The organism is Flavobacterium sp. GCM10022190 (genome assembly GCF_042656445.1).
Taxonomy (GTDB): Bacteria; Bacteroidota; Bacteroidia; order Flavobacteriales; family Flavobacteriaceae; genus Flavobacterium; species Flavobacterium nitratireducens.
Map to the genome: position 1 here is coordinate 1,634,721 of NZ_JBHSOQ010000001.1, position 57,671 is coordinate 1,692,391.

At 33.4% G+C, this 57,671-nt stretch carries 45 protein-coding genes (2 of these 45 cut by a window edge); 19 read left to right on the plus strand and 26 right to left on the minus strand.

The features are described from left to right. The 6 genes from nudK to ACFPTQ_RS06785 form a co-directional block, all read right to left on the minus strand. Positions 1-241, minus strand: partial view of a GDP-mannose pyrophosphatase NudK gene (nudK, locus tag ACFPTQ_RS06760; protein WP_379775416.1) — the start only. It extends 341 nt beyond the left edge of the window; only the first 241 of its 582 coding nucleotides appear in the window; the start codon lies at positions 239-241; the stop codon falls past the left edge of the window. Positions 242-296: 55 nt separating this feature from the next. Next, positions 297-1,568, minus strand: a complete 1,272-nt coding sequence (locus ACFPTQ_RS06765; RefSeq protein ID WP_379775419.1) for an adenylosuccinate synthase — start codon at positions 1,566-1,568, stop codon at positions 297-299. 70 nt (positions 1,569-1,638) lie between these two features. Continuing rightward, a complete protein-coding gene (locus ACFPTQ_RS06770) occupies positions 1,639-2,124 on the minus strand; it encodes a Fur family transcriptional regulator (RefSeq protein ID WP_278035120.1) in 486 nt (161 codons plus the stop codon). A 125-nt stretch (positions 2,125-2,249) separates the two neighbouring features. Further along, positions 2,250-4,472, minus strand: a complete 2,223-nt coding sequence (locus ACFPTQ_RS06775; protein ID WP_379775579.1) for a RelA/SpoT family protein — start codon at positions 4,470-4,472, stop codon at positions 2,250-2,252. 108 nt (positions 4,473-4,580) lie between these two features. Then, positions 4,581-5,366, minus strand: a complete 786-nt coding sequence (locus ACFPTQ_RS06780) for a TrmH family RNA methyltransferase (protein ID WP_379775422.1) — start codon at positions 5,364-5,366, stop codon at positions 4,581-4,583. A 33-nt stretch (positions 5,367-5,399) separates the two neighbouring features. Continuing rightward, positions 5,400-6,083 carry a cell division ATP-binding protein FtsE gene (locus ACFPTQ_RS06785; RefSeq protein WP_379775424.1) on the minus strand — a complete coding sequence of 228 codons (684 nt, stop codon included), beginning with the start codon at positions 6,081-6,083 and terminating at the stop codon, positions 5,400-5,402. 166 nt (positions 6,084-6,249) lie between these two features. Here ACFPTQ_RS06785 and ACFPTQ_RS06790 point away from each other — a divergent pair, with 166 nt between their 5' ends. Beyond that, positions 6,250-9,264 (plus strand): tetratricopeptide repeat protein, encoded by a 3,015-nt coding sequence (locus ACFPTQ_RS06790; RefSeq protein ID WP_379775426.1) that lies wholly within the window; start codon positions 6,250-6,252, stop codon positions 9,262-9,264. Between the two features lie 107 nt (positions 9,265-9,371). Then, positions 9,372-11,126: a TonB-dependent receptor gene (locus ACFPTQ_RS06795; RefSeq protein ID WP_379775429.1), complete on the plus strand. Its 1,755-nt coding sequence runs from the start codon at positions 9,372-9,374 to the stop codon at positions 11,124-11,126. Between the two features lie 179 nt (positions 11,127-11,305). Here the strand turns inward: ACFPTQ_RS06795 and ACFPTQ_RS06800 are convergent, their stop codons facing one another. Then, positions 11,306-11,851, minus strand: coding sequence for a DUF2911 domain-containing protein (locus tag ACFPTQ_RS06800; RefSeq protein ID WP_379775431.1), 546 nt, complete (start codon positions 11,849-11,851; stop codon positions 11,306-11,308). A gap of 173 nt (positions 11,852-12,024) precedes the next feature. Here ACFPTQ_RS06800 and ACFPTQ_RS06805 point away from each other — a divergent pair, with 173 nt between their 5' ends. The 4 genes from ACFPTQ_RS06805 to gatB/aspS all read left to right on the plus strand — a co-directional run bounded on the left by ACFPTQ_RS06805 (position 12,025) and on the right by gatB/aspS (position 17,652). After that, complete coding sequence (locus ACFPTQ_RS06805) at positions 12,025-12,474, plus strand: hypothetical protein (protein WP_379775434.1); 450 nt, start codon at positions 12,025-12,027, stop codon at positions 12,472-12,474. A 165-nt stretch (positions 12,475-12,639) separates the two neighbouring features. Further along, positions 12,640-12,921 (plus strand): hypothetical protein, encoded by a 282-nt coding sequence (locus ACFPTQ_RS06810; RefSeq protein WP_340696473.1) that lies wholly within the window; start codon positions 12,640-12,642, stop codon positions 12,919-12,921. Between the two features lies 1 nt (position 12,922). After that, positions 12,923-14,320 carry an amidase family protein gene (locus ACFPTQ_RS06815; protein ID WP_379775437.1) on the plus strand — a complete coding sequence of 466 codons (1,398 nt, stop codon included), beginning with the start codon at positions 12,923-12,925 and terminating at the stop codon, positions 14,318-14,320. Continuing rightward, positions 14,320-17,652, plus strand: a complete 3,333-nt coding sequence (gene gatB/aspS / locus ACFPTQ_RS06820) for a bifunctional amidotransferase subunit GatB/aspartate--tRNA ligase AspS (RefSeq protein WP_379775440.1) — start codon at positions 14,320-14,322, stop codon at positions 17,650-17,652. The genes ACFPTQ_RS06815 and gatB/aspS overlap by 1 nt, the downstream gene beginning before the upstream one ends. A gap of 79 nt (positions 17,653-17,731) precedes the next feature. Here the strand turns inward: gatB/aspS and ACFPTQ_RS06825 are convergent, their stop codons facing one another. Continuing rightward, positions 17,732-18,190 carry an RNA methyltransferase gene (locus ACFPTQ_RS06825; RefSeq protein WP_379775443.1) on the minus strand — a complete coding sequence of 153 codons (459 nt, stop codon included), beginning with the start codon at positions 18,188-18,190 and terminating at the stop codon, positions 17,732-17,734. A 189-nt stretch (positions 18,191-18,379) separates the two neighbouring features. On the opposite strand from ACFPTQ_RS06825, the gene gyrB reads away from it, so the two are divergent. The 4 genes from gyrB to ACFPTQ_RS06845 all read left to right on the plus strand — a co-directional run bounded on the left by gyrB (position 18,380) and on the right by ACFPTQ_RS06845 (position 26,217). Next, positions 18,380-20,320 (plus strand): DNA topoisomerase (ATP-hydrolyzing) subunit B, encoded by a 1,941-nt coding sequence (gyrB, locus tag ACFPTQ_RS06830; RefSeq protein ID WP_379775446.1) that lies wholly within the window; start codon positions 18,380-18,382, stop codon positions 20,318-20,320. 92 nt (positions 20,321-20,412) lie between these two features. Further along, positions 20,413-21,348, plus strand: a complete 936-nt coding sequence (gene mdh, locus ACFPTQ_RS06835; protein ID WP_379775449.1) for a malate dehydrogenase — start codon at positions 20,413-20,415, stop codon at positions 21,346-21,348. Positions 21,349-21,569: 221 nt separating this feature from the next. Next, positions 21,570-24,542 (plus strand): protein translocase subunit SecDF, encoded by a 2,973-nt coding sequence (gene secDF, locus ACFPTQ_RS06840; RefSeq protein ID WP_379775451.1) that lies wholly within the window; start codon positions 21,570-21,572, stop codon positions 24,540-24,542. Positions 24,543-24,714: 172 nt separating this feature from the next. Further along, complete coding sequence (locus ACFPTQ_RS06845; RefSeq protein ID WP_379775453.1) at positions 24,715-26,217, plus strand: T9SS type B sorting domain-containing protein; 1,503 nt, start codon at positions 24,715-24,717, stop codon at positions 26,215-26,217. 44 nt (positions 26,218-26,261) lie between these two features. Here ACFPTQ_RS06845 and ACFPTQ_RS06850 read toward each other — a convergent pair whose 3' ends face one another. The 9 genes from ACFPTQ_RS06850 to ACFPTQ_RS06890 form a co-directional block, all read right to left on the minus strand. Continuing rightward, positions 26,262-27,356 (minus strand): sensor histidine kinase, encoded by a 1,095-nt coding sequence (locus ACFPTQ_RS06850; protein ID WP_379775455.1) that lies wholly within the window; start codon positions 27,354-27,356, stop codon positions 26,262-26,264. Next, entirely contained in the window at positions 27,337-27,906 is a 570-nt protein-coding gene (locus tag ACFPTQ_RS06855; RefSeq protein ID WP_379775457.1) for a chemotaxis protein CheB, read from the minus strand. The genes ACFPTQ_RS06850 and ACFPTQ_RS06855 overlap by 20 nt, the downstream gene beginning before the upstream one ends. Beyond that, positions 27,903-28,715 carry a CheR family methyltransferase gene (locus tag ACFPTQ_RS06860; protein ID WP_379775459.1) on the minus strand — a complete coding sequence of 271 codons (813 nt, stop codon included), beginning with the start codon at positions 28,713-28,715 and terminating at the stop codon, positions 27,903-27,905. The genes ACFPTQ_RS06855 and ACFPTQ_RS06860 overlap by 4 nt, the downstream gene beginning before the upstream one ends. Beyond that, entirely contained in the window at positions 28,712-32,806 is a 4,095-nt protein-coding gene (locus tag ACFPTQ_RS06865) for a response regulator (protein WP_379775462.1), read from the minus strand. Before ACFPTQ_RS06865 ends, ACFPTQ_RS06860 begins: the two co-directional genes overlap by 4 nt. Positions 32,807-32,957: 151 nt before the next feature. Further along, on the minus strand, positions 32,958-33,668 hold the full coding sequence (locus tag ACFPTQ_RS06870; protein ID WP_379775465.1) for a DUF4369 domain-containing protein: 711 nt from the start codon (positions 33,666-33,668) through the stop codon (positions 32,958-32,960). Between the two features lie 87 nt (positions 33,669-33,755). Further along, positions 33,756-35,615, minus strand: a complete 1,860-nt coding sequence (locus tag ACFPTQ_RS06875) for a peptidase M61 (RefSeq protein WP_379775468.1) — start codon at positions 35,613-35,615, stop codon at positions 33,756-33,758. A gap of 91 nt (positions 35,616-35,706) precedes the next feature. Beyond that, the gene (locus tag ACFPTQ_RS06880; protein WP_278035138.1) at positions 35,707-35,985 is read right to left on the minus strand and encodes a DUF2805 domain-containing protein; all 279 of its coding nucleotides are present in this window, start codon (positions 35,983-35,985) and stop codon (positions 35,707-35,709) included. Between the two features lie 487 nt (positions 35,986-36,472). Next, positions 36,473-37,639 carry a DUF1501 domain-containing protein gene (locus ACFPTQ_RS06885; RefSeq protein ID WP_379775471.1) on the minus strand — a complete coding sequence of 389 codons (1,167 nt, stop codon included), beginning with the start codon at positions 37,637-37,639 and terminating at the stop codon, positions 36,473-36,475. Positions 37,640-37,662: 23 nt separating this feature from the next. Continuing rightward, positions 37,663-39,054, minus strand: coding sequence for a DUF1800 domain-containing protein (locus ACFPTQ_RS06890; RefSeq protein WP_379775474.1), 1,392 nt, complete (start codon positions 39,052-39,054; stop codon positions 37,663-37,665). Positions 39,055-39,232: 178 nt separating this feature from the next. Between ACFPTQ_RS06890 and ACFPTQ_RS06895 the strand changes: the two genes are divergently transcribed. Then, positions 39,233-39,697, plus strand: a complete 465-nt coding sequence (locus ACFPTQ_RS06895) for a hypothetical protein (protein WP_379775477.1) — start codon at positions 39,233-39,235, stop codon at positions 39,695-39,697. Positions 39,698-39,787: 90 nt separating this feature from the next. On the opposite strand, the gene ACFPTQ_RS06900 is transcribed toward ACFPTQ_RS06895, so the two are convergent. Further along, positions 39,788-41,242 carry a TonB-dependent receptor gene (locus ACFPTQ_RS06900; RefSeq protein ID WP_379775480.1) on the minus strand — a complete coding sequence of 485 codons (1,455 nt, stop codon included), beginning with the start codon at positions 41,240-41,242 and terminating at the stop codon, positions 39,788-39,790. Positions 41,243-41,344: 102 nt separating this feature from the next. Between ACFPTQ_RS06900 and ACFPTQ_RS06905 the strand changes: the two genes are divergently transcribed. After that, the gene (locus ACFPTQ_RS06905; protein WP_379775482.1) at positions 41,345-42,109 is read left to right on the plus strand and encodes an MBL fold metallo-hydrolase; all 765 of its coding nucleotides are present in this window, start codon (positions 41,345-41,347) and stop codon (positions 42,107-42,109) included. Positions 42,110-42,119: 10 nt separating this feature from the next. Then, entirely contained in the window at positions 42,120-42,614 is a 495-nt protein-coding gene (locus ACFPTQ_RS06910) for a hypothetical protein (RefSeq protein ID WP_379775485.1), read from the plus strand. A gap of 170 nt (positions 42,615-42,784) precedes the next feature. Here the strand turns inward: ACFPTQ_RS06910 and ACFPTQ_RS06915 are convergent, their stop codons facing one another. From ACFPTQ_RS06915 to ACFPTQ_RS06950, 8 genes are all read right to left on the minus strand, one after another. Next, on the minus strand, positions 42,785-43,741 hold the full coding sequence (locus ACFPTQ_RS06915) for a transketolase family protein (protein ID WP_379775488.1): 957 nt from the start codon (positions 43,739-43,741) through the stop codon (positions 42,785-42,787). 55 nt (positions 43,742-43,796) lie between these two features. Beyond that, positions 43,797-44,645 carry a transketolase gene (locus tag ACFPTQ_RS06920; protein ID WP_379775490.1) on the minus strand — a complete coding sequence of 283 codons (849 nt, stop codon included), beginning with the start codon at positions 44,643-44,645 and terminating at the stop codon, positions 43,797-43,799. A 376-nt stretch (positions 44,646-45,021) separates the two neighbouring features. After that, positions 45,022-45,336 carry a rhodanese-like domain-containing protein gene (locus ACFPTQ_RS06925; RefSeq protein WP_379775493.1) on the minus strand — a complete coding sequence of 105 codons (315 nt, stop codon included), beginning with the start codon at positions 45,334-45,336 and terminating at the stop codon, positions 45,022-45,024. A 3-nt stretch (positions 45,337-45,339) separates the two neighbouring features. Next, the gene (locus ACFPTQ_RS06930) at positions 45,340-45,621 is read right to left on the minus strand and encodes a rhodanese-like domain-containing protein (RefSeq protein WP_379775495.1); all 282 of its coding nucleotides are present in this window, start codon (positions 45,619-45,621) and stop codon (positions 45,340-45,342) included. Between the two features lie 123 nt (positions 45,622-45,744). After that, positions 45,745-47,259 carry a flotillin family protein gene (locus ACFPTQ_RS06935; protein WP_379775497.1) on the minus strand — a complete coding sequence of 505 codons (1,515 nt, stop codon included), beginning with the start codon at positions 47,257-47,259 and terminating at the stop codon, positions 45,745-45,747. Between the two features lie 9 nt (positions 47,260-47,268). Then, positions 47,269-47,835 (minus strand): serine protease, encoded by a 567-nt coding sequence (locus ACFPTQ_RS06940; RefSeq protein WP_379775500.1) that lies wholly within the window; start codon positions 47,833-47,835, stop codon positions 47,269-47,271. A 95-nt stretch (positions 47,836-47,930) separates the two neighbouring features. Then, on the minus strand, positions 47,931-48,491 hold the full coding sequence (locus tag ACFPTQ_RS06945; protein ID WP_379775502.1) for an RBBP9/YdeN family alpha/beta hydrolase: 561 nt from the start codon (positions 48,489-48,491) through the stop codon (positions 47,931-47,933). A 53-nt stretch (positions 48,492-48,544) separates the two neighbouring features. Next, positions 48,545-50,107, minus strand: a complete 1,563-nt coding sequence (locus ACFPTQ_RS06950) for a protein adenylyltransferase SelO (protein WP_379775505.1) — start codon at positions 50,105-50,107, stop codon at positions 48,545-48,547. A 441-nt stretch (positions 50,108-50,548) separates the two neighbouring features. Between ACFPTQ_RS06950 and tgt the strand changes: the two genes are divergently transcribed. From tgt to ACFPTQ_RS06980, 6 genes are all read left to right on the plus strand, one after another. Further along, a complete protein-coding gene (gene tgt / locus ACFPTQ_RS06955) occupies positions 50,549-51,679 on the plus strand; it encodes a tRNA guanosine(34) transglycosylase Tgt (protein WP_278035152.1) in 1,131 nt (376 codons plus the stop codon). A 73-nt stretch (positions 51,680-51,752) separates the two neighbouring features. Continuing rightward, entirely contained in the window at positions 51,753-52,841 is a 1,089-nt protein-coding gene (locus ACFPTQ_RS06960; RefSeq protein WP_278035153.1) for an LptF/LptG family permease, read from the plus strand. After that, on the plus strand, positions 52,828-53,715 hold the full coding sequence (locus ACFPTQ_RS06965; protein WP_379775508.1) for a DMT family transporter: 888 nt from the start codon (positions 52,828-52,830) through the stop codon (positions 53,713-53,715). Before ACFPTQ_RS06960 ends, ACFPTQ_RS06965 begins: the two co-directional genes overlap by 14 nt. A gap of 220 nt (positions 53,716-53,935) precedes the next feature. Next, on the plus strand, positions 53,936-54,889 hold the full coding sequence (locus ACFPTQ_RS06970) for an acetyl-CoA carboxylase carboxyltransferase subunit alpha (protein WP_379775510.1): 954 nt from the start codon (positions 53,936-53,938) through the stop codon (positions 54,887-54,889). 144 nt (positions 54,890-55,033) lie between these two features. After that, entirely contained in the window at positions 55,034-56,578 is a 1,545-nt protein-coding gene (gene dnaB / locus ACFPTQ_RS06975; protein WP_278035155.1) for a replicative DNA helicase, read from the plus strand. 113 nt (positions 56,579-56,691) lie between these two features. Next, positions 56,692-57,671, plus strand: the 5' portion of a protein-coding gene (locus ACFPTQ_RS06980; RefSeq protein ID WP_379775582.1) for an asparagine synthetase B. Its footprint extends 205 nt past the window's final position; 980 of the gene's 1,185 nt are visible here — the first part of the coding sequence; the start codon lies at positions 56,692-56,694; the stop codon falls past the right edge of the window.

A 57,671-nucleotide genomic window follows, 5' to 3' on the forward strand; every position in this document is an offset into this window, starting at 1 on the left:
TCATTCCGTTTTGATTGCCATTTAAATAAGTAGGTAATCGAAATTGTCGTGTTAAGATGATGGTTTTGTTTTCTTTGTTATACAGTAAAATAGCCGCTCCATTACCTCGGTCATATACTTCTCTTTTTTGTGTAATGATTTTATTGTCGGTTTTTTGATAATCAAAAGTTACTTTGTTGAGTATATACCAATTATCAGATAGTAATTCGGTATTTTGAATTGTTATTTTTGGGTCGTTCATCTTTATTTTTTTGGAAATAAAAAAACGCCCTGAAAAATCAGAGCGTTTTTAGGTTTTATTTTGAAATCGTTTGCTTTCTGTCTGGACCTACAGAAACAATTTTAATAGGCACTTCAAGTTCTTTTTCTATAAATTCAATGTATTCTTTTAATTCAACAGGTAATTCTTCATAAGAAGTCATTCCAGTTAAATCCTGTTTCCATCCTTTGAATTCTTTGTAAATTGGAGCCACATTTTCTTCTTCTACATTATATGGGAAGTGAGAAATGTTGTTCCCTTTATAGTTGTATTCTGTACAAACTTTTAAAGTATCAAAACCAGATAGTACGTCGGCTTTCATCATCATTAATTGCGTAACGCCATTTACTTGTACTGCATATTTTAACGCCACTAAGTCTAACCATCCACAACGTCTCGCTCTTCCTGTAACGGATCCAAATTCGTTACCCACTTTAGCCATTGTCGCTCCATCTTCGTCAAAAAGCTCAGTAGGGAAAGGGCCGCTACCAACACGTGTAGTGTAAGCTTTGAAAATTCCGTAAACTTCTTTGATTTTGTTAGGAGCAATCCCTAAACCAGTACAAGCTCCTGCTGCAGTAGTATTAGAAGAAGTTACAAATGGGTAAGTACCAAAATCAACGTCTAATAAAGAACCCTGAGCTCCTTCGCATAAAATAGATTTGCCTGCTTTTTGAGCTTGGTGCATGTATTCTTCGCTGTCAATGAAATCTAATTTTTTAATTTCTTCGATTGCTTCAAAAAATTCTGCTTCTAATTCAGGTAAGTTATATTGCAATTCTACACCGTAAAAAGCAATCATCGCTTCGTGTTTGTCTGCAAGAGAGCGGTATCTTTCTTTGAAATCTTCTAATTCAATATCTCCTACACGTAAACCATTTCTACCGGTTTTATCCATGTAAGTTGGTCCAATTCCTTTAAGTGTTGAACCAATTTTAGCCTTACCTTTAGAAGCTTCAGAAGCAGCATCTAATAAACGGTGCGTAGGTAAGATTAAGTGGGCTTTTCTAGATATAATTAATTTCTTTTTGATATCGATGTCAAATTTAGCTAATCCTTCGATTTCTTTTTGAAATACAACAGGGTCAATTACAACACCGTTTCCAATAACATTTACCGCTGATTTATGGAAAATTCCTGAAGGAATGGTTCTAAGTACGTGTTTTATTCCGTCAAATTCTAAAGTGTGTCCAGCATTTGGTCCACCTTGAAAACGGGCAATAATATCGTAATTTGAGGTAAGAACGTCAACAATTTTTCCTTTTCCTTCATCTCCCCATTGTAATCCTAGTAATAAATCTACGGTCATTTTTAATTTATTTATTTAATCCTTAATTTGTTTTGGCGATTTTGATTTTGCGCCTATTTAACTAAAAGTTTTATTGATTTTCTTGTTGTTTTTCTTCCGTATTGCTTTTTTTCTTTGTGCCATAGAAATACAAGGAATGATTGTTAATTTCTACATCAAAAATCTCTTCAATTGTTTTTTTGATGGTTTGTATTCTTGGGTCACAAAATTCGATCACTTCACCAGTATCGGTCATAATAATGTGATCGTGTTGTTTGTCAAAATAGGATTTTTCATAATGCGCCTGATTTTGTCCAAACTGATGCTTACGAACTAAAGCACAATCTAATAACAATTCGATGGTATTGTATAAAGTAGCTCTACTGACACGGTAGTTTTTATTTTTCATTTTGATATATAGATTTTCTATATCAAAATGTTCTTCGCTTTCATAGATTTCCTGAAGTATAGAGTAACGTTCAGGCGTTTTTCTATGGCCATTTTTTTCAAGATACATTGTAAAAACATTTTTTACAATTTCTTGGTTTTTATTGTTATTTGTTGAAATGAGTGTCATATTCGGCAAAGATAATTTTTTATTTTAATAGTTTTCAAGTTTAAGTACTTATAAGAGAATAATTTTGTTCTTTTTTTTAGAACTGCAGAAGCCAAACTAAAAAAAGGATTAGAAATTATAAGTCTCTAATTTTTATAAACTCGAGTTACTCGATCAATTCCGTCAATTTTTTTAATGTTTTCAATTAGTTTTTTCAAAATTGTGATGTTTCGAACAACAACGGTTAATTGTCCTTTAAAAAGTCCAGCTTCTCCGCTCAAGGAAATACTTTGGATGTTGACGTTCATATTGTTTGAAATAACTTTGGTAAGCTCGTTTGTTAGACCAATACTGTCCATTCCGGTTATGTTCAAAGTAGCTTTGAATTCTTGTTGTGAAGAATCAATCCACTTTGCCTGCATAATTCGGTATGCATAATTCGATTGTAGCGAAATGGCATTAGGACAATCTTTCTTGTGCACTTTTATTCCTTCGTTGATTGTTACAAATCCAAAAACCTGATCTCCTGGAATTGGGTTACAACAGCTCGCTAGTTTGTAATCTAATTTGTCTTGTTCTTTTCCAAAAACGAGCAAGTCATAATTATTGTGAAGTATAGGTTTGTGAATGTCGGCATCAGCAGTATTATTTCCGCCTCGTTTAATTTTGTTTTTAAAGAAATTAATTAATGAGTTGCTTTTTTGTGCGGCAAAATCTTTTAATTGTTGGTTGTCAATCGTACCTAAACCTACTCGATAAAATAAATCCAAACTAGTTTTAAGATGGAAAAAGTTAACTAATTCATTCGTAACCGTTTCATTTAAAGTGATTTTTAAATGCTTTAATTTACGTGTTAGTAATTCTTTTCCTTCTTCGGCGATTTTCTTCGTGTTCTCATTAAGAACATTTTTAATTTTATTCTTAGCTCTCGAAGTAGTTACATAGTCTAGCCAGTTAGCGGTAGGTTTTTGGTTAGGCGAAGTGATAATTTCTACTTGATCACCGCTTTTTAATTCGTAGTTCAAGGGTACTAGTTTACCATTCACTCTGGTTCCTCGGGTTTTGACTCCTATTTCAGAGTGGATACTGAAAGCAAAATCTAAAGAAGTAGCTCCTTTAGGTAGAGATTTTATATCTCCTTTTGGAGTAAACACATAGATTTCTTTCGAATATAAATTCATTTTGAAATCTTCTACAAAGTCAATGGCATTGGTCTCTGGGTTTTCTAACGCTTCCCTTAATAAGTTAAGCCAAACGTCTAATCCGCCTTCTTCTGAATCCCCATTTTTGTATTTATAATGTGCTGCATAACCTTTCTCGGCAATTTCATCCATACGCTCACTACGTACTTGGATTTCAACCCATCGTCCTTTTGGTCCCATTACGGTAATGTGGAGTGCTTCGTAACCTGTTGATTTAGGCGAGGAAATCCAATCTCTTAAACGGCTTGGGCTTGGTCTATAATGGTCTGTAACAATGGAGTATATTTTCCAAGCGATGAATTTTTCGTCGTGTGGAGCCGATTTATAAACAATGCGAAGGGCGAATTTATCGTAAACCTCGTCAAAAGTTACGTTTTGTGCCTTCATTTTTCTACGAATGGAGTAGATTGATTTAGGACGTCCTTTGATGATATAATCAACTCCTTCGGCATCCAGAGAAGCTTTTAATATGTCTGAAATATCTTTGATATAAGCGTCTTGTTGTTCCTTGGTTTCTTTGATTTTACTGGCAATATCATTGTAAACAGATGGTTCAGTGTATTTTAATCCTAAATCTTCTAGTTTGGTTTTGATGTTATACAGTCCTAATCGATGTGCTAATGGAGCATAAATATACAAGGTTTCCGAAGCAATTTTAATTTGCTTATGGTCGTCCATCGATTCCATTGTTTGCATGTTGTGCAACCTGTCGGCAATTTTTATTAAGATTACACGAACATCATCGTACAAAGTTAAAAGCATCTTACGGAAGTTTTCGGCTTGCATAGATACATTCATGTCTTTTTGTACGATAGAAATTTTAGTCAATCCTTCAACCAGTTGAGCAACTTTAGGATTGAACATGCTTTCAATATCTTTGACAGTTATTGGTGTGTCTTCAACTACGTCGTGTAATAAGGCTGCCGCAATTGAGGTAGCGCCAAGACCAATTTCTGATGCTACAATTTTAGCAACAGCAATTGGGTGAAAAATATAGGCTTCTCCTGATTTTCTTCTTTGTTCTTTATGGGCATCTACGGCAACATCAAAGGCCTTACGGATTAGTTTCTTGTCTTCAGGAGTTAAAGTTTGGTAACTAATACGAAGTAATTCTTTATATTCTTGAGCAATTGCTTTATTTTCTTTTTCGATTTCTATTTCGGTCATATTTCCAGTGTTCATTTTCTAAAAATAAAGATAAGTTTGCATATATGCAAGAGTTGGGATTTCAGATTTTAGAATGCAGATTTCAGATTTCAGAACGGATTCTGTAATCTAAAAACCTCGTTGTCTTTTGGCTTCAAAAATTAAAATAGCTGCAGCAACCGATACATTCATGCTGTCTATTTCTCCTTGCATAGGGATTATGATATTTTGTGTAGCGGCATCGCGCCATTCTTGAGTAAGTCCAGTGGCTTCAGTACCAACAACTAAGGCTGTAGGTTTTGTATAGTCTTGAGTGTGGTAACTAGTTGAATTTTGCAAAGTAGCACAATAGAAATTGATGTTTTTTTCTTTTAAAAAAGCTATGATTTCTGAGGTACTTGCACTTGCAATTTGATTGGTAAATAAACAACCTACGCTGGAACGAACAATGTTTGGGTTGTATAAATCACTTTTTGGATTAGCAATGATTACGGCATCTAGATTGGCAGCATCAGCAGTGCGTAAAAGTGCACCAATGTTTCCTGGTTTTTCTGGGGCTTCGGCTACTAAAATTAATGGGTTTTCCGAAAGTTGTAAATCCGAAAGTTGTAATGACTTGGATTTGGCTACAGCCAAAATTCCTTCGGTTGTTTCTCGATAACTTAATTTTTGGTAAACGGCTGTGTTGATTTCAATGAAATCGGCTTTAGGAGCCAGTTTTTTGGCTTCTGTTTCACTACAAATATCGGGACAAAACAGTATTGTTTCAATTTCATAATTGCCTTTTATAGCTAATGAAATTTCACGCACTCCTTCAATTAAAAAAGTGCCTGTTTGTTTTCTGTTTTTAGCTTTTTCTTGTAATAATACTAAAGATTTTATGAATGGGTTTTGAATGGATGTTATTTGTTTCAAGCGATTCTAAATTTTAGTATTGTAAAAAAAAAATTAAATAGTTCTTTGTACTACTTCAAAAATTTTAGAATCCTCGCATTTTAAGGTCTTTGAAGGGAATTTCATCAATAGGGCATAGTCGTGTGTTGCCATGATAATGGTTTTACCATTGGCATTAATTTTTTTCAAAACATCTAAAACTTCTACGCTGGTTTGAGGATCTAAGTTTCCTGTAGGTTCATCGGCTAAGATTAGTTCTGGATCGTTCAAAAGTGCTCTAGCAATCGCAACACGTTGTTGTTCTCCTCCTGAAATTTGATGAGGCATTTTTGAGGCGTGGTTTTTCATGCCTACCTTGTCTAAAACTTCTTCAATTTTACGCTCCATTTCGTCTTTGTCTGTCCAGCCAGTTGCTTTCAATACAAAAAGCATGTTGTCTTGAATAGAGCGATCTGGTAGGAGTTTGAAATCTTGGAAAACAATCCCAATTTTACGTCTTAAAAACGGAATGTCATTTTCTTTAAGTGTTTCTAAATCAAAGTCTACTACATGTCCATGACCTTCTGTTAAAGGCAAATCGGCATAAAGAGTTTTCATAAAACTACTTTTTCCAGAACCTGTTTTTCCAATGATGTACAGAAACTCGCCGTGGTTTACTTCTAGGTTTACGTTTGATAAGATTACTTTATCTCCTTGATAAATGGTTGCGTTTTTTAATGACAGTACAGCTTGAGACATAATTAACGATTGTTTATGGTGTAAAAGTAATTATCAATTATGAAATAGCAATATCAATCTCATAGTTTTTTGTGGTTTGTTAAAAGATTTGTTCATAATAAAAGCGGTTTGTGCCACGTTATAAAGCCTATATTATAATATATTTGGATATTAAAAAACAGATAAAATGCGTAAATTTTCTTGGCTCTTTTTTTTGTTGGTTTTAGTTAAAACCAATACGCTATCAGCACAGAAATCAACAATATATACTACTGATTTAAAAGATTTTGATCGTGCCATTTCTTTGTATAAGGATAATCAATATGTATCGGCACAATACCTTTTTGAAAAAGTAAAAATGGCGACACATGATGAGGAAACCAAATCGGATTGTGCTTATTACGATGCTAGTTGTGCCGTTCGGTTAGGACATGCTAATGCTGATGTGTTGATGGAATCCTTTTTAGAAACTTATCCAACAAGTTCCAAAAGCAACCAAGCTTACACCGAAGTAGCGCATTATTATTTTAATCAAGGCAATTATTCGGAGGCCTTAAATTGGTTTGAGAAAGTTGATGAGAATCAATTAAATGCTGCCGAAAAAGATCGTTTTAACTTTCAAAAAGGTTATAGTTTCTTTAGTTCAAAAAATAAAAAAGAAGCAACAAAATATTTTAATAAAGTTTTAAATTCAGAAGTGTATGGTTCGCAAGCCAAATACTATCTGGGTTTTATGGCTTATGAAGGCGATAATTATCAAGAAGCTAACAAGTATTTTGATGCAGTAGCCAAAGAAGAAAAATACTCCGAAAAACTATCTTATTATCAGGCTGATATGAGCTTTAAGTCGGGGAATTTTGAAAAAGCAATAGAGCAGGGGCAAAAAGCAATGGCCAAATCAACTCCTGTGGAACAATCAGAATTACACAAGATAATTGGGGAGAGTTATTTTAATTTAAAAAAATACAATGAGGCCATTCCTCATTTAGTAGCTTATAAAGGTAAAAAAGGCAAATGGAGTAATACGGATTATTACCAATTGGGTTACGCTTATTACAAGCAAAACGATTATGAGAAAGCAATTGCTCAGTTTAATAAAATCGTAGGAGGAAAAGACGGAGTTGCTCAAAATGCTTATTATCATTTGGGTGAAAGCTATTTGAAATTGAATCAAAAACAACAAGCATTAAATGCTTTTAAAAATGCTTCAGAAATGTCTTTTGATGAAGCAATCCAGGAAGATGCCCATTTGAATTATGCAAAACTAAGTTATGAATTAGGGAATTCGTATCAAAGTGTTCCTTCGGTTTTGTTAGCTTTTATGGATAAGTATCCTAATAATGCAAATCGTTCAGTAGTAGAAAAACTTTTGATAGATTCGTATATCTCTTCAAAAAACTACAAAGAAGCGATGGTTTTATTGGAAAAAAATAAAAGTCCAGAGAATAAATTGGCTTACCAAAAAGTGACATTTTACAGAGGTTTAGAATTGTATACCGATAGAAATTATACTCAAGCTTTACCAATGTTTCAGAAATCATTAGCTAATGGTGTAGATACGCAATTTACCGCCAGAGCTACTTTTTGGAAAGGAGAAACAGAATATGTGTTAGAAGATTATGATAAGTCGTTATTGAGTTTTAAACAATTTGTAGGAATGACTACTGCGGCTTCTACTCCAGAATATAAAAACAGTAGTTATAATGTTGCTTATGCTTATTTTAAATTAAAAGAATATGAAGCGGCTGGAGATGCTTTTCAAAAGTTTATCGAAAAAGTAAAGGACGATAAAACAAGAATTACAGATGCTTATTTACGATTGGCAGATTGTCGATTTGTAACCACAAAGTATTGGCCAGCTATGGATGCTTACAATAAAGTGATCGAATTAAAAAGTGTAGATGCTGATTATGCCTATTTTCAAAAAGCAATGTGTTATGGTTTTGTGTCTCGAAACGATAAGAAAATTGATGATTTGAATGCTTTTATACAAGCTTACCCTAAATCAAGCTACCGCGATGATGCGATGTTTGAATTAGGAAATACTTACGTAGCTACTAGCAAGCAAGATGCGGCATTAAAATCATACGACAGATTGATTAATGAATATAAAAATAGTGCCTTTACTTCTAGAGCAATATTGCGTCAAGGTTTAGTGTATTACAATTCAGATAGAAATGCTGAAGCATTATTAAAATTCAAAAAAGTAGCCGCCGAATATCCTAAAACACCAGAAGCTCTAGAAGCGGTAGCGACAGCGCGATTAATTTATGTTGATAGTGGTAAGGTAGCGGAATATGCTAATTGGGTTAGAACCTTAGATTTTGTGGCGGTTACCGATGCAGATTTGGATAACGATACTTTCGAATCGGCGATGAAGCAATATGAGCAAAATAATACGGCTCAGGCAATTTCCGGATTCAGAGCTTATATTTCGAGTTTTCCTAATGGAATTCATGCTTTGAAAGCCAATTTCCAGTTGGCACAAGCATATTATGCAGAAGGACAAAAAGACAAAGCAATACCGAATTACCAATACGTAATTAACGAACCAAGGAATGAATATACCGAACAATCTTTGTCTCGATTAGGACAGATTTTATTAGAGAGTGGAAATAAAGAAAAAGCGATTCCTGTTTTGCTTCGTTTAGAAAATGAAGCTGATTTGTTTCAGAATAAAGTCTTTGCGCAATCCAATTTAATGAAATGTTATTATGAGGGTAAAGAATATGCTAATGCAGTAGTTTATGCCGAAAAAGTATTGGCTAATCCAAAAACGGATGATAATGTAAAAAGTGATGCGCAAATTATAATTGCTCGTTCGGCTATGCAAACAGGAGACGAACTTAAGGCTAAAGCAGCGTACGCAAAAGTACTCCCAATTGCCAAAGGAGAATTAGCAGCTGAAGCCCTGTACTACGATGCGTATTTTAAAAACCAAGAAGGGAAGTTTGAAGCTTCAAATACCGTTGTGCAAAAATTAGCAAAGAGTTATGCTGCTTATCGTTATTATGGTGCAAAAGGTTTGATCGTAATGGCTAAAAACTTCTATGGATTGAAAGATAGTTTTCAGGCTACCTATATTTTGGATAGTGTGATTCAAAATTTTTCAGATTTCCCAGAAGTTGTTCAAGAAGCACAAACGGAGTTAAATCGAGTGAAATCAGAGGAATCAAAAACGAATTCTTCTATTGGTAATTAATTAGAAAATAGATAAAAGAATAAAGAGAAGAGATTAAAAAAAAAACTAATTATCTGCTTAAGCTCATTTAGGTTTAAAGGTTTAGAAAGCAGAGTAAAAAATAAAATATGAATTTCAATTTCCAAAATAAAATAATAATAGGGCTGTTTCTAATGGCTTTACAAGTTTCTTGGGCGCAGAAAAAAGATGAAAATATTGGTTCAGAGGTTGTAAATGTGGTAAAACCATATACGCCAGCTGTTTCGGATGCTTCTAAAATTCAAGAATCTCCAGTTCTGGATGATGAAGCTAATGCAAAAAAGGAAACAATAAAATACACCATTTTTTCCTTTCCTGTGGCTTCTACTTTTATGCCTGCAAAAGGAAAAGCAGAAGGTGTAGATAAAGAAGCAAAAGAAAAATTTTATAATAATTATGTGACTTTGGGTTATGGTAACTATGGTAATTTAAATGCCGAGTTGTTTGTAAATCAAAATTTAGGAGCTAATGATTATGTAGGAGGGATGTTTCGCCATTTTTCATCACAAGGAGGAATAAATGATGTGAAATTGGATAACTGGTTTTACGATACGGCTTTGGATGCCTTTTATGGAGCAAATTATGATAGTATGTCATGGAATATTGATTTGGGTTATCAAAACCAAATATACAATTGGTATGGATTGCCAATGGGTTTTGGGGGTTCGTTGAGTGCCGCTGATCAAAATAATTTGATTGGAAGTATTGATTCTAAACATAGCTATAATGGTATTTCATTAGGAGGGAAATTGAGTTTTAATGAAGGAGCTTTCAAAGAAGTAGCAACAAAATTTAGTCATTTTACCGATAGTTTTGATTCGGCTGAAAATAGGTTTTATTTTAATCCTTCGTTAACCTTTGATGTCTCTGAACAAACCGTTAAAACAGATATTATTGTAGATTATGTAGGCGGTACTTTTCAAAAAAATTATGAAAATTCGAACCTAGAACCTATAAAATACGGTTTTACTAATGTGGGTCTAGCGCCTAGTTTTTACATTAACGAAAAGGGTTGGGATGTAAACTTGGGTGTGAAACTTTTTTACAGTATGGATAATCAAGGAAATGATAGTAAGTTTTTAGTATATCCTAATATTAATGTTTCTTATCCTGTAGTGAAGGATTTGATGATATTTTACGCTGGTGCTGAAGGAAGTTTAGAGCAAAACTCCTATATGGATTTTGTGAAAGAAAATCCTTTTATGTCGCCTACTTTGACTATTGCCCCAACAGATCAACAATATGATATTTTTGCAGGATTAAAAGGGAAGTTAGCCTCAAGTATAAGTTATAATATCAAAGGTTCTTATGTGAACGAACGCGGTAAAGCTTTGTATAAAAGTCAAAACTATACCGAAAATGAAACTAATCAGGACTATGCTTTTGGTAATTCTTTCCAAGTGGTCTATGATGATGTGCGAACTTTTAGTTTGTCAGGTGATTTAAAAGCTGATTTTTCTAAAAATGTAAGTTTTGGAATTGGCGGGACATTTAGTAATTATAAGAGTAATAGCCAACAAGAAGTGTGGAATTTACCAACAGTTGAGGTTAATTCGACTTTAGATTTTAACATTACACCTAAGTGGTTTGCTGGTGCAAAAGTATTTTATGTAGGGGAACGAAAAGACATGCAATTCAATTCAGATGTGGTTGTAAATGGTGTTCCTGTTGAATTAAAAAGTTATTTTGATGTTAATGCACATCTAGGTTATAAACACAATTCGCAAATAACGGGATTTTTAAAGTTGAATAATATTTCGAATAACTCCTATCAAAAATGGATGAACTATCCAGTTCAAGGGTTTCAGGTGTTAGTAGGTGCTAATTTTAAATTCGATTTCTAAGAAGTTTTTTTAACCGCAAAGTTTAAAAAGATTTAACCGCAAAGTTATTTAAGATAGCTTTGCGGTTATTTTGTTTAGCAACAGGTTTCTTTTTCCTTTATTTAGCGAAAAACTTAGCACTCTCTGCCTGTCGGCAGACAGGTTTTCGGTTAAACTAAAGTCCTTGTGGTTGAAAAGAATTACTCTGTAAAAGGAATCGCTACTCTTGTTTTATCCCAACCTAAATTTAAGATCATTCCTTTTTCGGCATTGGTGAAAACCATAGAAAAAGCTTCTAGTGATTCTTCTGATTGTGTTGCAGGAACATTTAGTCTAGCTACATCATTATCTTCTTTATACGAATAAGATCCCCAAGCATTAAGGTCTTTGTTTAAAATGATTGTCCATTCTTTTTCTCCAGGAATGGTGAATAAAGAATAGGTTCCAGCCTTAATTTTCGTTTTTCCTAAAAAGACATCTTTGTAAAATGTAATTTCGGTTGCTTCGTTAGCACCTGTTCTCCAAACTTTTCCATTAGGAGCTAGTTCATTTAAACTACGTCCTTTGAGTTGTGGACGACTATACACTACTTTGGCTGTTTTTACAGGGATTTTATAATCGTTTGGGTATGAAGTAGCATCCATTGGGCTTTTGTCAATTCCTGGGAATTTTTGGGCTTGAATGCTGGTTGCTGTAAACAATAGAAGTCCAAAAGCAATTGTAGATAAGATTTTTGTTTTTTTCATGATAATTTAAAGAATAAGATTAATAAAAGTGTTTACGAAGTTAAATAAAAAATCCTTGTTTCAGATAAATAGGTTTGTCAAATACAATTAAAATAGTGTGAGATGAATATAATCAATTAAATTTGTGAGCCGTTCAAATTATCATTTGGATTAATATGAAATAAAAATGCAAAATGACTTTTAAACAAAAAATACATCAATACTACTCTCGCATGCTAGAGGATCGAATAGATGCTTTTCGGGATATGATTTCGGCTTTGACCGAGGATTCTAAAAATGATGCCAAAGGTTCGGCTGGTGATAAACACGAAACGGCTTTATCGATGATGCACTTGGAACAAGAAAAATTTAATACGAAGTTGCGTGAAGTTTTGGATCAAAAAGCGATTTTGGACAAAATTAATCCGGAAATAAGTTCAAAAGCGATTACTTTAGGAAGTTTGATGAAAGCCAATGGAATTTATTTGTACCTGTCTTTGGCTTTGCCAAAAATAACTATTGACGGAATAAATATAATTGCTTTATCGCCTCAATCGCCTTTGGGGAAAAAATTAATGGGGAATGCAGTTGGTTTCACCTTTGAAATTAATGGAACGAAGTATTTGATAGAGGAAGTAGCCTAGTTTTTTGAGTAAATAGTTGTGTAGTGATTTTAACAAAAAAGCTTAAAAAAAATCACATTTGTGTTCAGGTTAGTGCTATTTGTCTAACTGAATTCATTTAAAAAAATAGGAATCCCTAAAAAAAACTTTCGTAAATTCGCCCGCTTAGAAGTTTGACTTTAAAACATATTAAAAATTATGAGTAAGATAATGACAGTCGACGTTTTGTCGAGTATTAAAGGAGCGCAGCCATCGGAGAGCGTGAACCAATTATTTGATGTAATTAAAAATGCAATTCCAGCAAATAATAATTCCTTAAATAATGTCAATCATAATTGTGTGTCGGTTAGTGATTTAAGAGAAGATGTTGTGGTAGAGAGTTCGGCTATTGAAAAACAAATTATTTTAGAAAACTTCCCGAACAAGAAAAATGGTTTTTTAGTTGTTGCTAAAGTTATAGAAGGATAAAATGGATTCTCAGATAAAAAAAATACACCAACAACTGGTGTCTAAACAAATAAGTTGTACCGCTTTAGTTCAGGAAAAATTAGATTTATTGAAGCAAAATGAATACAATTCAGTAAATAGTACTCTGGATTCCATGGCGCTTGAATTAGCAGCTAAGGTAGATGCAAAGATTGCAAACGGAGAAACTATTGGTTTGCTTGAAGGTATTCCTTTTGGAATTAAAGATGTGTACATGGTACAAGGAACTTACACGACTGCAAGTTCTGATTTATTAAAAAATTACAAATCACCTTATACAGCAACGGCTATCCAGAAATTATTAGATGCGGGAGCTATTCCTTTAGTAAAAGAAAACTGTGATAGTTTTGGTCATGGTTCTTCGAGTGAAAATACCATTTTCGGGGCGGTAAAAAATGCAATCAATCCGGAATTAGCAGCTGGAGGTTCAAGTGGAGGTTCAGCAGTGAATGTGGCTAAAGAATATACGGTGTTTTCAATTGGAGGAGATACGGGAGGTTCTATCCGTCAGCCTGCGGGATACAATCATATTTATGGTTTGAAACCTTCTTATGGAAGAATTTCAAGATACGGTTTGATGGCTTATGCCTCTTCTACAGATTGCGTGGGTCCATTGGCTAAATCAATTGAGGATATCCGTATCGTGTTGAACGTAATGAGCGGAAAAGATCCAAAAGATCAAACTTCGATAGTTTCAAGCGAAATTACGGAAGAAGCTCTTACTAATTCTTCAGTAAAAACAGTTGGGTATTTTAAAAATTTCATCGATAGCGAAGCGATTGATGCGAAAATAAAAGCAGATTTCTTAGCTGCTATCGAAAAAATAAAAGCCAAAGGAATTGAAGTAAAAGAATTAGATTTCTTTAAATCGGATATTTTAGTTTCTACTTATTATACCTTGGCTATGGCCGAAACAGCATCCAACTTATCTCGTCTGGACGGAACCAACTATGGAAACCGAATTGACGGTGAAAATTTGATTGACAGTTATGCGGTTACCCGTTCTGAGAATTTCTCTGAAGAAACCAAACGTAGAATTGTGGGAGGAAACCAAGTGTTGTCTCAAGGTTTCTCGGATGAAATTTATTTGAAAGGTTTGGCTTTAAGAGATCAGATTTCTGAAAACTTCAGTAAGGATTTTGAAGAAGTGGATATCGTTTTATCGCCGGTAACACCAGGTACGCCACCTAAAATTGGAGATAGTTTAAAAGATCCTTTGGCGATGTATTTATCAGATGCATACACCGTAGGTTTTAGTTTAGGACAATTACCTACTTTAACCGTACCACAAGGAACAAGTACAGGTCTGCAAATTACAGCAGCAAAGAATAATGATGAATTAGTGATGCAATTTGCTAACTTCTTAAAAGATATTTTATAATGGAATTGGAACAATTAACAGCGGCTATTAAGGCCCACGATTTAGAATTGGTTATCGGACTGGAAACGCACGTTCGATTAAATACCAAAACCAAGTTGTTTTGTTCTTGTCCAAATCAAGAAATTGAAACACCTAACCAAAATATATGTTCGGTTTGTACCGGACAAATGGGAGTTTTACCAGCTGTAAATAAAGAAGCGGTAATGAAAGCTATTTATTTCGGTAAAGCGGTAGATTCTTCTTTTAGTAATGAAGTAATCTCTTGGGATAGAAAGCACTATGAGTATCCGGATAACCCGAAAAATATCCAAATTACGCAGTTCCACAATCCGATTATTCCTGATGGTCACGTTTCATGTTATCGAAATGATGGTACGCAGTTTACTGTAAATTTGACTCAGGTACATATCGAAGAGGATGCTGCGAAATTAATGCACGAAAAGAAAATTTCCTTAGTGGATTTTAATAAAGCAGGAGTTCCGTTAATCGAAATTGTAACGGAGCCTTGTATTCGTAATATCGAAGACGCTTCAACTTATGCGCAGTACATTCAGCGTATTGTACAGAACTTGGGAATTTCTGAAGCGAACCTTGAAAAAGGGGAGTTCAAATCGGATGTTTCTGTGTCTTTGCGTAAAAAACACTCTTACGATTTGAATCCAAGAACAGAAATCAAAAACTTGAACTCGTTTAAGTTTATGGTGGAAGCTTTGAAAGAAGAGGTAGAGAAACAATTCAATTATTATATTGAGCATAAGGAGTTTCGTCCTGATCAAACTACGGTTTTATGGGATGCCGATTTGAAGCAAACGAAAACCATGCGTAAAAAGGAATTTGAAGCGGATTATCGTTTTATTTCTGAGCCGGATTTACCTTTTGTAAACATCAAAAAAGAAGTAGAAGGAATTAAAGTAGATACCTCTGCTTTGCCTTTTGCAGTAGAATCTATTTTGATTGGTGGAGGTGTTTTGCCTCAGGATGCTAAATTCTTCACGGCTGATAGTTTGCGTTCCAGAACTTTTGTGGCAATAAACCATGAAATCAATGATCCTTCGTTTGTGGCTAAAACATTAGCTAATAATATCAAGGCGGAAGATTATGATAAAATCAATAATGTTCAGGATATTATTGCAATTTTCCAATTGTTCAAAGCAGAGAAAATTACAGCGGTTTTAGTGCAAAATGCTTTAGCGAGCTATTTGAAAGACGCTGCTTTTGATTATAAAAAATATTTTGAAGAAAACACCATTTCTGAAGATAAAATTCAGGAAGTAATTGCTAAGGTTATTGCTGATAATGAAGCTGTCGCAAATGATATTAAGGCTGGTGATCAGGGGAAAGCAGGTATTTTAGTTGGTAAAGTTTTAGGTATTATTGGAAAAGGCGCTAATGGAAAAGTAATTCGTCAGATTATCTTAGATAAATTAGGAGCTGTTGCGGTTTCCGAGAAAAATGAAGCACAGGAAAAAGTGGTGAAAGAAGCTATTGCTGAACAAAAAGAAAGTCAGGAAGAAGCATTGCCGGAAATTCCAATCGTTGTAAAAGATGTTTACAGAACACATAAGATTTCGCAATTATCAGAGGCGAATGTAGGTGAGGAAGTTCTATTGTCTGGTTGGGTAGCGAGTGTGCGTGACCATGGTGAATTGATGTTTATAGATTTGCGTGATTCAAGTTATGAAATTTTCCAGGTTAATATCAGTAGAGAAACATTTCCTAATATCGATGAATTAGTAAAATTGAAGCCTGAAACGGTTATTTCTGTAAAAGGAAAGGTTGTTGGGCGTAATGAAGATGATTACAATGCGGGATTGCGTACCGGTAAAATTGAATTAGAAACATCCGAATTAGAGATATTAAACTTGTCAAAAACGTTGCCTTTCGAAATTAAAAGAGCGGCAAAAACCAATGAGGCAACTCGTTTTCAATACAAGTTCTTAGATCATAGAAATGATGAGGTGCGTCGTGCGATTGTAAACCGTCATAAAGTGATTAAGTTAATCCGTGATATTCTGGATGCAGAGGAGTTTTTAGAAATTGAAACACCTATTTTGAGTGCAGGAACAGATGAGGGAGCACGTGAATTTATTGTTCCCACTCGTAAACAAGCAGGTTCTTTTTATACCTTACCACAGGCGCCACAACAGTTTAAACAAATGTTGATGGTAAGTGGTTATGAGAAATATTTCCAAGTAGCGCGTTGTTTTAGAGATGAGGATTCTCGTGGGGATCGTCAGCCGGAGTTCACGCAGTTGGATATGGAAATGGCGTATGCGAGCATGCAACAAATTATCGATTTGAACACGAAATTGTTCAATGAAGTAGTGAAAAAAGTATATGGTAACAAATGGATTTTGCATCCGTTTGAAGTGCTTACGTATAAAGAAGCGATGGATTATTACGGTTGTGACCGTCCTGATTTGCGTTTTGGATTAAAAATGCAAGACATTACCGAAATTGTAAAAGAAACTACATTCCAAGTTTTCTCTAAACCAATTGAAGAAGGTGGAATTGTAAAATGTATCAAAGTTTCGGCTCAAGAGCAAGGAAACAAGCGTATGTCTAAAGGTCAAATTGAAGCTTTGACGGCTATTGCACAACAACACGGTTTAGGAGGATTAGCATATATCATCGTAAATGAAGACGAATTGCAATCGCCAATTATTAAGTTCTTGGGTGAAGAAATTGCAGCCGGAATTATTCAGGCTACGAATGCTCAGGTGGGTGATATTGTATTTTTCTCGGCAGCTGATTATGCTACAGCAAATAAGGCTTTAGATGCTGTACGTCAGGAAATGGGTAAAATGTTGCATTTGATTAATGCTAAAGAATTACGTCCGGCTTGGGTAGTTGATTTCCCAATGTTTGAAAAAACAGATGAAGGTCGATGGACATTTACACATAATCCATTCTCTATGCCGGCCATTTATGATTTGCAAAAGCATATGGAAGGAAAAGAAGAAGAAATTGGTACTATCATTGCGCAGCAATACGATATTATCCTGAACGGATACGAAATTGGAGGAGGTTCTGTTCGTGCTCATAAATCGGAAATTCTGGAAGCAACTTATAGAAATATGGGTTACAATAAAGAAGAGATGATTAAGAGTGTAGGAACGATGTATAAGGCTTTCCAGTATGGAGCGCCGCCACATGGAGGAATCGCTTGGGGAATTGATCGTTTGATGATGATTTTAGAGAAAAAAGCCTCTATTCGTGAAGTTATGGCTTTCCCTAAAACAGGAACAAGTGAAGATTTGTTATTTGGAGCTCCATCGCCACTGTCTGATAAAAAAGTAGAGGAAATGAATGTGAGAATTATTAATAAATAGTTTTCTATAATAAGAAAAAGAAAGCGGATTGGTAGAAGTATCAATCCGCTTTTTTATATGTAAGATTTTGTTTTTAAGTTTAGGAACGAGGCTTGTTAAGTCCTCTGTCATAAAGTACGATGCTTCCTGATACAGAAACATTTAAACTTTTCTCTGATTTGAATTTGACTAAAAAATGGCATTTTTCCATTGCTTTTTTGGATAGACCATTATCTTCTGCGCCTAAAAGGTAAACGCATCTTCTTGGGTGTTCAAAAGTTTCTAAATCGACTGCTCTGTCGTCTAATTCAACACCGACCAATCGTGCGCCTTTAGGTAGATTGTTGAAGAAATCTTCAAAGGTTTCGTAATGAAAATAGGGAATAGACTTCACGGCATTGTGCGTGTCACAGGCTTGTTTCGCATATCTGTTTCCGATGGTGAAAATATAACTGGCTCCCAGATTTTGAGCTGTTCTCCATAAAACGCCTAAGTTTTCAGGGGTTTTACCATTCTGTATTCCGATTCCGAAAAATTCGTTTTTAAAATTGTCGTTCATGCTGCAAAAATACGAACAGTTAGTAGTATTGTCAAATTTTAAATTCTATTGAAATAAATAAGGGTTTTATTGTTGAAATTGACATATTTTGTTGATAACTTAAGACTATATAAGGGTAATTTTAACGCTATATAAATTGCGTTTTTATATATTTGCGTGTTATACAAAATTACATTTAGAATAGAACATATGAGCGAAGAAATCAAGAACAATTATTCGGCAGATAGTATTCAGGCATTAGAAGGAATGGAGCACGTAAGGATGCGTCCTTCCATGTATATAGGTGATGTTGGAGTTCGTGGACTTCATCATTTAGTATATGAAGTTGTTGATAACTCTATTGATGAGGCAATGGGTGGTCACTGTGATACCATCAGTGTTGCTATTAATGAAGATGGTTCTATTACAGTAGAAGATAATGGACGTGGTATTCCTGTTGGAATTCACAAAAAAGAAGGTGTTTCGGCATTGGAGGTTGTAATGACTAAAATTGGTGCTGGAGGTAAATTTGATAAAGATTCCTATAAAGTTTCCGGAGGTTTACACGGGGTAGGGGTATCTTGTGTGAATGCTTTGTCTACTCACTTAACAGCTACGGTTCATAGTAGTGATGGTAAAATTTACCAACAAGAATATGAGAGAGGTAAAGCTTTGTATCCGGTAAAACAAATTGGAGATACTTCTAAGAGAGGGACAATTGTAACTTTCTATCCAGATCCAACCATTTTTACACAAACTACGGAGTATTCGTATGATACTTTGTCGGCTCGTATGCGTGAGTTGGCTTACTTGAACAAAGGAATTACAATCAATTTTTGTGATAAAAGAGAATTAGATAAAGACGGAAATCCTCTTGGGGAAGTATTTCATTCTCAGGAAGGTTTGAAAGAATATATTCGTTATTTAGATGGAAACCGTGAGCCTATTATTGGTCACGTTATTTCTATGGATAATCAAAAAGCCGAGATTCCGGTTGAGGTAGCTTTAATTTATAATACGAGTTACTCTGAGAATATTTTTTCTTACGTAAATAATATTAATACACACGAGGGAGGAACGCATTTGCAGGGATTCAGAATGGGATTAACTCGTTCTTTGAAGAAATATGCCGATGCTTCTGGAATGTTGGATAAATTAAAATTTGATATTTCTGGAGATGATTTCCGTGAAGGTTTAACGGCTATTATTTCGGTTAAAGTTTCTGAGCCTCAATTCGAAGGACAAACAAAAACCAAATTAGGTAACAGAGAGGTTGTTTCTCCTGTGAGTCAGGCAGTAAGTGAGATGGTAGAGACGTATTTGGAAGAAAATCCAAATGACGCTAAAATCATCGTTCAAAAAGTAATTTTGGCAGCTCAGGCGCGTCACGCAGCTAAAAAAGCGCGTGAAATGGTACAACGTAAAACCGTGATGGGTGGCGGTGGATTGCCAGGTAAATTATCCGATTGTTCTGAGCAGGATCCTGCAAAATGTGAGGTGTATCTTGTCGAGGGAGATTCTGCGGGTGGAACGGCTAAACAAGGTCGTGACCGTAATTTTCAAGCGATTTTACCATTACGAGGTAAGATTTTGAACGTTGAAAAAGCAATGCACCACAAAGTTTTCGAAAACGAAGAGATTAGAAACATCTTTACTGCTTTAGGGGTTACTATTGGAACAGAAGAAGATAGTAAAGCTTTGAATATTTCAAAATTGCGTTACCATAAAGTAATCATCATGTGTGATGCCGATGTCGATGGTAGTCACATTTCTACATTGATTTTGACATTCTTCTTCCGTTTTATGAAAGAATTGATCGAAGAAGGGCATGTTTATATTGCTGCTCCGCCTTTATACTTGGTTAAAAAAGGAAATAAGAAAGAGTATGCTTGGAACGATGTTCAACGTGATCAGGCAAATGAAAGAATGGGAGGAAGTGCTAATATCCAACGTTATAAAGGTCTTGGAGAGATGAATGCTGAGCAGTTGTGGGAAACTACAATGGATCCAAATTTCAGAACGTTACGTCAGGTAACTATTGAGAGTTTAGCAGAAGCTGATCGTGTGTTTTCTATGTTAATGGGGGATGAAGTACCGCCACGTAGGGAATTTATCGAGAAAAATGCGGTTTATGCTAATATTGATGCATAAAAAATAGTTTTTTCGGTGGTTATTTTGAGTAATAAATTGTAGATTAGCGAGAGTTAACCAATTTTTTTACTTAACCGAATAAACGTTTTAATATGAAAGTTACTATTGTAGGAGCAGGAAATGTTGGCGCAACCTGTGCAGACGTTATATCTTATCGTGGAATTGCTAGTGAAGTAGTTTTGTTGGATATCAAAGAAGGTTTTGCCGAAGGTAAGGCTCTAGATATCATGCAATGTGCTACAGATACCGGGTTCAATACTCGTGTAATAGGAGTTACTAATGATTATTCAAAAACCGCAAACAGTGATGTGGTGGTTGTAACTTCTGGAATTCCTAGAAAACCAGGAATGACTCGTGAAGAGTTGATAGGTATTAATGCAGGCATTGTTAAATCGGTTGTGGAAAATATTTTAACCTATTCTCCAGAGACTATTATTGTAATGGTTTCAAATCCAATGGATACAATGACCTATTTAGCATTAAAGTCAACAGGTCTTCCTAAAAACAGGATAATAGGTATGGGAGGTATTTTAGATAGTTCTCGATTTAGAACTTATCTCTCTCTTGCTTTTGATAAACCAGCTAATGATATTTCAGGAATGGTAATAGGTGGTCATGGTGATACAACGATGATTCCTTTAACACGTTTGGCTGCTTATAACGGAATACCTGTTAGTCAGTTTTTGTCAAAAGAGGTATTGCAAAAAGTGGCTGCAGATACCATGGTAGGAGGAGCGACCCTTACAGGGCTTTTGGGGACATCAGCTTGGTATGCACCGGGAGCTTCTGTAGCGTTTTTGGTAGACAGTATTTTGAATGATCAAAAAAGAATGATTGCTTGTTCTGTTTATGTTGAGGGCGAATACGGTCAAAATGATATTTGTATTGGAGTGCCATGTATCATCGGTAAAAATGGAGTTGAAGAGATTATCGATATTCAATTAGATGATAATGAAAAAGCTTTATTTGCGAAGAGTGCTGATGCAGTTCGAGCTATGAATGATGCTTTAAAAGGTATTTTGGCTTAACAAATTTCACATAATAGAGTGAAGACTGCAATTTTGCAGTCTTTTTTTTGAGATTAATTAATAAATAAATTGGTTAATCTTAACCAGAATTATATATTTGCTCGGTTTAAAAAAAGATTTATAGCCATTTTTGTTCAATTTGGAAAAATAGTAATAGCTAAAGTGTTGGTTATTAAGGCTTGATGAAAAAATAAATTTAAAATAATTAATTTTTAGTAATAATGCAGAATAAAGGACTTATTAAATTTTTCGCAATTCTATTTGCATTGGTAAGTATTTACCAACTCACGTTCACTTTCGTTGCTAATGGCGTTAAGAGTGAAGCTAAAGCTTTCGCAGGGGATAATCCTGATAAAGAGCTAAAATATTTAGATTCTATAGGTAAAGTTCCTGTGTTGAATCTAGGCTTTACTGAATTTACATATGATGAGGTAAAAAACAAACAATTAAATAAAGGTCTGGACTTAGAAGGGGGAATCAATGTAATTCTTCAAATTTCTATAAAAGATGTATTGAAAGGATTAGCTAATAATTCTAAAAATCCAGTTTTTAATAAGTCATTGGCAGATGCAACTGCTAATTTAGAAGGAAATAAAAATTACTTAGATAAGTTTTTTGAAGCTTTTGAAGCGAATTCAAAAGGAACAGTAAAATTAGCTTCTCCAGATATTTTTGCAAACAGAAGTATGCAGGGTGAAGGTGGTGTTGATTTTCAAATGACCGATGCTCAGGTTCAAAAAGTAATCAAAAGAAAAGTTGGTGAATCTATCGAAAGTGCTTACAAAGTATTAAGAGAGCGTATTGATAAATTTGGAGTAACTCAGCCAAATATCCAAAAATTAGGAGAATCAGGAAGAATCTTAGTAGAGCTTCCAGGTGCTAAAGATGTGGATAGAATTAAAAAATTATTGGGTGGAAAAGCACAATTAGAGTTCTGGGAAACTTATAAGATAGAAGAAGTTGGTAACTTCTTGATGGCTGCCAATGAAACTTTGAAAAAAACAGAGGTTACTAAAAAAGAAGCTAAACCAGTCGTTAAAGATTCATTAAGCGCTTTATTAACGGATGCAAAAGATACAGCTACTGCTAAAAAAGGAAATAATCCTTTATTAGACAAGATGATTGGTCAAGGTGGTGGACCAGTATTAGGTTTATTTGCACCAAAAGATACAGCGGTAATCAATGCTTATTTCAAAAGACCAGAAATTAGAAATTTATTAGCTGCTGACCAACGTTATGCAAAATTTGTTTGGAGTAAACCAACAAATTTAACTGACAAAGATGGCAAACAAATTGAAGCTGTAGAATTATATGCTTTAAAAGGTAACAGAGACAATGTTCCAGCGATGAACGGAGGTCTTGTAACGGATGCAAATGATACTTTTGACCAAATGGGTAAACCTGCTGTTTCTATGCAAATGAGTCCACAAGGTGCTAAAGTATGGGAGGAATTAACAGGAAGAGCTTTTACTCAAAAGAGTTATATAGCAATTGTCTTGGATAATGTAGTTTATTCGGCTCCAGGTGTTACTAGTGGGCCAATTGCAGGTGGTAGATCTGAAATTACTGGATCATTTGATATTACAGAAACTAAAGATTTAGCTAACGTATTAAACGCAGGTAAATTACCAGCTTCTGCTGATATTATACAATCTACAGTAGTTGGACCATCTTTGGGACAGGCTTCTATTGATGCAGGTATGATTTCTTCTATTGTAGGATTAGTTCTTGTATGTTTATGGATGGTATTCTATTATGGTAAAGCAGGTTGGTATGCTAACTTAGCGTTAATATTAAACTTACTTTTCTTATTCGGAATTATGGCAAGTTTTGGTTTTGTTTTAACATTACCAGGTATTGCGGGTATCGTATTAACATTGGGTACAGCGGTTGATGCGAATATCATTATTTATGAAAGAGCAAAAGAGGAATTGCGTGAAGGTAAATCTTTATCAGATGCTGTAATTTCGTCTTACGGATGGCATGGAGCGATGCGTTCAATCATTGATGCTAACGTGACTCACGTTTTAACTGGGGCTATCTTGTTTATTTTTGGAACTGGACCTATTAAAGGTTTTGCTTTGACATTACTTATTGGTATCGTAACTTCATTGTTTACCTCAATTTTTATTGCAAGAATTTTTATTGATAGAAATATTTTAGGAAAAGCTAGTTTGACATTTTCAACTAATATTACTAAAAATTGGTTTACTAACTTCCACTACGATTTTATCAAAATCAAAAAGATTACCTATGTATTCTCATCTATTGTGGTGATTGTTAGTTTGATTTCTATTTTCTTCGTTAATGGATTAGATGAAGGTGTTGATTTTGTTGGAGGTAGAACATTCCAAGTTAAATTTGAAAAGCCTGTAGACGCGGTAGTTGTTTCTGAAGAATTATCAGCTGCATTTGGTACGCCAGTTGAAGCTAAAGTTTTAGGAGATGCTGATCAATTAAAAATTACTACTAAGTATAAAATTAAAGAAGACGGTGTTGCTGTTGACGAGGAAGTGAATCAAAAATTATACAAGGCATTATCTAAATATTACACTAATGTATCTTATGATAAATTCACTAATACTTTTGATGGAAAAAAAATAGGTGTACTACAAGCATCTAAAGTAGGTGCTTCTATCTCTGAAGATATTAAAACAAACTCTTATTGGGCGGTTTTAGGTGCTATGGCTGTTATTTTCTTATACTTGATGATTTCATTCCGTAAATGGCAGTATTCATTAGGTGCTGTTGCAGCTGTTGCTCATGACGTAATCTTTGTATTAGGAATCTACTCTTTATGTTATAAATTCATGCCTTTCCACATGGAAATGGACCAACATTTTATCGCAGCTATCCTGACGGTTATTGGTTATTCGATGAATGATACAGTAATTGTATTTGATAGAATAAGAGAATTTATTATTGGTAACCGTAAAGGATCATTTGTAGAAATCGTTAATGCTTCTATTAATACTACTTTATCTAGAACATTGAATACTTCATTGATGATGATACTTGTTTTATTAACGATGTTTATTTTTGGTGGAGAATCAATTAGAGGATTTATTTTTGCAATGTTAGTTGGTATTATTGTAGGAACGTATTCTTCTTTATTTATTGCAACACCAGTATTAGTTGATTCGATTTCAGTTGAAGATAAAAAACAAATTGAAGAACAACACAAAGCTGTTTAAAACAATTTTATTCTGCATAAATAGCCCTAACTTTTGTTGGGGCTTTTTTTTGTTCTAATTTTAATTGCAAAATGTAGTTTATGTTTTGATTCTTTTTTTAACCCCTGCTTTTTTAATATATTTACTTCATAATAGGATTTCCCCAAATCTCAACTATTTAAATATTGGAAGAATGAAAAAGAATATACTTTTATTTGTCTTTGTCTGTCTCGTTGATTTGTTGTTTTCTTCGAGTTTGTCAGCTCAAACACCTACGCCTACAGTTACTTCGCCAATTTATTATTGCCAAAACAGTGTTTCAATTCCTTTGACTGCAACAGCTTCTCCAGGTGGAACATTAAATTGGTATGGTACTTCAGCGACTGGAGGTACTTCTTCTTCTGTAGCTCCAAACCCTTCTACAGCGGTTGTGGGGACAATGTCTTATTATGTGAGTCAAACAATAGCCGGAGTTGAAGGAAATCGTGCTCGAATTGATGTTAATACGGTTGCTAATAATGGAAGTAAAATTCTTTTACTTAGATGTGATCGTACGCAAATTGCTGCTCCTAGTAATATTTATAATGCTGTTTTTTTTGATTGGACTAATACTCCAGGTGTTCCTAATCAATATACTTATAGTTATACAATTGATGGAGGAAGTCCAGTATTTGGTACTAAAAATGATGGAACTCATTTGCAAGTAGATGGTTTAACACAAGGTCAATCAGTAACATTAACGGTATGGCATACGACTTATCCATGTGATCGTTCTGATATGACTTGTACAGTGCCATGTCAAACTTTTTCAACCCCTACTTTCAATCAAATAGATCCTATTTGTGAAGGTGAAGTTCCTCCTGCATTACCAACTTCTTCTTTAGAAGGAATTGAAGGTACATGGTCTCCTTCTGTTATTGACAATACAATGACCACTACTTATGAGTTTAGTCCAAATGCTAATGAGTGTGCCAATAAAACAACAATGACCATAGAGGTAAATCCAGATAGTCCCGGCTTTGAAGATTTTACAATATGTTCCGGTAGCCCAGTGGCAAATTTAGATTCAACATCACCAAATGGAGTTACTGGAAGTTGGGATGAATCAGTTGTTGATAATTTAAATTCAGCTGATTATACATTTACTCCCGATTCTGGACAATGTGCTACACCTCAAACTATTTCAGTTACTGTAATTCCATCGAATACTTTGACTGATTTTAGCTGGACGGTTACAGAGGCTTTTGCTGAAAACCAAATAATCACTATTTCGGCGACAGCGGCTGGTGGCGATTATCTTTATCAATTGGATGAAGGTCCTTTACAATCTAGTAATGTATTTGAATATGTAGCTTCAGGGACACACTCAGTAACTGTAGTGGATCAAACAGGATGTAGTGAACCTATAACCAAATCAGATATAGTGGTGATTAATTTCCCTAAATATTTTACTCCAAATAATGACGGATATAATGATTATTGGAATGTACCTGAGTTAAGTTCGCAACCCTATGCTTATATTCGAATTTTTGATCGATATGGAAAGTTTTTAAAACAAATCAGTCCTAATGGAGCAGGATGGAATGGAACCTATAATGGACATTTTTTACCTGCTGATGATTACTGGTTTGTTATTCATTATATTGAAAATGATGTGGTTAAGGAATTTAAATCCCATTTTGCTTTAAAGAGATAAAAAAATTGAGGAATTCTTAAAAGTAATTTCTCAATTTTTTTGTGTTAAATTCCAGTTTTAATTTCACCTATTATAAATTCAGAACCCTCTTTGTAATTGGTATTGTAAAAAACTTTTACATCATTTCTTTCGGCTAGTTTTCTAACCAGATTTAATCCCATTCCTGTTCCTGATTCTCCTCTTGATTTTTGTCCTAAAGTGTAAAACATTTGGAATATTTTTTCAGCTTGATTTTCGGGAATTCCTGGACCATTATCTTTAATTGCTAGTTGTTGCAGCTCTTTGTTGTAGGATATGGTAATTTCTGTAATGTCTTTATCGTTGTATTTAATGGCATTGGACAATAAATTTTGTATGATTTGTTTAAATGCAACCGACTGAAAACTGATTGTATGATTTAAGTCAATTTTGTTAATTTTAATGTTATTATTTGGATTGATTAACTTAATTACAGTATTAACTTCATTCAGAATGTTTATCGCTTCTTTACCTTCATTATTTTCAACATTTTTAGAATAATGTAATAAGTCATCAATTAATTTAGACATAGCAGCTGCTGATGTTTTAACCATGTCAAATAATTCATTGGCATGATCATTTATCTCTAATATGTGTTCGTCCTCAATAAATTCAATTAATGATTTAATATTATTTAATGGTGATTTTAAATCATGAGCAATAATATTTGCAAATTGTTCCAACTCACCATTTTTGGTAACTAATTGCTCATTTAATTTTTGTAATTCTTGTTCGTAATCCCATATTTTTAAGAAAGAATCAACTTTTTTCCTTGTTATTTCAGTATTTAAAGGTTTGAATAAGAAATCGATAGCTCCTAGTTCGTATGCTTTATTGATATATTTGTCTTCATTGCTTATTGCTGTTACAAATAAGGTTGGGATATTAGCTGTTTTAGGGTGTTGTTTAGTGATTTCTACAAATTCGTATCCATCCATTTCGGGCATTTGAACATCGACCAAAATGAGTGAAATTTTCTCTTTTAATAAAATTTGCAAACCTTCATTTCCTGAATTACAGGTAATAATTTCTCTGTTGGGTTTTTCTAATATGCTTTTAAGTGCAATTAAATTTGCGGGTTTATCATCTATTAGTAATAATTTATGTTTTACAGTATTCATTATTAATTTTATTTGAAATGTTTGTGGTATTTAATTCAATATGTTTGTTGTAAATGACTTTCGCAGCATTTGGCATTTTTTCAAATTCGGCTTCTTTGCAATCTTGTATTATAGTCGTTCCATTGTTTTCGGCAATTGTTTTTAATCCTTTTGCTCCATCTTCATTCGAACCAGATAACAAAATCCCTAAGCATTTATCTTGAAATGCCAATGCAAATGACTCAAATGTTACGTCTATTGATGGGCGACTAAAATTAATTAGTTCGGAAACGTCTAATGAAAACGTTAAATTGTCCTCAATTAGTACATGGTAATTTGCTGGTGCCGTATATAGGAATCCTTTTTTTAATTCGTCTTTATCTTCGATTTCTTTTACTTGATAATGAGTGTGTTGTTGTAAAATGGTTTCAAAGGAGGAAACGGTGTTTTTTAATCGGTGTAGAATGACAACAATAGGCGTATCAATGCTTTTGTCTAATTGTTGTAAAATAGACAAAATAACATTAAAAGCTCCTGCAGAACCACCAATTAAGATAACGTTAGGTTTCATTTTATTTTTTGATATATTTTTTCCTCACGGTCAATTTCTTTGAAATTTTCGTACACCGAACTAAAACGTAATGATTCTTTTTTTCCAATAGCCAAAAATCCATAAATGGGTAAACTATCATAAAATAGCTTTAAGGCCTTATTTTGTAAATCATTATTGAAATAGATTAAAACATTTCTACAAAGAATTAATTGGCATTCTTTGAAAACACTATCTGCTACCAAATTATGATTTGAAAACAAAATGTTTTGTTTTAATTCGGAATTAATCATAGAGTGTTTTTCGTCTGTAACAAAATAATCGTTTAAAGTTTCTTTTCCTCCACAATCAAAATAATTTTTGACATAATCTTTGAAATTACTGTTGTCATATATTCCTTTTCGAGAACGTTCTATGGCATTGCTACTAATATCTGTTCCATAGATTCTCGTTTTATCGAAGAGTTTGTTTTCTTTTAAAAGAATATTTAACGAATACGCTTCTTCTCCAAAGGAACAACCAGCACTCCAAATAGTTATTTTAGGATAACTATTTAAATAAGGAAAAACTTTTTGTTGTAAGGCTTTAAAGAAACTAGGGTCTCTGAAAAAATCACTCACATTAACCACTATTTCATTAATGAAATTTTGAAAAATGATAGGATTATTGATTAGTTCAAATTTCAAATCGACCGTGTTTGTCATTTTGTTGATTTCCATAAAACGATTCACTCTCCTGAGCATAGATGCTTTGGAATAATCACTAAAATCATAGTCGAATTGCATCTTTATCGTAAAAAGCAACTCATCGAGTTCATTCAAAGTAATCATTTATAAATCCAAATGCTGATTAATGAAATTAGTTTTTGAATATCAATAGGTTTTGATTGATAATCCGAAGCTCCTGCATTTAATATCTCATCACGATCACCCTTCATTGCCTTTGCGGTTAAAGCAATTATAGGTAGATTTTTCCATTTTGGATTTTCTCTTATTTTTTTTGTGGCTTCAAATCCGTCCATTTCAGGCATCATAATATCCATCAAAACAATATCAAAACTTTGATTTTCTTCTAAGGCGTTTAAGGCTTCGATTCCATTAAAAGCCGTAGTTATTACAGCCCCTTTACTGGTTAATGCAGCCGATAACGCATAGATATTTCGAATATCGTCGTCAACAATTAAAATATTTTTGTCTTTCAGAATTTCGCCTCCAGCTAGGTTAGGAGCTGTTTCGTAAGCTTTGTTTTCTGAAGTTTCCACTTTGTTTAAGAATAATAGAATTTCGTCTTTCAAGCGTTCTGTAACGTTGTCTGTTTTAATAACAATACTATCAGCATTTTTCTCTAGTTCTAATTGCTCATTATCAGTTAAGCTTTTGCCTGTATTGATAATAATTTTAATCTTTTTGTTTTTGGAAATATTTTTTAATTCAGAAATAGCTTTGACATTATCAGAATCCGGTAATCCTAAATCAATAATGGCACAGTCAATATCGACATTGCTTAGTATGTTTTCGGCTTCAGATCGAGAATAAGCCTGTAAGCAAATGGTATTTTTGTCGTTTGCATGTAGCAATTGTTTGATGGAATAATTTAATTTTTCATCATCTTCCAAAATCAATACTTTTTTAAATACTTTATTGATTTCCTCGTCTATGGATTGGAAAGCATTTTTAAGTTTCTCAGGAGTAATTGGTTTTACTAAAAAGTCAAATGCGCCCATTTCTTTGGCTAATTTTTCTCTTTTCATTCCTGACATAACATGAACAGGGATGTGTTTTAATTCGGCATCTTCTTTCAGCCATTTTAATACTGTCCATCCATCGATACCTGGTAGTTTCATGTCTAAAATAATCGCTTTTGGATTGTATTTTTTGGCATATTGAAAACCAGTTTCTCCTTGATGCGCAATAATCGCTTTAAAACCATTATTGTGTGCTACCTGCAGCAATACCTCAGCGAATGATGGGTCGTCTTCAATAATTAAGACGGTTTTATCATCAATATCAGCTAGATTTCTATCATCATTTATGTTTGCAGCTAAATCAATTAATTCTTCGTTTGCCTTTGGGTATTCCGACTCAATACGTTGTTCTTCTTTTACGGCTGAATGGGTTCTTGTTGTTTGAATTGGAGAAACTACTTCTTCCGTTGAATATGTATTAGAATTTTCTTGTTCCGTTTTGTATTGTACAGGGATCAAAACACCAAAAGTACTTCCGTGGTTTAATTGGCTATCAAAAAATACTTCTCCATCCAGAAGTTGGGCTAATTGTTTTGAAATGTACAATCCTAATCCTGTACCACCATATTTTCTGCTGGTAGAACTATCAGCTTGTTGGAAACTTTGAAATAGCTTTTTCTTATTTTCTTCAGAAATCCCAATACCGGTATCTTTAATTTTGATGCATAATATTTCGCTCTTATCTAATGCAAAGAGTTTAGGATTGTTAAAATCGCTATGATCTTTGGCTGCATCAAATGTCATCGATACGGTTCCACCATTTGGAGTGAATTTTAAAGCATTCGATAGGAAATTTTTAAGTATTTGTTCAATTTTACCAATATCTGTAAATAATTCTCTAGGGCAATCATCGGTTATTTTGGTTTCAAAATGGATTTCCTTTTTGTCCATTTGTGCTCTAAAAAGACCATCCATATCCGAAAATATTCGTTCCGAAACAGTATTTTCAGGATAAACTTCTACTTTACCAGCTTCAATTTTTGATATATCTAAGATATCAGTGATAAGATTGAGTAGGTCTTTGCCAGAGGTGTTAATTACAGATAAGTTTTCTAATTGTGCGGTAGTTAAGTTGCCTGAGGGGTTATCTTTTAATATATCAGATAAAATTAAGATACTGTTTAAAGGTGTTCTTAATTCATGCGACATATTAGCAAGAAATTCAGATTTGTATTTACTAGCTTGAGCAATTTCTTCTGTTTTTACGTTTAATTCTTCTTGAGCGATAATAAGGTCGTTATTTTTTCTCTCTATTTCGTGATTTTTAGTTTCGAGTTCTCGACTTTTTTCTTCTAAATACGCATTGGTTTGTTCTAACTCGGCAGCTTGTTTTTTTAGTTCTTCTTCTGATTGTTGAAGTAATAAAGTATGTTTGTTAAGTTCGTCGTTGTTTTGTCTTAATTCTTCTTCTTGAACTTGCAAGATGTTATTTTTTTTGTTTATCTCTTCCATAGAAATTTTCAGTTCTTCATTTCTAATGAAAACGGCGATTGCATTTCCTAGAGATTCCTTTAGTGTACCTAATAATTTTTGGTCAAACTCTTTAAAGTTCTCTAAAGAGCCAATTTCGATAACACCAATTACTTCACTTTTATATAAAATAGGAGTGATTAAAATATTATAAATGGCTGATTTACCTAATGAAGAAGAAACATAAGAGTATTCTTTTGATAGGTTATTCAAACATTTTTGTTCATTGTATTTTGCAACTTCGCCTATTAAGCCTTCACCAAGAGCAATTTTAGTTGGACTCTTATCATTATCAGCATAACTGCCAATTTTGATTAATGTATCATTGTTTTCTCTATAATTCTTGATGTAAAATGTTGCTTGACATCCATTAGTTTGTTGGCTTAAAACTTTACTTAGGTTAGAGCCAAAATCATTAATATTTTTTGAACTAATAATGGTTTTATTTACATCAATAATGTTTTTCTCTAAAAGACTATTTTCAATAGCTTCATCATTAAATTGCTTGAGTTTAGTAGACATGGTATTTAGCGATTGATTTAAACTATCAGCAGCACTTCTTACTTTGATGGTATTTCCAAATTGACCAGCGCTTATTTCTGTTGCTAAATGAATTTGTTCTTTAATGGCTTCGGTTAGTTTTCTTACTGATTCTCTTATCGAATTCAATTCGAAATTCCCCGATAATTTGTGTTCAAATTCACTGTAGCCTAAGGCTATTTTTTCAATTTTAAAAGCTATTAATTTTAAAGAATTAGAGGTGTTTGTAATTAGTTTAAATACCGAAATAGCAGTGCTAATTAATAAAAGTACAAGTAAAATGATTGCTGCGATACTAGCATTGACAGTTTGTTTTTTTTCATTTTTTACCAATACTTTAATTTCATTGAATTTTTTTATTTTAAAGTCATTCAATTGATTGTTTACTTTTTCGGCTTGCTGCCACCATTCTTCAGGAGTTGTTTTTAAAGTTCCTTTAAGTATTGATTCGGAATTATTTAAGAAGGACAAGTATTCAGTTGATTTCTTGTATTTAAGAATAGCGTCATTAATATGGTCATCATTATAATTTTCTAACTTAAAAGTTGAATTGTCATTGGTGTTTCTTAAGTTGGCATAATAACCATATAAATCATTATGAATTGAATCATCTATTAATTTATCTAAAACAATTCCTCGAATTAAATTAGCAGAGCGTTTAGAGTCAACATATGCTTTAAAAATGTTGGCTTGTTTGGCTAATAATGCGTTGTTGCAATTAATTATTTCACGTTCAATCAAATTATTGAAGATGTGATTTAAAGTAAGGTACTTATCAAAATTATCTGCAGATGAATTTGTTTGTTTATTTGTTTCATAATGAATGCTGTGAATGATTTCTTTTGCTTTTTCAATATTACTTTCAATGATAGAATCTTTAGAATTATGATTAGAAAACCATTCTAATGTTTCGTTCATCTTTTGTTTAAGTTCTGTTGTTTTCGTATCGTTAAACTTTGAATATTCAGTCCAAGTTCTTTCGTTATTAATTAAAGTTAGCCCTTCAGAAAAAGCAATTATTTCTTCAATACTACGACTGCTATTTTCAATTCTTTCAAATTTCTCGTAGGTTTTAGTAATATCGATTATGGTAAAGTAAATAAGTCCTACAATAGGGATAAGTAGAATTGTTATTAGTTGTGTTTTAAAGGATAAATGTTTCCACATGTTTGATGATAATTGTAGTTTTTATAGGTAAATTTGGGTTTTTGTTTTTACGACAACAAATTACAAAAAGATAGTAAGATTATGTTTGAATATTACAAAAAAAGCATTTCAACTTGTGATGAAATGCTTTTTTTTGATTTTATGCTAAGATTTAGTTGTTAGCTTTTATGTTTTTAATGTATTGTGTTAATTTTTTTCCATACATGGATTCCTTTATTTTCGGACTCATCGATTTTGCTATGGTGTCTAAAAATTTTACGTTGATATCGTAAACTTCTGCTAAGGCAATATAGGGAGCAATTTCATGGTCTTTATTGTTCATCGCATAGTTAACAGCAAATAGGTACTTGCGTTTCATGTTTAATTCCTGCAATTGACTAAGACTATCTACTGCTTTAGTGTCTTTGCGTTTAATTGCTTTAAATTTTTGTTCAATAAGACTTAAATTTTGATCTTTATATCTTTCAGTTGTTTTTTTATACTCTTCATATAATTCGTGGTTTTTAGAACCTGTAATTTTTGCATCAGAGAGAAATGCATCCAGATTAGTTTCTAAGGTCATTTTGCCTGGTTCGGCAAAAAACATGAGGTTGTTGTCTAATGAATTAGAAACACCTCTATCCACAAATAAATAAAGCATTTCTGGAGATTTTAAATCTAAATAACTTTCAAATTTTGAATCACCTTCAATTTTTATAGTGTCAATTGCAATTAGTGAAGTGTCAACAAATTTTTGAATGTATAAAGTCCCGTCTTTTAGTCCTTTTACATTTCCTGTAATGTGTAAATTTCCTTTTGGTTCTTTTTTGTCACATGCCGCTATTGCTAGTAAAGCAACGAATGCAAGAATTGATTTTTTCATTAGTTAAAATATTTTGTGCAAAGTAAAGAAAATAGTTGAGAAACCGAATAGTTGATACAATTCTGTTTTAATAGGTTTAAAAAAATATTAACCTTTTAACCAAGCTTCTTTTAATTGTTTTTTAGATTCATCAAAAACTTTCAAAGTTTCTTTTTCAATCATAGGTAATTTTACTATTCCTTTTATGGTTTCTTCTTTACCATTACGTTTTATTTTTATTGTAATGGCTTCATTTTCTTTCCATTTAGTACTTTGACTGATTAAATCATAGATGTTGTCTAGATTGTAGTTTTTATCGTTAATGCTTAAAAGTAGGTCATTTCCTTTTAGCCCTAGATGATCAAAGAAAATATTTAATTGCATATTTGGAGCTACAAAAATTTCTTTTGATGTAGGGTTTACATTAATGTATGGTGTGTTATTATCTTTTAGAAAAACGGCAGCTGCTTGCTGTGTTTTAGATTTTCCAACACCAACTTTACCCAAAAACAGATCATATGGAATAGGGGTAGGACCAGCAACATACGTTTTAAGAAAGTCACCCACTTCAGGATAAGTTAGTTCTGTTATTTTGCCAAAAAGTTCTTCATCATTAAAAGCTTTTGAAACTCCGTATTCATTTGATAATTTTTGCATTAAATCTAGAATTCCACGTTGACCATTGCTTTTTTCTCTGATAATAATGTCGATACACATTCCAATTAATGCTCCTTTTTGGTAAACATTTAAATACTGTGCTTTATAAGGTTCTTTTAATACATTAGCACTCATTTTTGTAAAAGGCATTGTGTCGTTGAGTGCTTTCGATTCTTCTATTTTTTCTGCAATTCGATTGTAAAAATCGGATTCAGAGATTAGACCTTGGTTAATTTGAAAAAGATTAGCAAAATATTCGGTCACACCTTCGTACATCCATAAATGTTCGGACATTTTGGGTGCATTATAATCAAAATCTTGAATTTCTTTCGAATGAATAGTAAGTGGTGTAACTATATGGAAAAATTCATGAGAAACTACATCCATCATCGATTTTACTAATTCTTCTTTATCCATTATTTCGGGTAAAACAACTGTAGTAGCCGTTGGGTGTTCTAGTGCTCCAAAACCATGTGCATCATCCTCTTTTAGACTTGATAAGTATAAAAGAACGCTGTATTTTTTTGTAGAATTGATTTTGCCTAAGAATTTCTTTTGGGCAATCATCATGGTTTTCATTTCTGGAGTAATGCTTTCGGCAGTATATTTTCCTGTTGGGGAATACACACAAATTTGAATATCCATCCCATCAACTGTAAAAGTAGTATAATCAGGTTTTGAATACATGATAGGATTTTCTACAAGTTCGGCATACCGTGATGTAGTGTACACATCATTGGTATCGCTAGAATCGATGTCCGTCAATGATGTTGCTCCCCATAATGTTTTAGGATGATTTATACTTAATTGGTAAGGATTTGAAAGATAATTGTCAAAATAACCTATGAAACAATGAGTGTTAATCATGAAATTTTCTCCAGCAATAATATTTGAACCTGCTGGTGAAAATACATCTTCGTTGCCAAAACTAGTTCCTTTTTCAATGTCGAAAGTGTCATTGACTAAATAGGTGATTTTACTTAAAGATTTAGCATTTGATATTGTCCAAGTGTTTTCATCTGTTTTTTTGACTAACAATAAATTCCCTTTTTTATCATATGCCTTTAAATCTTCGATGTATTTTCCATAATTGCTCTCGGAGTAGGTTCCAGGAACTGTTTTTGGTATTCGATAATTGATTTCAGTGCTTTTTATTTTAGGGGCTTTAATAGTAACTAAAACTTGATCGTTTTTTACTTCATTTAAATTGATGGTAGCCTCAATTGTGGCTAGTGTGTTTTTGCTAGTTTGAACAGACTTACAACTCCAAACCAAAGAAGTGAAGGCAAATGCTAATAATAATTTTTTCATATAATGTTTTGAAATTAAGTGGTTTAGCTCTGTTTTTAAACAGCGCAAAAGGTATAAAAAAAACACCCGTTCTTGAGAGTGTTTCGTAGCGTTAGTCTAGTTTATTTTTAATATAGTATTTTCCATCTAAATCGTCATCAAAATCATCAATTTTAAGAGGTTTAGGTTTAGGTTTACTAGCCGAAGCTTTCTTTTTCCACATTTCAAATTTTTCTAGAGGCATCTTTTTTTTCATGATTTCCAGAACTTCTTTTTCAGCCAATCCAAATTCTTTTTTTATAATTTCGAATGGATTTCTTTCCTCTAGGGCTAGTGTAACAAGCTTTTCAGTTTGTTCAAAACTCAGTTCTTTACGGTTACTCTTTTTCATCACGTGAAAATTTATTCTAAATAGGTTTTTTTTAAATTAAAAATGATCTTGTAACAGATTTCAATATTAATAAAAAAAATAATTACTTCACATTTTCGATGTTTTTTTTTGTCGAGATTTTTTTAGTAGGAGAATGGAGTATTTAGAAAGATGATTTTTTGAATAATTGGTGTTTAAACTTTTGAATAATAAGCTTTTTGTGATTTTTGGAGCTATAAAATAGCGATGTATGATTCTTTATTTAAAAAATAAATGTGTGCGCTTTCTTTTATAGCGTACTCTTACGTTTTTGTATAGTAAAATAGTCTCGTTTTCATTTCGATTTGATTTTTTCTACTTTAAAATGACTCTTTTTTTGTTCACATTCACTACTATGATGGCTGAAAAAAGTATAAAAAACGATATCCACTTTCCAATTATACCTTTTTTGTACAAAAGAGAATAAACCATAATAAATACAATCGGGTGGTTCTAATACAAAAAAAAGTTAAAACAATCCTTGTAAAGGAGGACTTTTAATCCCGATTTTTTGGTAGTCAAAAGCCATTTTTTCTTTCAATAGACTAGCATAAACGGATCTAAAATCGATTTGGTATTTTAAATCTCCTTGTGATAAATCGCTTAGATTTGGGTTGTTGCCTATTACTTTTCCGCGGTTTTGTCCACCAATGACAAACATTGGAGCGGCAGTTCCGTGATCTGTTCCATTTCCATTGTCTTTAACTCTTCTTCCAAATTCCGAAAACACCACGATTGTTACATTTTGTAATAAATTGGCTTGTTTTAAATCTTGGTAAAAACTGTATAATGCCGAGTCTAATTCCTTGAATTTATTGTTTTGGATGGCCAATTGGTTGTCATGGGTATCATAGCCACTTTGAGAGGTGTAATATACTTTTGAATTTAAATTTCCTTTTATTAAACGCGCAATCCATTCTAAATTTTTCCCTAAAGCATTTTTAGGATAGCTGGTTTGGGTACTCGATTTACTTAGTGCTTTTTGAATGTCTTCGGAACCTTCCAAAACTGAATTGGCTACTTTTCGAACAAAATCCAACGAAGGATTTGAAGATAAAACATCGGTTTCTTCTTTATTGTTTTTTATTTTAAAGCGGTCTGGATCTTTGACGGTTATTGAATTTGGGTTGTCTCCTTTTAAAGAAAGATTATCGATTGAGTCAATATTAATTCCTGCAGTTGGGTTGTGAGTGACACATTGTAAATCAAGATAACGTCCTAACCATCCTTCATTAAGGTATTGATTAGAGTCGGTAGCGGTTTGCCAAATTTCTTGACTTCTAAAATGGGAGCGATTAGGTTCAGGATATCCTACGTTTTGAATTACCGATAAATCACCATTTTGTTGCATTTGAGCAAATCCTTTCAAAGAAGGATGAAATCCCATTCCTTTAGTAGTCGAAATTACTTCGTTTTTGGAAATAGCAATATTTGGGCGTAAATCATAATACAATGGATCTTCAAAAGGAATAAAAGTGTTTAAACCATCATTTCCTCCATTTAATTGTACGAAAACTAAACATTGTTCTCCAATAATTAAATTTTTTTGAGAACCATAAGAGAACAAAAAGTTAGGAAGTAACAATGTTCCTCCTGTTAATGTTCCTGTAAGTGATAGAAAATTTCTTCTGTTCATAATTCGATTATTTTAGGAGGTTTTTAAATCAATTGAAATTCAGGTTCTTTTACCATTGCATTGAATAGTCTTAAAACAGCTTGATTGGCATTTTGAGCTTGCGAATCAAAATCGTATTTTAAAATTGTTTCAAAGTCTTTTTGGCTTTCATTGTCAACTTGGAATAGTAGTCTGTCTGATAATTCACGTATAATTTGTTTGTTTGTTCCTGTTTTCCAACTTAAATTGACCATCGTTTTTCTAAAATTGGGACTATTATTTTCTTCCATCCTATTTTCTTTGGTTTTTTGGTTGAAAATTTCTCTTCCACTGCAATACAAATCAGCCAGATTGTTACGTTGTAAATAAATTTGAGAAGTCAACCAAGATTTACCACCTTCCCAGCCTTTTACGTTTGGTTGGTTAAATAAATCCATTCCTTGTGCCTTCAGGAAAGCCACCAGAGGACGGTTTGACCTTGGGTTTATTTGTAATTCTGAAAGAATCTGGAGGCTGTATTCTAAAGGGTTTTTGATTTTAGAACCCGCCGTTTTTTTGTCAAATTCTTCCGTGACTATTTTTTCTAATAGGGGTTTTATTTCAAAATTTTGCTTTCTAAAATAATCTCCATAGTAGGTTACTAGTGCTTCACTCGGTGTATCGTAAATAAACCATTCCAAAATTTTTCGAGTAAAAAGATAAGGGCTATTTTTTTGTTTGAAAATGATATCTACTAAATCATCTGCTTTGAAATGTCCTTTTTTGCCAAAATATACAATTTCATCGTTATCAGCAATTCGGTCGCGATAAATACCTCCATTTTCTCCAAGTCCAAGTCCTGCTAAGGCTTTTGCTCCATTTTTAATATCGTCTTCGGTATAATTACCTATGCCTAGAGTAAAAAGCTCGAGTAATTCTCGGCTAAGATTTTCATTGATTTTCCCTTTTCTATTATCTACATTATCTAAATAGCGAAGCATTGCATTACTTTTGATAATCGCTTTAGTTAATTCTTTAAAGTTCCCAAAAGCATGTTTCCTTAGTAATTGATTGTGTTCAAAAACCCAATAATTAACCTTTACTTTTTGAAATGTTGCCACAAAATGATTGTGTAATAGTAAGGTCATTTTTTCCCTAAGAGGGAAATTATCGTTTTTCATTTTGTCTATCCACCATGATTTCATTTCTATTGAAGTTAGCGCTTCCTGTCTAAGAAATTCCTTTTTTTTATCTTCAGTAAGTGCTATTGATTTTTTTCGGAGCGCTCTTAAATCAGCTAATGATTTTGGGCTGTCTTTTAGAAAGTCAGGGATACTATTTTCATATTCTGTTTCGAAAGAAGCCTGTAGGAATTTTGATATTCCCATTTTTTCAATTTTTTGAGCTTGTTGGTTTGAAAAACCTAAACGGAGAGACCAAAGTGAATTAGGATTCATAAGCAGTTGCATTTAGATTTGTGGTTTTTTGATGGTTGCTTTGGTTAAGATAATTAATAACGCAAAAGGTTTAATTGAGTTTTTTTAATAAAAATAGGAAGTACTTGGGTAGGGAAAACGAGTTTTTAGTTGTCTTATTATCACAAGTAGTTTTATTAATCATTAAAAAAGTACTATTATGAAGACAATAAAAACAGTAATTGCATTTATTTTTCTAGGATTATTTGCAGCTGAAGCTCAAGAAGTAAACTTAAAAAATGAGACTAAAGCCAATATTTCCACAGATAAAATGAGTTATTATCAAAAACGTGGTGCAGAAGATGCGCGATACGAATTGACATTTACAGCAAAAACAAAGGCTGATGAGAAAGCTTTTTGGAAAGAACAAAAGGAATATGAAAAGAACTTGAAAGCCAAAGATCGAAAAGCCTATCGTGCTTATATTGCTAGTAAAAAAGAAGCCTATAGCGAACATTATGATCATTGTAATGGGCACTGTAATCATGATCCTATGTTTTACAGTCATGCGAGTTTTTATTACTATGGTTATGAAAGACCGTATTATCAAAGTACCTATAGTAGTCCTAGCTCAGTAAGTACAAGAATTAGTGTGGGAACACCTAGTTTGCGATTAGGGCTTTAATTTTTTATTCTTTTAAGGGAATGAATTGAAAACAAAGAAGCCGTCTTAAATTATTGCTTAAGACGGCTTCTTTGTTTATTAATTTGGCGCTTATTCTACATAAACTTTATTTGGGTCGTAACCAAATAGTTTTTTCTCTTTGATAATTTCAGCAACTCCTTTCGGTAACATTGGTTCCCATCCTGTTTTTCCTCTATTTATCATTTTAAGAACTTCACGAGAGAATATTTTAAGGTTTTCTGGATTGTAATCTTCTACATCGATTACTTTACCGTTAAACTTGAAGAATTTGTATAATTCTTTCATTCGAGGATGAACTTTTAAATTTTCCGAAGTGGTTACTTCTCCGTTTTCATCTAGCATTGGGTACAATAAAACTTTCATGTCACGGAAGAATAATTTACCAAAAGCTTCCAAGATTCCCCCACTTAGGTGACGATAGTATTTTTCGTCAAAAATATCTACTAAGTTGTTAACTCCCATGGCAAGTCCCATGCGGGCTTTTGTATAATTAGCAAAATATTCTACTACTTTATAGTATTCCTGGAAATTAGAAATCATTACGGTTTGCCCTAGCGAACAAAGTAATTCGGCACGATCCATAAAATCTCTTTCATCAATTTCACCATCCGAACGTAAGTTCGATAAAGTAATTTCAAAAACAACCAAGGTATTTTCTTTTTCCACCTTATTTTCTTCAAGGAACATCTTCAGCGATTTCTCGTACATGTCCATGTTCACCTTAGTAACAGGACGGAAACTTCCTCGTATAGCTAGGATGTTTTTTTTGTATAGTACAGCAGCTGGTAGAATGTTTTTACCTTTAGGATTGAACATTACGGCATCAGTCATACCATTTTTTACTAATTGTAAACTGATTAAACGATTGTCTACTTCTGCAAATCGAGGACCCGAAAAATTGATAGTGTCTATTTCTAGTTGGTCTTTATCTAAGTGATCGTATAAATAGCGTAATAATTTTTTAGGATCATCGTATTTATAAAAAGCACCGTAAATTAGGTTAACCCCTAAAATACCGAGTGTTTCTTGTTGTAATCGGGCATCTGTTTCTTTAAAACGAATATGAAGAATTATTTCGTTGTAATCTTCGTTAGGGTCTAGTTGGTAGCTGATTCCTACCCATCCATGTCCTTTAAATTGTTTTGCAAAATCGATTGTGGCAACCGTATTGGCGTAGCTAAAAAATAATTTGTTGGGATGTTTGTCACGATTTAGTCGCTTTTCAATAAGGCTAACCTCGTGCGAAAGCATTTTTTTTAGGCGGTTTTCAGTTACATATCTTCCGTCTTTTTCAACACCATAAACGGCATCACTAAAGTCTTTATCATAGGCCGACATTGCTTTTGCTATAGTACCAGAAGAACCTCCAGCTCTAAAAAAATGTCTTACGGTTTCCTGTCCAGCGCCAATTTCGGCAAATGTTCCATAAATATTTTCGTTTAAATTGATACGTAGTGCCTTGTCTTTAATCGAAGGGATTTGAGCAATCACTCTATCTCCTTTTAGTTTTATTTCGCTACCCATTTTTTTAGTTTAAATTTATGTTTTTGCCTGATGTTACAAAGTTAATTAAATAGCTAGCCTAATAAAAGATAAATAATCCTATTTTTGTGAAAAATTTAGGATTTGAAGGTATATTTTTTAGGTACAGGCACCTCTCAGGGAATTCCAGTTATTGGGAGTGATCATCCCGTATGTAAAAGTTCAGATAGTAAAGACAAACGTCTTCGTGTTTCTGTATTGATTCGTTGGGATGAATATTCGTATGTAATTGATTGTGGTCCTGATTTTAGACAACAAATGTTGGCTTCTAATTGTCATAAAGTAGATGGTATTATTTTTACCCATGAACATGCAGATCATACTGCTGGCTTAGATGATATAAGACCCTTTAATTTTAGACAAGGTGAAATGCCTATTTATGCTCACGAAAGAGTAATTGCTAATATGAAAAGTCGTTTTGATTATGTATTTGAAACGGTTAATAAATATCCAGGTGCACCATCTGTAAAAACGATAGAGGTAAGTAATGATGAACCTTTTTCAATTGGAGATAAAGTCGCTGTTCCTATTAATGTGATGCATGGCGATTTACAAGTTTTTGGTTATCGCATTGATGATTTTGCTTATTTAACGGATGTAAAGACTATCGAAACCGCTGAGGTAGAAAAACTTAAAAATTTAAAAGTTTTGGTGGTAAATGCATTACGCGAAGAACCTCATTTTTCCCATTTTAATTTAGAAGAAGCTTTGGCCTTTATTGCTCTAGTAAAGCCCGAAAAGGCTTATTTAACCCATATAAGTCATATTATGGGTTTTCATGAAGAAGTACAGCAAAAACTTCCTGAAAACGTATTCCTTGCCTACGATAATTTAGAAATCACCCTGTAAATTTTATACAATGAAAAGATCATTTTTGTTATATACCTTTATTTTATTAGTGCTAATTAATGTTTTTACGTATTCGTTTTTAAGTAATGAAGTAAAATTTGAACAAGAACGCTATAAAAGAACAACTAAGAGATTAAAAGATAGTTTGAATTCGCTGACTTTGAAATTAAATGATGCTAATTATTTTTCGTTAGAAAAAAATGAAAATGCTCAAAACTATTTAGATTCGTCAAGTAAGCCAATAGCTTATGAAAAGTTGATTCCTATTGTAACAGAAAAATTAATGGATTTGAATTCGAATCCTAAAGGGAATCCTTATGTAGGGCAAGATCAAATAGGGGAGAACAAGTTTATTATCAATAAGGTGAAAGTTTTAAACCACCGATGGATTATTGCAGATTATAGTGATGGAAAAATGTGGGGTGAAGTTTTGTTGAAATATTTTGTAAACGAAGACGAAACCATCTCTTTTGAAGTGATGCAGTCTTTTTTATATGCGAAATAAAATCTTTTCCTGCTTTTGATTTTTTAGAACATATAAGTCATTTAAGTTTTTAAAGTCTTGGTTTTTAATTATTTTTGAGTTTAGAAAATATAAGTACAATTTAGATTTGATTTGATACAAAAAAATCCCGTTCATCAACTGAACGGGATTTTTTTATAGGTTGAATCAAATTATTTTTTTCTAGCTAACACTTTTTCAGCAGCTTCAAAAATTGCTTGATTGTTTAATTTGTATTTTTCCATTAATTGCTCTGGAGTTCCTGATTCACCAAAACTATCTTTAACAGCAACAAATTCTTGTGGAGTTGGATTGTTTACGGCTAATACACCAGCAATGCTTTCTCCAAGTCCTCCAAGGTAGTTGTGTTCTTCAGCAGTAACAATACATCCTGTTTTAGCCACCGATTTTAAAATAGCTTCTTCGTCTAATGGTTTAATAGTATGAATGTTGATTACTTCAGCAGAAATTCCTTTTTCTTCTAATTTTTCAGCAGCAATTAAAGCTTCCCAAACTAGGTGACCTGTGGCAACAATTGTTACATCAGTTCCTTCGTTTAACATAATTGCTTTTCCAATGATGAAAGGTTCGTCAGCAGGAGTAAAGTTAGGAACTACTGGACGACCAAAACGCAAATATGCTGGACCGTGGTGATCTGCAAGAGCGATTGTAGCCGCTTTTGTTTGGTTGTGGTCACAAGTGTTGATAACAGTCATTCCTGGTAACATTTTCATCAAACCGATATCTTCAAGGATTTGGTGAGTAGCACCGTCTTCTCCTAAAGTTAAACCAGCGTGAGAAGCACAGATTTTTACGTTTTTATCTGAATAAGCAACTGATTGACGAATTTGGTCGTAAACCCTTCCTGTTGAGAAGTTAGCGAAAGTTCCTGTAAATGGAATTTTTCCACCGATAGTTAAACCAGCAGCAATTCCAATCATGTTTGCTTCAGCGATTCCAATTTGGAAAAAACGCTCTGGGTGATTTTTTTTGAAATCATCAAATTTTAATGATCCAATTAAATCTGCACAAAGTGCTACTACGTTTTCATTTTTTTGACCTAATTCAGTCATACCCACTCCAAAACCTGAACGAGTATCTTTACTTCCTGTATTTATATATTTTTTCATTTTCTAATTTAGATTTTTGATAGCATTCTACAGAACACTAATTACTGGATACTTTTTAGTAATCTCCTAAAGTTTCAGGATTTTGAGCTAAAGCATTTTCTAGTTGAGCATCATTAGGTGCTTTACCGTGCCATGCATGACTGTACATCATGTAATCTACACCATTACCCATTTCAGTGTATAGTAAAACACATACTGGTTTACCTTTTCCTGTTCTAGATTTTGCCTCATTCATTCCAGCAATAATTGCTTCAAGATTATTTCCTTCTTTAATTTCAAGAACATCCCAATCAAATGCTTCAAATTTAGCGCGAAGACTTCCCATACATAAAACTTCGTCTGTTGTTCCGTCGATTTGTTTTCCGTTAAGGTCAACAGTGGCAATTAAATTGTCAACTCCTTTTGCAGAAGCATACATGATAGCTTCCCAGTTTTGACCTTCTTGCAATTCACCATCTCCATGAAGTGTATAAACAAGGTGATTGTCGTTGTTTAATTTTTTGGCTTGAGCAGCTCCAATTGCAACTGACATCCCTTGACCTAAAGATCCAGATGCAATACGTACTCCAGGTAAGTTTTCATGTGTAGTTGGGTGTCCTTGTAATCTAGAATTTAACAAACGGAAAGTCGCTAATTCTGATACTGGAAAATAACCACTACGTGCAAGAACACTATAGAATACGGGAGAGATATGACCGTTTGATAAGAAGAATAAATCTTCACCAATACCGTCCATGTCCCAACCTTCTTTGCGGTCCATTATGTTTTGATACAAGGCTACCAAAAATTCGGTACAACCAAGAGAACCTCCTGGGTGACCTGAGTTAACAGCGTGTACCATTCGAAGGATGTCTCTTCTTACTTGGATAATTAAATCGTTTAATTGTTGAGTGTTAGGTTTCATTTTGATTGTAAAAGTTAAACTGCTGCAAATGTAATTTTTATTTTGCCGTAAGACAAATGATTTTTGGAATAGTTTGATTTCAAATGTATTCGCAATACATCTGTAAGTTTAGTTTTTTTGGTAGTACAAATAGAGAAGTTTTAATTTATAAATGTAAAAAACACACTAATTGTTTTAATTGAATACTCAGCTAACTATTGTAATTACTGAATTGATGAAATAGAAGGTATTTTTTTAATGTTTTATTTTTTTGAAACGATTTTTAAAAAAATGAAATTTATTTGCGACTATCTCTTGTAGATGTTTTGTGATATTTTAACAATTTAATTAACTATTGTTGCAAAATGCAATCGGTTTCGTTGGTTAAAATAAACCTTTAGACTAGTTTTTTTGCTAAATTATTCCATCCACCACCATTGTGAACATGTGAAAAATTATTTGCTTTTAAAAATTTTACAGCCGATGCACTTCTCATTCCAGAAGCACAACAAGTGATAATAGTTTGATCTTTTTTTAGTTTCAAAATATAATTTTCTAGTTCATTTAGAGGTACGTTTATGGCACCACTAATGTGACCTTGTTTGAATTCGGCAGCTGTTCGAACATCTAATATAATTGCGCCTTCTTTGAGTAAATCGCTAAAATTAATTTGGGTAGTATTACCAAATATTTTTTTTAAGAATTGAATCATTTTTTATTGTTTTGATTGATAATAGTTTACTTCTAACCAAGAACCGCCATTGTAGCATTCAATGTTGTGTTGGGCGAGAAAATTTTGTGCTTGTCCGCTTCTGTAACCCGAGGCGCAACATAAGATTAAAGGTGTTTTAAGTTGCTTTATTTCTTCTAGTTTTTCAGCTATTTGATTCAGGCTAATGTTAATAGCGCCAGAGACATGACCTCCCATGAATTCTCCATAAGAGCGAACATCCACTATCGTTCCTAGGTTTTGCTTTAGTATATTTTCTAAGTTCATTATTTATATTTTTTGAGCAAAACTAATTGAACTAAACAGCTTAAACAGTAACTTTTGTTACAAACGAGTTATAAATGAAAAAAGCCTTGACTGAGCAAGGCTTTGGTTTTTGTAATTCTTGATTTATTTAATTTCTTCTTCTTTGTCTAAATTGGTGTTTTCCGGGATTACTTGATTTTCTCCTTTTAAATAGCTCGGTAAATTTAATCCAGCCATATTGAATAAATCGTTTAGTGGAGGAACCGTTTTCATCATTCCTGAAACAAAATTTGCTGTTGAGCCATTTCCGTCGGTTCCATTTCCTGAATCCCAAACGGTAATTTTGTCAATTTTGATGTTTTTAACCGCTTCCACTTGGGTTTTAACCAATTCAGGTAATTTTTCAATTAATAGTAATTGGAATGCTTGACCAGGGTCGCCACCTGCGGCTTCTACCACTTGTTTGTAACCTTCAGCTTGTTTGGTAAGAATTTCGTATAAACCTTTTGCTTCGGCTTCCATTTTTGCATAAATCGCATCGGCTTCTCCTTTTGCACTTTCTCTAATTCTTTCGGCTTCGGCTTGTGCTTCAATAATAGCACGTTGTTTTGCGATTTCGGCAGGAATTACCACATTGGCAATTTGTGTCGAACGCTCTCTTTCAGAACGAGCTGTTTCGGCTTTTTGTTCTGCAATATATGATTCTTCTAGGGCTTTTGCTTGTTGTACTTTTTCGGCAGCAATTGCAATACGAAGGGATTCAGCCTCTTTTTCTCTACGAATTGCTTCCGAATTAGCAATAGCTATTTTGGCTTCATTTTCACCTTTGATCGCAATTGCATTCGCTTCCGAAGTTTTAACTCTTGTATCTCTTTCAGCTTCGGCTTTTCCAATAGCTTCATCTTTTGAGGCTGCAGCAATACTGATTTCTCGATCTTTTTGAGTGATGGCAATTTTTACGTCACGATCTCTGTGCGTTTCGGCAATTTGAGTATCTTTTTCTCTATCGGCCAAAGCTTTTCCGGTTTCCCCAATTTTTTCCTGTTCAGCAACAGAAATTTTAGCTTCATTGATGGCTTTTGCGGCAGCTTCTTTTCCAAGAGCTTCAATATAGCCTGATTCGTCTTTGATATCGGTTACGTTTACGTTAATCAGTTTAAGACCAATTTTGCGCAACTCGCTATCTACGTTTTTCGAAATATTATCTAAAAATTTATCTCGGTCAGAGTTAATTTCTTCAATAGTCATCGTAGCGATAACCAAACGTAATTGCCCGAAAAGAATATCCTTAGCTAATTCTTGAATTTGTTCAGAAGTTAAACCTAATAATCGTTCAGCTGCCGTATTCATGCTATCGGCTTCTGTAGAGATGGCAATGGTAAAACGACAAGGAACATCCACACGGATATTTTGTCTGCTCAAAGCATTGGTCAAATTAGCTTCAATAGATAAAGGTTTTAAATCTAAGAAAGCATAATCTTGAATCACAGGCCAAATAAAAGCTCCTCCACCATGAACACATTTGGCAGAAGTACCTCCAGTTTTTCCGTAAATGACTAATATTTTATCCGATGGACATCGTTTGTATCTGGATATTAGGGCTGAAATAGTTGCAAAAAAGACAACAGCTGCTACTGCAATAATAAAAATAGGTGTCATTGATTGTGTTTAAATAGGTTGAACGATTATAATATTGTTTTCAATTTTTATGATTTTTACCACATTGCCTGAAGTAATTTTCTCAGTATGCTCTGTCATAGCTTCCAACTCATGAAAGCTTCCATTGATGCTAATCATGATTTTTCCTTTTCCTGATTTTTTTTCAGGAATTGTTAGGTAAACTTCTGCCGATTTATTTAGGGTGTTTTCGATTTTAAAAGAGTTGTCTTCTTCTAATTTTTGGACTTGTTTGATGATTATAAAAAATAAAAAAACAAATACACAGCCCACAAAAAAGGCAACACTAATCAATACAATAGTATTGTTTATGATATTGAAAAATGATATGCCAGTCCAACTAAAACCTAATAAAAAGTTGATGAGGTTTCGCAAAGAAAATAATTGAAATGTAGTATCGCCACCGCTAAGGTCACTATCAAAATCAGCTTGAAGGCCATCTGTCGAGTCAACACCTAAAAATGTCATTACAGTTTGAATCGCAAAAATTAAGGTCGTCGGGATAGCAATATACCAAAAGGTTTTAAGTACAGGGTCTAGGGATTCTAGTAATTCCATGGGTATAACTTTTTATTGTTTTATTAGTAGTTATACAAACATAATGAAATTACTTACCAAATAAGTATATATGTGTAAAAAAAATAGTATGATTTTTAATTTTGTTCGCTTTCTTGGATTTGCTGAAGTAAAAGTTCAAGGAATTTTTGTCCTTCTTCCCAAAATCCTAATTGCGATGCTAAATTAAGATGTCCTTTAGGGCCAACATTATAAAAAAGGCTTCCCCAGTTTTTAGCTAAAAATTCCGCTCTTTCAACTGAAATATAAGGATCGTTAGAACTGGTAATTACAATAGAAGGATATTTTAATGGTCCTAAAGGGATAGGAGCGAAGTTCCAAATTTCTTCCGGAGTATGGTCGGATGATTCTACATCGGCGGGAGCTACGAGTAAAGCGCCAGCAATTTTGCTAGTATCATTTTGTTGTGACCAATGGGCTATCAATGAGACGGCAAGACTATGCGCTACAATAATAATGGGGGTATCAATACTTTTGATAGTTGCATCGAGATTGCTTAACCAATCTTGTAGTTGAGGTTCGTTCCAATTGTCCTGAACTACTTTTTTTGCATTTGGAAAATGATGTAACCAATTGTCTTGCCAATGTCCTGTTGTCGAATCTCCTAATCCGGGAACTATTAATAAGGTGTGTTGCATAGAAATTGAAACTAAAATAGGGTAATGATTTGAATTTACTTAATAGAAATAGTTTAAGAACTACACGACAACATCGAGCAACCTACTTTGTTTCTTGCCCAATCAGGACGTTTAGCGAACCATTTTTTCTGGTCTTCTTGTTCAGAATATGGATTTTTCAATAAGTTGAAAAGTTCATCAATCAAGCTATAGTCACCTTTGTCGGAGGCATCGATGGCTAATTGCGCCATATAATTACGAAGCACATATTTTGGATTAACAAGATTCATTTTTTCGGCACGTTCTGTATCGGTTGCGGTTTCTAATTGTAAACGCGTCGCATATTTTGTAAACCAGTTGGTCCAAGCTTCCGTAATTTTAGGAAATTCTTCAATAGAACTATAAAAAGCATCCTGAATAATCATGATACCTTGCACTGGTTTTTCTTTTTGAAAACGACTTAGGTTTCTATAGAAAATTGTCATGTCAGTTTCTGTCAGATGCAAATTGTTCTCTAATTCCTGAATGAGTTTTTGATCGTTTTCATCTTGAGTGAAAAGGCCAATTTTAGAACACATCATGTCTAAATATTTGTTTTCGAAACTAGTACCAAAATCGGCTAAAACTTGCTCTAATCCTTCTGTTTCTTCAATTAATGGATATATAGCATTCGCTAATTGGTATAAATTCCAAAGTACTATATTGGGTTGGTTTCCATAACGGTAACGTTTGTGTTGGGAGTCGGTAGTATTAGGAGTCCAGCCATAATCGTAACCTTCCAGCCAGCCATAAGGACCATAATCAATAGTCAAGCCTAGAATAGACATATTATCGGTGTTCATTACGCCGTGTACAAAACCCACGCGTTGCCAGTGAATGACCATTTCAAGGCTATTTTTGGACACTTTTTTGAAAAATTTCAAATAATTTTCTTTAGATGGTTCTCCAATTTCGGGATAGAAATGCTTTATAGTATAGTTAACCAATGTTTTCAGTGTCTCAATATCATTGCGAACCGCAAGGATTTGGTAATTTCCAAAACGTAAAAAACTAGGAGCAATGCGACTAACAATGGCTCCTTTTTCATAAGCAGGATTACCATTGTAAAGTACGTCTCTTAAAACTTTATCACCTGATAAAGCCAGAGATAAAGCTCTGGTAGTAGGAACGCCAAGATGAAACATGGCTTCGCTGCATAAATATTCACGAATGGAGGAACGCAAAACTGCTAGTCCATCGGCAGTTCTGGAATAGGGGGTTTTTCCAGCCCCTTTAAGTTGGATTGCCCAGCGTTTATTATGGTGAACAATCTCGGTTAGATTTATCGCGCGACCATCGCCTAATTGTCCTGCCCAGTTGCCAAATTGGTGTCCTCCGTAGCACATCGCATAAGGTTGGGTATTGGCTAAAACTTCGTTTCCTGTGAATATTTTTTTGAATTCCTCTGATAAAGCATCTTCTGAAGATAATCCTAAATTTTCCAGCATTTCAGGAGAAATATGAATAATTTCAGGATTAGCAGTTTGTGTTGGGGTAACAAATGAAAAACAAGCCTGCTCGACTTGACGAACGTAGTTTTCTGTAATTGGGTCGGCGGGTAGTTCTTTGTTGAAAGTATCTTGGATGTTGAGTTTCATTGTTATTGTAATTATTGGTATTACAAAGTTAGCATTTATATTCATCATTAAGAATTAAGGCGATTAAGAGTTTTTTTGAACCATATATCCGCTTCTTGTCGAGACAGGAGTCGTATAAACTTAATTTAAGAATTAGGGTTTTTAAAAGTTAATATAAGTTGTGAAAGATTAGGGAAGGCTTAATTTCATAATGGTGAAAAAAACGTTGTTTTTTTGCGTAAGGGATAGCAGTGGAAATCCTTTTATTTTTCTTTGAAAAAAAAGAAAAATAAAAGATTGAAACGGATAGCCCGACCCTACCGGAACGAAGTGGAGGCAGGGATACGCCCAAATGCTTTTTGAGAAGTCTTAGTTTGCTGTTAAATATGATTATGTTTTTATAAATTAGACTATCTTTGCGCACCCGAATAGTCGGGAAAACAATTGGGATAAAACCTTAATATGAAGTTTGATTTATTACAAAAAGACCCACTTTCTAAAGCCAGAGCAGGAAGTATTACCACAGATCACGGTGTAATTGAAACGCCTATTTTTATGCCAGTGGGCACCGTTGCTTCGGTAAAAGGAGTGCACCAAAGAGAATTAAAAAATGATATTAATCCAGATATTATTCTAGGGAATACATATCATTTGTATTTGCGTCCGCAGACTAAAATTTTAGAGGAAGCAGGCGGATTGCATAAATTCATGAACTGGGATCGTAATATTTTGACTGATTCAGGAGGTTATCAAGTGTATTCGCTTTCTAATAGCCGAAAAATTAAGGAAGAAGGAGTAAAGTTTAAATCGCATATTGATGGTTCCTATCACACTTTTACGCCAGAGAATGTAATGGAAATTCAGCGCACAATTGGGGCTGATATTATCATGGCCTTTGACGAGTGTACACCTTATCCATGTGATTACAATTATGCAAAGCGTTCGATGCACATGACCCACCGATGGTTGGATCGTTGTATTAATCATTTAGAAAAAGTACCCGTGAAATATGGTTATGACCAAGCTTTTTTTCCTATCGTTCAAGGAAGTACTTATAAAGATTTAAGACGTCAGTCGGCAGAATATATTGCTAATTCAGGTCAAGTAGGTAATGCAATTGGAGGTCTTTCCGTAGGGGAACCAGCCGAAGAAATGTATGCCATGACTGAAGTGGTTACAGAAATTTTACCAGAAGACAAACCTCGTTACTTGATGGGAGTGGGTACACCAATTAATATTTTAGAGAATATTGCTCTAGGAATTGATATGTTTGATTGTGTAATGCCTACACGTAATGCCCGTAACGGAATGTTGTTTACTGCTAATGGTACCATTAATATCAAAAATAAAAAATGGGAAAATGATTTTTCGCCAATTGATGAAATGGGAATTACATTTGTAGATACAGAATATACTAAGGCTTATTTGCGTCATCTTTTTGCTGCAAATGAATTTTTAGGAAAGCAAATTGCCACCATTCACAATTTAGGTTTTTATATGTGGCTAGTTCGCGAGGCTAGAAAACATATCTTAGCTGGTGATTTTAGGCCATGGAAAGAAATGATGGTGAAAAATATGAGTCAACGGTTGTAAAACAAAGCTGGAAGCTTGGAGCTGGGAGTTTTCTAACTTCTAACTTCTAACTTCTAACCTCTAACTTGAAAATATGTTAACAATACTAGATAAGTACATCTTAAAAAGATATTTAGCCACGTTTGCGGCTATGTTGTTGATGTTTATTCCTATTGGAATTATCATTGATGTCTCAGAGAAAATTAACTTTATGATCGAGAATAAAGTTCCTTTTCTAGCCATTGTTATTTATTATTATCATTTTACCATTTATTTTGCAAATGCCTTATTTCCGATATTTCTTTTCTTATCGATAATTTGGTTTACTTCAAAATTGGCTAATAATACCGAAATTATTGCAATTTTAAGTTCAGGGATTTCGTTTACACGATTTTTAAGACCTTATTTCATTGGTGCTACCATAATTTCGATTTTTGTCTTATTGATGGGATTTTATGTAGTTCCAGTGTCGAGTGAGGGTTTTAATAATTTTCGTTATACCTATCTGCGAAGAGATGGAAAAGAACGGATGAGGGGGGATAATACGGATGTGTATAGAAGACTCAACGATAAAGAGTTTTTGTATGTAAGTAATTTTAATCCAGCTTCTAAGATGGCTTTTAATTTTGCTTTGGAAAAATTTGAGAAGGAAAAAATGGTTTCCAAAATTACGGCCAGCAGAATCAGATGGAATGAAAAAGATAGTACTTACACCTTGTTTGATTATACCAAAAGAACGGTAGGTAAAGTAGATGATAAACTTGAAACTGCAGCTGAAAAAAATGTAAAATTTAAATTTGAATTAGAGGATTTAACACCAGTTGTTTACATTGCCGAGACGCTGCGTTTGGATGAATTATTCGATTTTATTGATAAAGAAAAAAAGCGTGGTTCATCTAATATAAATACCTACATGGTAGTTTTATATAAAAAATTTAGTGTTCCTGTATCGGCGTTTATTTTGACAATTATAGCCGTTGCCGTTTCTTCAATGAAAAGACGAGGAGGTATGGGTATGAACCTTAGTATTGGTATAGCCGTAGCATTCGGATTTGTGTTTTTTGATAAAATTTTTGGAGTATTGGCCGAAAAATCTACATTTTCACCATTTGTAGCCGTATGGTTTTCAAATTTCATTTTCAGTATACTGGCTGTTTATTTACTTCGCAATGCCAAACGATAAACTTAAAAGTTATTTACACCTTCATTTAATTGTTTTTATTTGGGGTTTTACAGCTGTTTTGGGAGCTTTGATTTCTATTCCAGCCGATGAAATTGTATGGTATAGAATGCTTATGGCTTCTGTTTTTTTAGGATTTTATATTGGTTTTTCTAAAAAATCATTCCGTATTACTTGGACTTCTCTCTTGCAGTTAACCTTGGTAGGTTTATTAATCGCTTTGCATTGGATTTTTTTCTTTCATGCAATTCATGTTTCAAATGTTTCAATAACCTTGTCTGTCTTTTCATTAGGGGCTTTTTTGGCATCCCTCTTAGAACCTTTGTTTTATGGTAGAAAAGTGTTGTGGTACGAAGTGTTTTTTGGTATCATTATATTAGTAGCGCTTTCGGTTATTATGCAAGTTGAGATGGGGTATTTACAAGGGATGATTTACGCATTTGTTTCCATTGTTTTAGGAGTGCTATTTACCTTATTTAATGGAAAATTGATTCAAAAACATGATTCGGCAGTAATTACTTTTTACGAGTTTTTGGCTGGGGTTTTATTTATTAGCTGCTATTTTGTTTTTCAAAATAAGTTTACGCTTGATTTTTTTAATGTTTCACTGACTAATTGGTCATTGTTGTTTCTTTTGTCGTCCATTTGTACTGCATACGCTTTTACCGCTTCTGTAAAGGTGATGAAACAATTAAGTCCTTATACAGTAATGCTAACAACGAATTTGGAACCCGTTTATGGTATTATTTTGGCTTTTTTCATTATTGGTGAAAAAGAAAAGATGAGTGTTTCTTTTTATGGAGGTGCGCTGTTAATAATAGCCGTAGTGATTTTGAATGGGATTTTGAAATATAAAAATTCGGGTAAAAAACAATAGCTTTTTTTTATAAAAAGTTAGTTGTTAAATGGGATGATTAAATGGATATTTTTTGTTATTCTTTGAAAATTAGTCTAGTAATGTTTTTTACTTTTTTGTTTAAGGATTATTAAACAGCTTGTATCTTTGCCATCCAATACAAAATAAAAAAATTAGCAGGTGTAAATGATTTAAAGTTTTATATTTGCACTTCCAAATAAAATAATAACGCACAAATCCTATGGAATATTTAGATTTTGAGCTTCCAATAAAAGAACTAGAAGAGCAATTAGAAAAATGCCAAATTATTGGACAAGAATCAGATGTTGATGTGACTGCTACATGTAATCAGATTAATGATAAGTTAATTGAAACCAAAAAGAAGATTTACGAAAATCTTACCGCTTGGCAACGTGTACAATTATCAAGGCATCCAAGTCGTCCTTATACTTTGGATCATATAAGAGGTCTTTGTGGTGATACTTTTTTAGAGCTTCATGGAGATAGAGGTTTCAAGGACGATAAAGCGATGGTAGGTGGTTTAGGGAAAATTGGTGGTCAATCTTTTATGATTGTTGGTCAACAAAAAGGATACAATACTAAAACACGTCAATATAGAAATTTCGGGATGGCTAATCCTGAAGGATATCGTAAAGCATTACGATTGATGAAAATGGCTGAAAAGTTTGGAATTCCAGTAGTAACTTTAATTGATACTCCAGGAGCATACCCAGGATTAGAAGCTGAAGAGCGTGGACAAGGAGAAGCTATTGCAAGAAATATTTACGAAATGGTTTTGCTTAAAGTGCCTATTATCTCTATCATTGTAGGTGAAGGTGCTTCGGGTGGAGCTTTGGGAATTGGAGTAGGAGACCGCGTTTATATGTTAGAAAATACTTGGTATTCAGTAATTTCACCAGAATCTTGTTCTTCAATTTTATGGAAAAGCTGGGAATACAAAGAGAAAGCAGCGGAAGCTTTAAAGTTGACTTCTGCCGACATGAAAAAACAAGAATTAGTGGATGATGTAATTCCAGAACCACTAGGAGGTGCTCACTATGATAGAGAAACTACTTTTAAAACAGTTGAAGAATATATCTTGAAAGGATACAATGAATTGAAAGATTTATCAACAACTGAATTAATTGCTCAGAGAATGGATAAATACACTAAAATGGGGGAGTTTAAAGAATAACAACTACATTTTAAATATACAATCCGTCTCGTTCCTGAACGAGACGGATTTTTTTTGGGTTATAAACAAAAAAACTTCATTTATAAACAAGTTCTAGTAATAACTAAAGTGTGTTTTTTTTAAAATTTGTGTTACTTTCGTTGTATGGAAAATTTCAAAAATGTAAAACCGGTTAAGGTCGATAAATCTACAATAATAAACCTGGAAAAAGGGAAGTTACCTCCGCAAGCTGTTGATTTAGAGGAAGCTGTGCTTGGAGCAATGATGATTGATAAAAAAGGGGTAGATGATGTAATTGATATTCTACAACCTGATGCATTTTACAAAGATGCTCATAGACATATTTTTGAGGCTATTGTTCAATTGTTTACAGAAACACAACCAATTGACTTATTAACTGTTTCTGCCCAATTGAAGAAGAATGGAAAATTAGATGTTGCGGGTGGTGATTTTTATTTAATTCAGCTTACACAAAAAATTTCCTCTTCTGCACATATTGAATTTCACTCAAGGATTATTCTTCAGAAATTTATCCAACGAAGTTTGATTCGAATTTCAAACGAAATTATTGAAGAATCTTATGATGAAACTACTGATGTATTTGATTTATTAGATAAAGCGGAATCTAAATTATATGAAGTAACTCAGGGGAATATCAAACGTAGTTCTGAAACAGCTCAAAGTTTAGTTTTACAAGCAAAAAAGAAAATTGAAGAGATTAGTAAAAAAGAAGGTTTAAGTGGTGTTGAAACTGGATTTACTAATTTAGATAAATTAACTTCAGGATGGCAACCAAGTGACTTAATTATTATTGCTGCCCGACCTGCAATGGGAAAAACCGCATTTGTATTGTCAATGGCTCGAAATATGGCTATCGATTACGGTCATGGAGTGGCAATTTTTTCCCTTGAGATGGCTTCAGTTCAGTTAATTACTCGTTTGATTTCTTCTGAAACAGGTTTGTCTTCTGAAAAATTACGTACAGGTAAATTAGAACCGCATGAGTGGACTATGTTAAGTACTAAAGTTAAAGATTTAGAAAAAGCACCATTGTTTATTGATGATACTCCTTCGCTTTCTATCTTCGACTTAAGAGCAAAAGCCAGACGTTTAGCTTCGCAACATGGAATTAAGATAATTATTATCGATTATTTGCAGTTGATGACAGCGGGTGGAAATCAAAAAGGAGGAGGAAACCGTGAGCAGGAAATTTCTACAATTTCTCGTAACCTAAAAGCTTTAGCCAAAGAATTAAATGTGCCTGTAATTGCACTTTCACAATTATCGCGTGCTGTAGAAACTCGTGGTTCAAGTAAAAGACCGTTATTATCTGACTTACGTGAATCGGGAGCTATTGAGCAAGATGCTGATATTGTATCGTTTTTGTACCGTCCGGAATATTATAAGATTGAAGAGTGGGATGATGATGAGGCTGCTCCAACAGCTGGTCAAGCCGAAATTATGATTGCAAAACACCGTAATGGTGGAATTGAAAACGTGCGTTTAAAATTCTTAGGGCATTTAGGTAAGTTTGATAATTTAGATGATTACAACAGCGGATATGATGATGATTTACCGTCTTCTATGAATCAAGATGATAATTCGTTTATTACTAAAAATTTACCATCTCCTCATGAGGCTTTTGGAAGTAATTTAAATGACGATGATGATGATGATATGCCGTTTTAAGCTAAAATAAGTTATATTTGAAATTAAAACATCATATGCTTTTTAGAAAAATAGCTTTTTTTACTATTGTTTTAGTTTCTTTCTCAGTGAAAGCTTCTTTTATTTTGTTGCCCATGGATGAAACTACGCAGCAAAATCACTTAAAAGCATACGGAATCACCTATTGGTGTTTAGAAAAAAAGTATAAAGCTAGTTGGCTCCTCAATTATCGTGGAGGTTCTTTTTTATTACCTGATGCTCCTGAAATTCGAAAAGAATGTCAGATTAGAGGTGTGAGTTTTGAACTGATTTCAGATGCTGAACAACAATCTATTTTAGACGAAATAGCAAGTCCTTCTCAAAATATGGAGAATGTTATTTTGGAAAAAGCACCCAAAATAGCTGTTTATACTCCTAAAGGCAAACAGCCCTGGGACGATGCAGTTACACTGGTATTAACTTATGCCGAAATTCCTTTTACTGCAATTTATGATGAAGAAGTTTTAAGTGACCAATTAGTACTCTATGATTGGTTGCATTTACATCATGAAGATTTTACTGGTCAATATGGTAAATTTTATGGTTCTTATCGAAATGCTCCTTGGTATATCGAACAAAAAAAAGAGGCTGAAAACTTAGCTCAGAAATTAGGGTTTTCAAAAGTATCTCAAGAAAAAGGTGCTGTTGCTAAAAAAATTAGAGATTTTGTAGTAGGCGGAGGCTTTATGTTTGCAATGTGTTCTGCAACTGATAGTTTTGATATTGCTTTAGCTGCTGATAATATTGATATATGTGAATCGATGTTTGATGGTGATCCAAGTTCTCCTAATTACCAATCTCAACTTAATTATGGTAATTCTTTTGCTTTTAAAGATTTTATTTTAGAACGTAGATCAGATCGTTATGAGTTTTCTGATATTGATATGACCGAAAAAAGGGTTGTGCCGATGGAAAAAGATTATTTCACACTAATGGAATTTTCGGCCAAATGGGATCCAATTCCGAGTATGTTATGTCAAAATCATACGCAGCTTATTAAAGGTTTTATGGGACAAACCACTTCATTTGATGCTAATCTAATCAAAACTAATGTTCTTAATCTTGGAAGCTGTGA

Bases quoted from the DNA above. Each gene is read 5' to 3' on its own strand.
- ACFPTQ_RS06765 (WP_379775419.1), bottom strand. From the start codon at position 1,568: ATGACCGTAGATTTATTACTAGGATTACAATGGGGAGATGAAGGAAAA.
- ACFPTQ_RS06770 (WP_278035120.1), bottom strand. From the start codon at position 2,124: ATGACACTCATTTCAACAAATAACAATAAAAACCAAGAAATTGTAAAA.
- ACFPTQ_RS06775 (WP_379775579.1), bottom strand. From the start codon at position 4,472: ATGACCGAAATAGAAATCGAAAAAGAAAATAAAGCAATTGCTCAAGAA.
- ACFPTQ_RS06785 (WP_379775424.1), bottom strand. From the start codon at position 6,083: ATGTCTCAAGCTGTACTGTCATTAAAAAACGCAACCATTTATCAAGGA.
- ACFPTQ_RS06790 (WP_379775426.1), top strand. From the start codon at position 6,250: ATGCGTAAATTTTCTTGGCTCTTTTTTTTGTTGGTTTTAGTTAAAACC.
- ACFPTQ_RS06795 (WP_379775429.1), top strand. From the start codon at position 9,372: ATGAATTTCAATTTCCAAAATAAAATAATAATAGGGCTGTTTCTAATG.
- ACFPTQ_RS06800 (WP_379775431.1), bottom strand. From the start codon at position 11,851: ATGAAAAAAACAAAAATCTTATCTACAATTGCTTTTGGACTTCTATTG.
- ACFPTQ_RS06805 (WP_379775434.1), top strand. From the start codon at position 12,025: ATGACTTTTAAACAAAAAATACATCAATACTACTCTCGCATGCTAGAG.
- ACFPTQ_RS06815 (WP_379775437.1), top strand. From the start codon at position 12,923: ATGGATTCTCAGATAAAAAAAATACACCAACAACTGGTGTCTAAACAA.
- gatB/aspS (WP_379775440.1), top strand. From the start codon at position 14,320: ATGGAATTGGAACAATTAACAGCGGCTATTAAGGCCCACGATTTAGAA.
- ACFPTQ_RS06825 (WP_379775443.1), bottom strand. From the start codon at position 18,190: ATGAACGACAATTTTAAAAACGAATTTTTCGGAATCGGAATACAGAAT.
- gyrB (WP_379775446.1), top strand. From the start codon at position 18,380: ATGAGCGAAGAAATCAAGAACAATTATTCGGCAGATAGTATTCAGGCA.
- mdh (WP_379775449.1), top strand. From the start codon at position 20,413: ATGAAAGTTACTATTGTAGGAGCAGGAAATGTTGGCGCAACCTGTGCA.
- secDF (WP_379775451.1), top strand. From the start codon at position 21,570: ATGCAGAATAAAGGACTTATTAAATTTTTCGCAATTCTATTTGCATTG.
- ACFPTQ_RS06845 (WP_379775453.1), top strand. From the start codon at position 24,715: ATGAAAAAGAATATACTTTTATTTGTCTTTGTCTGTCTCGTTGATTTG.
- ACFPTQ_RS06850 (WP_379775455.1), bottom strand. From the start codon at position 27,356: ATGAATACTGTAAAACATAAATTATTACTAATAGATGATAAACCCGCA.
- ACFPTQ_RS06855 (WP_379775457.1), bottom strand. From the start codon at position 27,906: ATGAAACCTAACGTTATCTTAATTGGTGGTTCTGCAGGAGCTTTTAAT.
- ACFPTQ_RS06860 (WP_379775459.1), bottom strand. From the start codon at position 28,715: ATGATTACTTTGAATGAACTCGATGAGTTGCTTTTTACGATAAAGATG.
- ACFPTQ_RS06865 (WP_379775462.1), bottom strand. From the start codon at position 32,806: ATGTGGAAACATTTATCCTTTAAAACACAACTAATAACAATTCTACTT.
- ACFPTQ_RS06870 (WP_379775465.1), bottom strand. From the start codon at position 33,668: ATGAAAAAATCAATTCTTGCATTCGTTGCTTTACTAGCAATAGCGGCA.
- ACFPTQ_RS06875 (WP_379775468.1), bottom strand. From the start codon at position 35,615: ATGAAAAAATTATTATTAGCATTTGCCTTCACTTCTTTGGTTTGGAGT.
- ACFPTQ_RS06880 (WP_278035138.1), bottom strand. From the start codon at position 35,985: ATGAAAAAGAGTAACCGTAAAGAACTGAGTTTTGAACAAACTGAAAAG.
- ACFPTQ_RS06885 (WP_379775471.1), bottom strand. From the start codon at position 37,639: ATGAACAGAAGAAATTTTCTATCACTTACAGGAACATTAACAGGAGGA.
- ACFPTQ_RS06890 (WP_379775474.1), bottom strand. From the start codon at position 39,054: ATGAATCCTAATTCACTTTGGTCTCTCCGTTTAGGTTTTTCAAACCAA.
- ACFPTQ_RS06895 (WP_379775477.1), top strand. From the start codon at position 39,233: ATGAAGACAATAAAAACAGTAATTGCATTTATTTTTCTAGGATTATTT.
- ACFPTQ_RS06900 (WP_379775480.1), bottom strand. From the start codon at position 41,242: ATGGGTAGCGAAATAAAACTAAAAGGAGATAGAGTGATTGCTCAAATC.
- ACFPTQ_RS06910 (WP_379775485.1), top strand. From the start codon at position 42,120: ATGAAAAGATCATTTTTGTTATATACCTTTATTTTATTAGTGCTAATT.
- ACFPTQ_RS06915 (WP_379775488.1), bottom strand. From the start codon at position 43,741: ATGAAAAAATATATAAATACAGGAAGTAAAGATACTCGTTCAGGTTTT.
- ACFPTQ_RS06920 (WP_379775490.1), bottom strand. From the start codon at position 44,645: ATGAAACCTAACACTCAACAATTAAACGATTTAATTATCCAAGTAAGA.
- ACFPTQ_RS06925 (WP_379775493.1), bottom strand. From the start codon at position 45,336: ATGATTCAATTCTTAAAAAAAATATTTGGTAATACTACCCAAATTAAT.
- ACFPTQ_RS06930 (WP_379775495.1), bottom strand. From the start codon at position 45,621: ATGAACTTAGAAAATATACTAAAGCAAAACCTAGGAACGATAGTGGAT.
- ACFPTQ_RS06935 (WP_379775497.1), bottom strand. From the start codon at position 47,259: ATGACACCTATTTTTATTATTGCAGTAGCAGCTGTTGTCTTTTTTGCA.
- ACFPTQ_RS06940 (WP_379775500.1), bottom strand. From the start codon at position 47,835: ATGGAATTACTAGAATCCCTAGACCCTGTACTTAAAACCTTTTGGTAT.
- ACFPTQ_RS06945 (WP_379775502.1), bottom strand. From the start codon at position 48,491: ATGCAACACACCTTATTAATAGTTCCCGGATTAGGAGATTCGACAACA.
- ACFPTQ_RS06950 (WP_379775505.1), bottom strand. From the start codon at position 50,107: ATGAAACTCAACATCCAAGATACTTTCAACAAAGAACTACCCGCCGAC.
- tgt (WP_278035152.1), top strand. From the start codon at position 50,549: ATGAAGTTTGATTTATTACAAAAAGACCCACTTTCTAAAGCCAGAGCA.
- ACFPTQ_RS06960 (WP_278035153.1), top strand. From the start codon at position 51,753: ATGTTAACAATACTAGATAAGTACATCTTAAAAAGATATTTAGCCACG.
- ACFPTQ_RS06965 (WP_379775508.1), top strand. From the start codon at position 52,828: ATGCCAAACGATAAACTTAAAAGTTATTTACACCTTCATTTAATTGTT.
- ACFPTQ_RS06970 (WP_379775510.1), top strand. From the start codon at position 53,936: ATGGAATATTTAGATTTTGAGCTTCCAATAAAAGAACTAGAAGAGCAA.
- dnaB (WP_278035155.1), top strand. From the start codon at position 55,034: ATGGAAAATTTCAAAAATGTAAAACCGGTTAAGGTCGATAAATCTACA.